Source organism: Sphingomonas sp., assembly GCF_036269755.1.
Lineage (GTDB): Bacteria > Pseudomonadota > Alphaproteobacteria > Sphingomonadales > Sphingomonadaceae > Sphingomonas.
Genome location: NZ_DATBDV010000004.1, coordinates 560,873 through 616,105 on the forward strand (window position 1 = coordinate 560,873; position 55,233 = coordinate 616,105).

The window sequence follows — 55,233 nt, forward strand, 5'->3', positions numbered from 1 at the left end:
GCTTACTTTCGAGCGTCTCGCGGTCGAACGGCTTCATGACATACTCGTCGGCCCCGGCTTCGATCGCCGCGCGGATATAGGCCATGCCGTTTTCGGTCGTGCAGAACACCACCTTGGGCCGGCTGGCGAGCGCGGTGTCGCGGAGCGCGCGCAGGAAATCCATTCCGCTCATCACCGGCATGTTCCAGTCGAGCAGGATCACGTCGGGCACCGAGCTCTTGCAGCTGTCGAGCGCCTCGCGCCCGTCGGCGGCTTCGCTGACCTCGAAGTCGAGCGTTTCCAGGATGTGGCGGGCGACCTTCCGGATCACCTTGGAATCATCGACAACCAGACACGTCTTCATCACCGAACCACCCTGTTACCGTCCGCGTTCCAGCGGCTTAGTGCGAAACCATGAGCGGCAAGTTAATTCACTGCCACGCCATCGACCAACGGCCCCTGGACCAAAGCGGTGAGGTCGATCGCCAGGATCGGCTCGCCGTCGCGCTCGACTTGGCCGCAGCCGACCTGGCGCCAGCCGCCGTCGAGCGCGATTCCCGACGGCAGCGGCGCGGCGCTGAACGCCGCCACGTCCTGGAGCGAATCGACCAGCACAGCATAATGGTGGCCGTCGATCACCGTGATCACCGCGCGCGAGCCGGCAATGCCCATCGGCGGCAGCCCGAGCGCGGCGTGCGCGTCGACCACCGTCACGACTCGGCTGCGCAAAGCGGCGAGTCCGCGGATGTGTCTGGCGACTCGCGGCGTCGGCGTGACGTGGCCGATGTCGACCACCGATTCGACTTGCGCCGAATCGATCGCGACGCCGCGGCCCGCGACTTGCGCGATCAGGAAAAGCTGTTCGGTCATGCCGCCTCCACGCGCCGCGCGACCGCCGCGAGCAGGCCCGCGCGGTCGTAGCGATAGACTTGCCCCTCGCCGCCAATGTCGCGGCGATCGTTGCTCAGCCGCACCACGCGCGCGTCCTCGGCCGCCGCCGGATCGGTGGTCAGGATCACCGCGGGCCGATCGTCGTCGTGTGCGTAAGTCGCGACTCGATAGCCCGCCGCTTCGAGCACCGGCTTGAGGAACGTGGCGATCCACCCGTCCGCCTCGCCTTCGATGAGGCACAATGGCGCTCCCGGCCGAACGGCGGCGCCGACTTCGGGCCCGAGCAGCCATTGCGGGTCGATCAGCTCGATCTGCTCGTCGTCGATTGTCACCACGCCCAGGATCGGCCCAGGCTGCGCCGAGGGAACGATCTCGGCGGGGATCGCGACGATGTCGACCGCCTCGGCGATCGCATAGGCGACCTCCGCATCGCCATCCTTGATCCGCAGCACCGCGATTTCGGCGCGCCCGGCAATCTCCCCCAGCGCCGCGAGCGGCACGATCCGTCCTTCGATCAGCAAGCGCATCCGCCCGCCGCTGAAGCGCGCGGTGTCGGCCGGCACGGTCTCGACTCGATCGACGATCGCCAGCGGCACTGCGCGGCGCCGGCCGTCGAGATCCTCGAACAACAGGGCGTCGACAGCCGTTACCTCCGCCTCCAGCGATTCATCCTCGGCTACGGCGTCGCGCGAGAACGCGATCCCAGCCTCTGCCGCGATCCCGGCGCAATCGAGCAGCAACATCGGCGAACCACTGTCGGGCAAGGTCTGTCCGGCATAGATTCCCGTCGCCATTACGGCGGGCGCGGCCGGCTTGATCACCAATTCCTCATGGTCGAGCACCGAATCGACCGCCACCGCGAAGCTGCCGCCGCTCGCGCTGATGATCGCGAGCATGTCCGCCGCTGTGGGGTTGGGCTGCGCAATGCCGAGCAACGCGCCGAGGTCGACCAGCGGCATCCGGCGGTCGCGCACCGTCGCCGCGGCGGTGTCGCCGAGCCGGTCGATCCGCACCGAATCGCCCGCCACGCGGACGATCTCCTCGATCGCCTGGCGAGTTACCGCGAAGCGCTGGCCAGCGATGCCGATCACGATCGCCGGAATGATCGACAGCGTCAGCGGCACGTGGATCAGGATGCGCAAGCCCCGCCCCCGCGCGTTGACCAACTCGATTCGACCGCCGATCTGCTCGATATTGGCGCGAACGACGTCCATTCCGACGCCGCGGCCGGAGATCGCCGTAACCTCGTCCTTGGTCGACAGGCCCGGCTCGAAAATCAGGTCGAGCTTGGCGCGCTCGCTCAGCGCCGACAAATCGCGGCCGCGCGACTGGCCCGTAGCGGTGAGTTTCTTCACCAGCCGGTCGGTGTCGATGCCGCGCCCGTCGTCGGCGATTTCGATGATGATCTGGTTGCCCGATTGGCGCGCCGACACGACCAGCCGCCCGGTCTCGCGCTTGCCTGCCGCGCGACGCTGCGCGGCGCTTTCGATGCCGTGGTCGATCGAGTTGCGAATGATGTGGACCAAGGGGTCGCGCATCATCTCGATCATTTCACGATCGAGCTCGACGTCGGCGCCCTCGATGACAAGTTGTACCGACTTGCCGACCTCGGCCGCGGTGTCGCGGACCATGCGCGGCAGTGCGGAGAACAGCGCGTCGACCTTCTGCATCCGCGTCCGCGTCACCGTGTCGCGCATTTCGGCGACGGTCAGCGACAGCCGGTCGAGCGCCGCTTCGATCGCAGGATCGGCATTCTGGTCGCGCATCCGCCGCGCGAGCTCGTTGCGCGCGAGCACCATGTCGGACATGCCGCTCATCATGCGGTCGAGCAGTTCGGTCGAGAGGCGAACGCTGCGCTGGCCGACACGCTGGCTGGTCGGCGTCTGTTGCGCCGCGGGTGCCGCGGCTTCGGCGCCGGCGTCGAGCGCGGCGATCAGCAGATCCTCGCCGCTATCGTCGAGCGCCACGCCCGAATCGATCGCCTCGACGATCTCGCCGATGCGGTCGACGATCGCCAGCACCGCGGTGACGAGCGCCGGGTCGGGGGTGCGCTCGCCGCTCCTGACCGCCGCCAGCACATCTTCGGCTGCATGGCTGAGCCGCGCGAGGCGCGGCAGATCGAGGAAGCCGCAGCTCCCTTTCACGGTGTGGACGAAGCGAAAAATGGCGTCGAGCCGCGACCGGTCCTTCGGCTCGATTTCCCACGCGACGATCTCGCCCGAGAGCGCATCGAGCGTCTCGCGCGTTTCGGCAATGAATTCCTGGAGCAGGTCGTCCATGGGTCCCCGGGCATGTGGCGCGGACGGACCTTGGCCGAATAACGGTAAAGGAGACGTTTACCCGGCGCGAATCGTCACGCCGAACAGCAGGATAGGCGAATCGGGCGGCGAGACCTGGACGGCGCCGTCGCCGTCCTTGACCAGCGAATGGACGAGATAGGCCGCGGCCCCCCGCGGCGTTACTTGCGCGTCGCCCAGTTCGCCCGTCAGCGTCGTGCGCAATTCCTGGTCGAGCACGAGCCGCGGCCCCTCTGCGCGGACAACGATCTCGACCTTGCCGTCATTGGTTTCCGCGCCGACATCGAGCTGCCCCCCGCGCACCAAGGCGTCGCCCGCGATCAGCGCGAGGTTGAGCAATACCTTAATCGCCGGCTTGGGCAGCGCGCCCTCCTCGACCATCCACCCTAACGTGACCTTATTGTTCTCGCCGAACAGCCCCTCGATCGCCGCGCGCGCTTCACGCGTATCGACCGTCTCGCCAAAGCCGCCCGCGGCGCCGAACGCGAGGCGAAAGAATTTGAGCTTGTTCGCCGACGCGCGCGCACTCTCGTTGAGCAGATCGAGGCAGCGCTGCCGCATCTCCGGATCGTGCTCGTCCGCGAGCAGTTCGAGTCCGTTGTTGAGCGCGCCCACCGGCGAGAGAAGGTCGTGGCACAGCCGCGAGCAAAGCAGGCTGGCGAAATCGACCGGGGTGATGGTCATTGCTGAGTGGTTCTTTCGTGTTGTTGCGCGCTTGTGGCTTAGCAGAGCGCAGCCCGCAACCGGCTAACCTCGCACTTCATCCAACGCCGCGAGGATCTCTCGCGCCTCCTCATCCACGCTTACGTCCCAATCGCCTTGGCATGGAATGCCGGCCAGCGTGACGAGATCGTCGCGCAGCTTCATCTGCACCTCGAACGGAAGCTCGCGCACCATCTCGCGAAGGCACAAGAATTTGTGTCCGTCGTCATCGTCTCGGAGCACGCGCCGGATCGGTTCGACCATCGGTTCGCCTAGTGTGACAAGATAGTCGATCAACGGCCTCGCGATCGGCCAATTGGGGTCGGCGGTCCACGGCATCAGGGCATCCAGGATCGGGGCAATCGCCGGATAGCCCGCTTCGGCGATCATCGGCACCAAGTCTTCATCGCATTTGTCACGCGGGATCAAATGGCGGATTTCGCCCGTCAGCATCGGTATGTGACGAAAATCCTTTATTGTGGCGCCGCTGGAGAAATAATTCGCGACGCGGAGCGGCTCGCTGTCGTGCAGGATGATGCCCGGGCGCCATAGATCGAGAATTTCGCTGTGCCGAACCTGCCACGCCGCTACGTCGTCACCCGCGATGATCACCCACAACTTGCCATCATCCTGCGCGTTGTCGAGGTCGCGTCGCGACGGCTCGACATCGCCGCTCGGGTGGGAATGCCAATAACCGATCAGGCGCGCCCCCCCGTCCCGCTCCGTCCGCAGCGAAGCCAGTAACGCTGCGGGATCGATCTCGAACCCCTTGTTGGTATCGTCGGCGACGTTCGCAGTCGTTTCGAAACCGTCGATCAGTCCTTCGCCACCGAAAAGCAGGCCGCATGCCTCCAGCGGGTGTGCGGCCCCGGCGGCACGGCGGATCCCCGCAAGCGCTTCCCTTGAAATTTCCAACCTCATGCCCATTTCACTAGCCGAATGGTCTCGGGGGTTTCCATCCTGCAAGCGGTGATTTCGGCGGGAGCTGATGGCTGGCGGTTCGACCGTGCCCTAGCCGACGCCCTCCCCACACTATCGCGCGAGCGCTTAAAGGCGCTGATCTCCTCTGGTCAGGTCAGCGGCAGCGATGGCGCGCTAGTGCGCGATCCGGCGAAAAAGGCGGCCGCCGGCGACATGTTCAACGTGACCGTCCCCGACCCGACCCCGGCGCACAACGAAGCACAGGAAATCCCGCTGGTCGTCGCGTTCGAGGACGAGCATCTGATCGTGATCGACAAGCCCGCCGGGCTGGTGGTGCATCCGGCCGCGGGGAACCTCGACGGCACATTGGTCAACGCGCTTCTCCACCATTGCGGCGGATCGCTGTCGGGGATCGGCGGGGTCGCGCGGCCGGGGATCGTCCATCGCATCGACAAGGACACGTCGGGGCTGATGGTCGCCGCCAAGACCGATCGCGCGCATGTCGGGCTCGCCAGGCAGTTCGCGGACCATTCGATCGACCGCCGCTATAAAGCTATCGTCTATGGGCGAGTTTCGGGAAGTTCGGGAACGATCGACGCCCCGCTCGCGCGCAGCCCGCAGAACCGCAAGAAGGTCGCGATCGTCGCGTCGGGCAAGCGCGCGGTCACGCATTGGCGGCAGCTACGTCCGCTTCGCGACGCCGCTTTGGTCGAATGCCGGCTCGAAACCGGGCGCACCCACCAGGTCCGAGTCCACATGGCGTCGATCGGTCACCCCTTGATCGGCGACCCGGTTTATGGTAGAACAAAACAGGTTCATCGAAAGGTTCTGGAAACCCTGAATTTCCATCGCCAGGCCTTGCATGCCATGCGGCTCGGGTTCATCCACCCGATCACAAGCAACGCTTTATCGTTCGAAAGCGAAATGCCTGCCGACATGCAGGAACTCTTCGATACACTCGACAATTAGGTTTTGGCCAACCCGGCACGTCGCCTCATTTGGGACATGCTGGCTGAGTAAGGGAGAATGATCATGGCAAACCGCAGCAACGTCCCAGCGACGATTCCTGCTCTCGGCGGCGAGGCGAGCCTCAACCGCTACCTGGCCGAGATCAAGAAATTCCCCGTTCTGACTCCCGAGCAGGAATATATGCTCGCCAAGCGCTTCGAGGAGCATGGCGATACCGAGGCCGCGCACCAGCTGGTCACCAGCCATCTTCGCCTCGTCGCCAAGATCGCGATGGGCTATCGCGGCTATGGCCTGCCCGTGTCCGAGCTCATTTCGGAGGGCAATATCGGCCTGATGCAGGGCGTGAAGAAGTTCGAGGCCGATCGCGGCTTCCGCCTGTCGACCTATGCGATGTGGTGGATCCGCGCCTCGATCCAGGAATTCATCCTGCGCTCGTGGAGCCTGGTGAAGATGGGCACCACCGCCGCGCAGAAGAAATTGTTCTTCAATCTGCGCCGGATGAAGTCGAAGCTCGACGCGTTCGAGGACGGCGACCTGTCGGCGGAGAACCTCACCAAGATTGCCACCGATCTCGGCGTGACCGAGAACGAAGTGACCAGCATGAACCGCCGCATGGCGATGGGCGGCGACACCTCGCTCAACGTCTCGATGCGCGAGGATGGCGAGGGCCAGTGGCAGGATTGGCTGCAGGACGACGCGCCGTTGCAGGATCAGGTCGTCGCCGAAAGCCAGGAGGCGGACGTCCGCCACGAAATGCTGACCTCGGCAATGGACGAGCTGAACGAGCGCGAGAAGCACATCCTGACCGAGCGCCGCCTGACCGACGATCCCAAGACGCTCGAGGAGCTGTCGCAGGTCTATAACGTCAGCCGCGAACGCGTCCGCCAGATCGAGGTGCGTGCGTTCGAGAAGCTGCAAAAGGCTATGATGCGCATCGCCGGCGACAAGAGGTTGCTCGCGGCATAAGGAACGCGCTTCACGTGACCCCGTGAAGTTTGTGAACTTTGAGTGGCGCGCGGCTCGATAGGTCGCGTGCCGCTTGTTGCGAGGGAGATCGGGCATGTGGCGTTACGTCAAAGTGGCCATCGTGATCGCGCTGCTCGCGTTTCTGCTGCCCTGGATGTCGGCGTCTTTGTTGGGCCGCGAGGTTGTCGCGGCGGCCGGTTGGCAACTTGCCTTCGGGCAATTCCACGGCGGGATCGGATCGGTGTCGATCGACGCCCATGCATTCACCAATTACTATTTCATCGTCGCGCTGGCGCTCATCGCGGTCGGCCTGATCCTGTCGCTGTTGCGGCGGCGGTTCGCGGGCGTCGCGGTGGCGACGTCTTTGCTTGCGATGGCTTTCGTCTGGGCCGGCAGCAATCAATATACCGCGGATCGCGTCGAAGCAGCAGCGTCGAAGTCGGCCGGAATCCTCGGCTCGCTCGCCGCCTCGGCGGTCGAGATAGATTGGCGCTTCGGGTATTGGGTCTCGCTGCTCGCGTTGGGCATCGCGGCGGCGCTGGCATTGCTGGCGATCGGCGATACCGACGCCAAACCGCGATCCCCTCGATGATTGCATGAAGCACGATTTCGTCGTCGTCGGGGGCGGTGCGGCGGGGATCGCGGCCGCGCGGCGGCTGCACGAAGCACGCGCCGACGTGCTTTTGGTCGAAGCCAGCAGCCGGATCGGCGGGCGGGCGCACAGCGTGCGGGTGCGCGGCGAGATGCTCGATCTCGGCTGCGCCTGGCTGCACTCGGCCGATCGCAACCCCTGGACTCGGATCGCGCTCGCCGAGGGGTTCCAGATCGACCGCGCCGACCCGCATTGGCGCGAACAATGGCAAGGCCTCGGCTTCGCCCCCGGCGAGCGCGCGGCGTTCGAGAAAGCCTATGCCGACTGGTTCGAACGGGCGCAGGGTTACGCGCGCGGTCCCGACCGGCCGCTAAGCGACTTCGTCGCCGCCGAGTCGCCATGGCGCCCGATGATCGACGCGATCTCCGGCTATGCCAACGGCGCCAACCTGAAGGACGTGTCGCTCCACGATTGGGCGGCGTACGAAGACACCGCCGGCGACGACAATTGGCGGCTGCAGGAGGGCTATGGCACGCTCGTCGCCGCGTACGGCAAGCGCCTGCGCGTCAAGCTCGACAGTCCAGTGTCGAGGATCGACCATCACGGCCGGACGGTCCGGCTGACCACTACGGCGGGAACGGTCGAGGCCGATCGCGTGATCGTCGCGGTACCGACGCCGATCATCGCCTACGGCGACCTTGCCTTCGACCCGCCGCTAGAAACCAAACGAGAAGCCGCCGCCGCGCTGCCGCTCGGGCTCGCCGACAAGATTTTCCTGGGCATCAAGGGCGGCGACTATCCGCACAACGCGCACCTGATCGGAAACCCGCACAGCTCGAATACGGCCAGTTATCAGGTCGGCTGGCTCGGTCGCCCCGTAATCGAAGCGTTCTTCGGCGGCGACTGCGCCGAGGCGCTGGAACGGCAGGACGATCGCGCCGCCGCCGACTTCGCGATCGGCGAGCTCGCAGGCTTGCTCGGCAACGACTGGCGGTTGCGGCTCCAGCCGCTCGCGCGGACCCGCTGGCGCGCCGAACGGTTCATCCGCGGCAGCTATTCGCACGCCAAGGTCGGGCAAGCCGCGCAACGCGGCGTGCTCGCCGCACCGCACGACGACCGTTTGTTCTTCGCGGGCGAGGCATGCCACGCCAACGACTATTCGACCGCACACGGCGCCTATCAAACCGGGATCGCCGCGGCCGAAGAGGCGCTTGCCGCCGAGCGCCGTCCGCGCCTAGTGGCGACGATGCCGCTCGCCGCGGCCCCAGCCCCCGTTACCGAGCCCCTGACCGCACCGACGCCCGCACCGATGCCCGCCAAATCCGCCAAACCCCGCCGCTCCTGGCCGCGCCGCCTGTTCGGCTGGATCTGGAAGGGTGCGCTCGGCTTTGTCGTGCTGAGCATAGTCTGGGTCGGGCTGTACCGCTTCGTCGATCCGCCCTTCACGTTGACCATGCTGGGCGACGCGGTTTCGGGCAACGGCGTCGCCAAGAAGTGGATGCCGCTCACCGAAATGGACCCGCGGATGGCGCGCGCCGCGATCGCCGGCGAAGATTCGCGCTTCTGCCTCCATGGCGGGTTCGACTTCGCCGCGATCGAGCAAGCCTATAATCGTAACCAGAAAGGCGGCCGAATCCGCGGCGGATCGACAATCAGCCAGCAGACCGCGAAGAACGTCTTCCTGATCCAGAACGGCGGCTACGTCCGCAAGGCGTTCGAGGCGTGGTTCACGTTCCTGATCGAGAATTTGTGGGGCAAGCGGCGGATCATGGAAGTGTACCTCAACGTGGCAGAGACCGGAATCGGCACCTATGGCGCCAACGCCGGATCGATCCGCTATTTCGGGCACGACGCGTCGCGAATGAGCGCGGTCGAGGCGGGCCGAATCGCCGCCGTCCTGCCGCTGCCCAAGAAGCGCGACGCGATCGACCCGCGCGGCTTCGTACGCCGGCATGGCAATGTCATCGCGCGCTACGTGGATATCGTTCGTGCCGACGGGCTGGATAAGTGTTTGAAATAGCGGACCCGTCATCGACAAAGTCGATGACGGCGGACGGGCGCATCTGCGCCCGCCGGCCGATGGCGCGAGTCAGCCGGGCGTGGCCGGCTACCGCGGTGCGACTAGAACGGCAGCTTGAACCCCGGCGGCAGCGGTAGGCCCTGAGTCATCTTGGCCATCTCCGCATTCGATGCGGCATCGGCCTTGGCTCGCGCATCGTTGAACGCGGCGACGATCAGATCCTCGAGCATCTGCTTCTCGGACGCCTGCATCAGCGAATCGTCGATCGAAATCCCGATGATCCGCCCCTTCGCCGAGGCCTTGACCTTGACTAGCCCGCCGCCCGACGCGCCCTCGACCTCGACCTGGTCGAGCCCTTCCTGTGCCTTGGCCAGTTCGGCCTGGACGTTCTGCGCCATCGCCATGATGTCTTCGAGGTTCTTCATACGCTCCCTTCCTTGCTCCAACTTTCCAGCACCGCCTCCGGGAACGCCTCGAACGCGGCTTTGACGATTGGGGTTTCCAGGATCGCCGCGCGTTCCGCTTCTTCCGCCGACTTGCGGCGCTCGGCCAACGTCGCTTCGCCCTCGGCGTCCTGGGTCGTGATCTTCCACTTGGTACCGGTCAGCTCGTGCAGCCGCGCCGCGAGCATCGCCGGCAGGTCGGCCGGCAACGGCCGTTGCGTGCTTAGCACCAGTTCAGGCGGCGCGTAACGGACCGGTCGCGCATTGGCGTTGAGGTGCGACAGCAAAGACCCGCCCCCGTTGCGCTGGATCAGCGCCACCATGTCGTCAAACGTCGCGGGCAATGCCTGGGTCGGCGCGAGTGCCGGCGCCGGAGCGGTCGATGCGGTAATCATGCTCGCGGGCGGCGTATCCGCGGCGATCTGGCGCGCCAATTCGCCGGGGTCCGGAAGGCTCGATGCGTGGACGACACGAAGCAGCGCCATCTCGCCCGCCTCGATCGGCAGCGCGGCACGCGCGACTTCGTCATGTCCCTTGAGCAGCAATTGCCACAGCCGGTGCAGCGCGGCGAACGACAGCGTCCGTGCCCAGTCGCGATACGCGTCGCGCTCCTCCGCAGACTGAGCGGGATCGGCTTCGCCGCCGAGCTTGGCGAGCGTTGTCGCGTGAACCGTCTCGAGCAGTCCGCGCAGCACCGATTGTGGATCGACGCCAAGATCGTATTGCGTGCGCAACGCCGCGAGCGCGCCCGGCGCATTGCTGTCGAGCAACAGCCCGAACAGGTCCCGGATCGCGGCGCGGTCGGACAGGCCGAGCATCGCGCGCACCGCCGCGGCCGACACGCCGCCGCCCTCCATCCCGGCATGCGCGATCGCCTGGTCGAGGATCGACAAGCCATCGCGCGCCGATCCGTCTGCCGCGCGCGCGATCAGCGCCAGCGCTTCGGGGTCGGCGTCGGCGCCTTCGAGTTCGGCGACATGCGCGAAATGGCCCGCGAGCTTGTCCGCCGGAATTCGCCGCAAGTCGAAGCGCTGGCACCGCGACAGTACCGTCACCGGCACCTTCTGCACCTCGGTCGTGGCGAGCAGAAACTTCACATGTTCAGGTGGTTCTTCCAATGTCTTGAGAAGCGCGTTGAACGCATTCTTCGACAGCATGTGAACTTCGTCGATGATGTAGATCTTGAACCGCGCACCGAACGCAGCGAGCCGAGCGGCGTCGATCACCGCGCGCATGTCGTCGACGCCGGTATGGCTCGCGGCGTCCATCTCGATCACGTCGATGTTGCGGCCTTCCGCGATCGAGACGCACGGCTCGCACACGCCGCACGGATCGATCGTTGGGCCGCCCTGCCCGTCGGGGCCGATGCAATTGAGCGCCTTGGCGACGAGCCGTGCGGTCGAGGTCTTCCCCACCCCTCGGACCCCGGTCAGCAAAAAGGCATGCGCCAGCCGCCCGCGCCGGATCGCGTTGGCCAGCGTCTGGACCATCGCGTCCTGGCCGATCAACTGATCGAAATTTTGCGGCCGGTATTTGCGCGCGAGCACGCGATAAGCGGTGTCGCGCGGCTGCGGCGGCTCGCCAAGGTCGAAGGAGTCGGACATCGACTCCTATCTAGGCACGGCGGGGCGCGATGTCGAAGGCTGTTAGCGCCGCCAACCGCGATGGCGGCCGCGGTTTCAGCCATACGCGCGGTACCGATAGCTGTTGTAGCGGTAGCTCGGCCGAGAATAGCGGGTTCGCCAAGCGCGACGGTAGGCCGAACGGTAATACGGGCTGCGCCACGCGCGGCGATAGCCCGAGCGATAGCCGCGACGATAGCGATTGCGATATTGCTCCGCGGCGGGAACTGCGGCGGTCGGCTGCGCGATGAGCGGCGTCGCGACGGTCGCCGGCTTGGTCAGCGTGGTTTCGGCGGCGGCCGGGGTTGCGGCGGCGACACTGGCAAGTGCCAATATCCCGAAGAAGGCGGAGGTGAAACGCATCACGTTACTCCTGCTCGTGGGACCGCAGGTGTGCGCGTGAATTGAAGGGTGATCAAGCCTTGGAGCGACGCGGGAAAGCCGCGTCGTCGGACGGCGCTGTACGCCGCCGGCCCGCGCTCGTTTGCGTGGCGCGATATGATCGAGCTCTCGCAAAACTCGCGGTGGGAGCCGGAACGACCCGTGGCGAAATCGTTGTGGCTGCTGCCTTCCGGCCCTGACCAGGTTGGCGACGACCACGTCCGCCCGACTCCCGCGGCGCATATGGCGGGGTCGGGCGGCGCTTTCAAGCGATTAGCGGCGCGGGTTTAGTAGCGCACGCGCACCTTGCGGCAAGTGCGGATGTGGCGGTGGTTACGCCAGGTCGTGCTGCACACGGTTTTCCAATGCGTGCGCTGTCCGCGCCAGCCGCGGTCGCTGCGGCCGTCGGTTGAGCGAGTCACCGTCGTGCGAGTCACGATCTTCTGCCCGGAGGCGTCGGCGACGGCCGGCATGGCGGCGCCGGCGACCAAAGCGGCCGCGATCAAAGCGTACATTTTCATGACTTTTCCTTCTTTATGATCCCCATCTCCGCGCCCAACGCGTCAGCCCGAATCCCGTTCCGCATCCGCAATGGCTTCGCGCGGGAAATTAGCGCCCCTGCATGTTCTTGGCATCGGCAGGGATACGGACGGTGATGCCGTCGAGGGTTGGATCGAGCCAGACTTGGCACGCCAACCGGCTATATCGCGTCGCGCCGGCGGCGAGGTCGAGCATGTCCTCTTCCTCCTCCACCGCGGGCGGCAATTTGGCGAAATCGGCAGCGTCGACGATGACGTGGCAGGTCGAACACGCCATCTGCCCCTCGCACGTGCCTTCGAGCGGCTCGCCGGCATTTTGCGCGACGTCGAGCAAGCGGTCGCCGGGGGACGACTCGACGTCGCGCCGCGTGCCGTCGCGTTCGATGAAAGTGACGCGGATCACGCCGCCACCCGTTGCGCACGCGCCGCCGCATCGATGCGCGTCAGCGCGTCGATCAATTCAGGCTCGGTCGTGTAGCGCCCGAACCCGATCCGGATGCTCGACCGCGCCTCGGCATCGCTCAGCCCGATCGCGCGGAGCACATGGCTCGGTCGGCCCGATCCGCTCGCGCAGGCCGATCCCGCAGAAAAGGCGATGTCGCGCAGGTCCGACATCAACCGCGCGACCTCGAGACCACCGCAGCGGACGTTGAGGTTACCGCGGTAGCGGTGCTCGGTGGATCCGTTGACGATCCAGCCATCGTCCAGGACCGCAAGTGCGATGTTCCAAAGGCGCTCGACCTTCTCAGCGTCCTCAGCCCCGCGCGATTGCATCAGCGCCGCCGCCGCACCAAATCCCACGCACAACGCGGGCGATAGCGTACCCGAGCGCCCCGCAGCCTCCTGACCCCCGCCGTGGAGCAACGGCAGAAGATCGACGCCATCCCGGATCCAAAGGGCGCCGATCCCCTTCGGCCCGTAAACCTTGTGCGCCGACAGCGCGATCAGGTCGCAACCGTCAGGTATCGTCACGCGGCCATAGCCCTGCACCGCGTCGCACAGGAACAGCGCCCCGGCCTCGCGCGCCAGCTTGGCGAGTTCGGCGACCGGCTGAATCACGCCGATCTCGTTATTGACCAGCATCGCCGCGACCAGCTTGATGCCCGGGCCGATCGCTCCCCGCGCCGCGTCCATATCGACCAGCCCGTCGCAACCGACCGGCAAAATCGTCGCGCTCCCCACAGCCGCCGTGGTGTCGAGCACCGCCGCATGCTCGGTCGCGATCGTTACGATCGGTTCGCCCACGCTTTTGATCGCCCAGTTGAGCGCTTCGGTCGCGCCGCTGGTGAAGGCGACCGTGCCCCCCGCAGGAAGCAGCGCGGCGACCTGATCGCGCGAGACCTCGACCGCCGCCCTGGCCGCGCGCCCCGGCCCGTGCGCCGAATGCGGATTGGCGTGGCTGTCACGCAGCCACGGCAGCATCGCGTCGAACGCTTCGGGCGCAAGCGGGGTCGTCGCCTGGTAATCGAGATAGATCACGCCGCCCGCGCTCGCTCGCCGGCAATCTCGCGCCATACGGCAACGAACGCGTCCACGTCGGCTGCCGTCGTCGAGCGGCCGAAGCTCACCCGAACCACCTCCTGCGATACGGTCTGGTCCCACCCCATCGCAGTCAGCACGTGGCTCGGCTTCATGCTCCCGCTCGCGCACGCGCTGCCCGCCGATATCGCGATGCCGGCCATGTCGAAGCGGATCAACTGAGTCGTCGCGGTCACGCCGGGCATGCGGTACGATCCGATCGCCGGGTGGCGCGAGGCCGCCGAAAGCACCGCCTCCCCGCCCGATGACGTCAAGGCGTCGTCGACCCGCCGGCGCAGCTCGGCATAGCGCGCGACGTCCTCCGGCTCCGAGAGCGCGGCGGCGTAGCCCAGAATGCCCGGTGAATTCTCCGTCCCCGGCCGATATCCACGCTCCTGCCCGCCGGTCGGATCGAGCGTGGCGAGGTCGCGCACCAGCAACGCCCCCACTCCGATCGGCCCGCCGCGCTTGTGCGCCGACAATGCGATGAAATCGGCATGCCGCGCGGCATCGCGGTCAGCCCCCGCCGGCATCTGCGCGGCATCGACCAGCAACAGATGCCCCGCGGTGTGGACCCGTTCCGCCAGAGCCGCGATCGGCTGGCGCACTCCGGTTTCGCTGTTGCACCATTGGATCGCGACCACCGCGCGTCCTTTACCCGCCATCGCCACATCGAGCGCATCGACATCGACAACGCCATCCGCCCCAACCTCGACCAACGCGATATCGTATGCCGAGCGCAGCACCGCATCATGCTCGACCGCGCTCGCCAGTCGGCGCTCGACGGCGCTCCGCGTCAGAGCGATGTTGAGCGATTCGCTCGCGCCGCTGGTGAACAACACCTCACCCGCCCAGCCATACGCCGCCGCCACCGCCGCCCGCGCCTTCTCCAGCGCCGCCTTCGCCGCGCGCCCCTCGGCATGCGGCGACGACGGATTGGACCAGCGCGCGAACCCCTCCGCCATCGCCTCACGCGCTGCGGGCAGCAGCGGCGTTGTCGCGGCATGATCGAGATAGATGCGGGTCACGTCGGCGGCCGATTCGTTATAATTGCGTGTTGGGGCGTCCTGCCTATATAGCGCGCAACCTTTCGCGCCACAGCGGCGCGCCCAAAACGTTCGTCAGGATACTATGCCCGAAGTCATCTTCCCCGGTCCCGAAGGCCGCCTCGAAGGCCGTTTCTCCCCCGCGCCCAAGCCGCGCGCGCCGGTCGCGATGATCCTCCATCCGCACCCCCAAGCGATGGGGACGATGAACAACCGCATCGTGATGGAGCTCTACAAGACCTTCCAGCGGCGCGGCTTCGCGACCTTGCGCTTCAATTTCCGCGGCGTCGGCAAGAGCCAGGGCGTGTTCGACAACGGCATCGGCGAGCTGAGTGACGCGGCCTCGGCACTCGATTGGGTACAGAGCTTCCACCCCGAAGCATCGACCACCTGGATCGCCGGGGTCAGCTTCGGCGCGTGGATCGGCATGCAGCTGCTGATGCGCCGCCCGGAGATCCGCGGCTTCATTTCGGTCGCGCCGCCCGCCAACCTCTACGACTTCACCTTCCTCGCACCTTGCCCCGCGAGTGGCATCATCATCGCCGGCGAGAATGACGAAGTGGCGACGCCAGTCGCGATCCAGAAGCTCGTCGACAAGCTCCGCACCCAGCGCCACATCACGATCCACCACGACACGATTCCCAAGGCGAACCATTTCTTCGAGCATGAGATGCCGGAGCTGATGGGCAGCGTGGACAAGTATCTGGATATGCGGCTCGACCCCAACTCACCGATCCGGTGAGCAGGGCGCGCGGCGCAATGGCATTTATTGCCGGGCTCGCCGCCCTCACTCCTGCATACTCTGCGTCAAAGTCGCTGCCGATCACGGTGCAAATTCGTAACGCAGCGACTTGCTATGTCTTGGTAGATGGGAGCGAGTTCAGGCTACCCGACGATGCTCGACCATTCGCCCAACGCCTCAAGCAACTGCGAAAGAAATGGCACTCAGCCTCGATCGTTGGTGACTGACGTGCCATATCGTTGTGTCGGTGACGTCATCTATATCGCGCAGTCCGCCAAGTTCAGGAAAGTCGGCTTTCTAGCGCAACCCCTGCGGTGATCCGACGCTCAAAGCGTCCCAATCAGCACATTTCCCACCAGCACCGCCGCCATCACCACCATCAGCGCGCCCTTGGTGCGCGTATCGGGGCGCAGCGCCAGCTTAATCCCAAACCACACCAGCACGAAGGCCGCGACCATGGCGATCGCGGGGGCGGCTTGTCCGAGGGCGTTCATGCGAGCGCCGGGAAGGCTGAAGCTTCGGCCGGCTCGGGCGCGATCGCCTTGGCGTAGGCGTCGATATCGACGTTCCCGCCCGACAGGATGACGAGCATTCCCGGCTCGGGCGCGACCTTGCCGGCGAGCAAAGCCGCGAGCCCGACCGATCCGCCCGGCTCCACCACCAGATGCAGTACCGACGCCGCCCAGCGTTGCGCCGCGCGGACTTCGGCCTCGCTCACCGCGACGCCGGTTGCATCGCGCCGCGCCAGCACTTCGAACGTCAGCGGCGACACTTCGGGGGTCTGGAGCGCGTCGCAAGCGGTGGGCGGCGGGTTGGGGCCGACCGGCTCGACCCAACTTGCCTCGAGGCTATGGCGCATGTCGTCCCAGCCTTCGGGCTCGACCACGGTGATTCGCGCCTCGGCCAGCCCGAGCGCGATGCCCGACGCGAGCCCGCCGCCGCCGCACGGTACGACGACGTGGGCCGGCTCGCCCAGCCCCATCGCTTCCATCTGGCGCCGCGCCTCGATCCCGACGCTGCCTTGTCCCTCAATGATCCACGGATCGTCGAAGCTCGGCACCAGGGTCGCGCCGCGCGCCTCGGCGAGTTGGGCGGCGATCCGGACTCGGTCCTCGGTCGCGCGGTCGTACGGCACCACCTCCGCCCCCAGCGCGAGCGTGCCGTCGCGCTTCGCCTTGGGGGCATCGGCTGGCATCACGATCGTCGCGGGGATGCCCAGCCGCCTCGCCGCCCACGCGACACCCTGCGCGTGGTTGCCCGACGAGAACGCCACCACGCCTTTCGCACGCTGCGCATCGTCCAACGCCGTCAGTCGGTGCCACGCCCCGCGCAGCTTGAACGCGCCGATCGGCTGGAGCGATTCGGCCTTGAATGCAACCGTCACGCCGTTGATTTCATGCGTGAAAAGCGGCGTTGGCGGCAGGATCGCGGCGATCTTTGCAGCGGCATCCCGCACCCCTGCCCGTGTTGGCTGTCTCACGATCGTCACGTTCCACCTCCGCTCGCGCCCTACGGGTCCAAAAAATACTTTACGTAGGGGTTCATCGACCCTAAGTGCCCGCTTCCCGCTGCCCCATGGGACTTCCAACCGCAAGGCAGCATTTCACCGTACGGCGAAAGCCACTTGGAGGTCCCTTGAGTTGCACAAGCATCATAGCGCGCTGGGGCTAGCGACTGCCCCCGGTAATTCCGCTCGCGGGATTGCTCTTGATCAGCGCCCGGTTGCCCCGGTCACGCTCATTCGCCCGCATGCCGCCGCGCGTGCCGCCCGATTCTTCGTCGAGAAGTTTCCGGGTCGCTCGATGTATGCGGTAAAGGCCAATCCAAGCCCCGAACTCCTGCAGATCCTGTGGGACAATGGCGTGACGCATTACGACGTCGCCTCGCTCAACGAGGTGCGGCTGGTCGCGCGCACGCTGCCGCGGGCGACCTTGTGCTTCATGCATCCGGTCAAGGCCGAGGAAGCCATCGCCCAGGCCTATTTCGAGCATGGCTGCCGCACGTTCAGCCTCGATTCGATGGACGAGCTCGACAAGATCGTTCGCGCGACTCGCGGTGCGAGTGACTTGACCTTGTGCGTGCGGCTGCGGGTGTCGTCGGAGCATGCCAAGCTTAGCCTGGCATCGAAGTTCGGCGCCGGGCCTGAAGAGGCCGGCGACCTGCTGTTCGCGACCCGCCAGGCGGCCGATGCGCTCGGCATTTGCTTCCATGTCGGCAGCCAGGCGATGACTCCGGACGCCTATGCCCAAGCGATGGAGCGCGTGCGCGCTGCGATCGTCAGCGCGGCGGTAACGGTCGACGTGGTCGATGTCGGCGGCGGGTTTCCGTCGAGCTATCCCGGGATGGAGCCGCCCCCGCTCGAAGCCTATTTCGAGACGATCCACCGCGCGTTCGAAAGCCTGCCGATTTCGTATTCGGCGGAGCTGTGGGCCGAGCCCGGCCGCGCACTATGCGCCGAATACAGCTCGATCATCGTCCGAGTCGAAAAGCGCCGTGGCGACGAGCTGTTCATCAACGACGGCGCGTATGGTGCGTTGTTCGACGCCGCGCATATCGGCTGGCGCTTTCCGGTCACGTTGCTGCGCGAGTCCGAATCGACCACGCGCGACATGCCGTTCAGTTTCTACGGCCCGACCTGCGACGATCTTGACCATATGGCGGGACCGTTCCTGCTGCCGGCCGATACGCGCGCGGGCGACTATCTCGAGATCGGGATGCTCGGCGCATACGGATCGGCGATGCGCACCGCGTTCAACGGCTTCGGATCGGACGAGACGGTGATCGTCGACGACGAACCGATGGCGTCGCTGTACCTGAGCGAGGATCGCGAAGTCGCGTCGAACGTCGTAACGCTGTAACTATTGCCGTCATGCCAGCGAAAGCTGGCATCTCAGGCCGCAAGCCTTAGCTATGCGGCGCGAGACCCCAGCTTTCGCTGGGGTGACGGCTGTTTTCGGGTTTCCGCGTCCCCAATTGAATGACGGCGGCAAGTGAAGACGGAAAATACATCGATGACCGATACCCTGACCAAGACCGCGTCGGCGAACGCGCCGATCAACGATACGCGCAAGGCGGAGCTGCTGGCGAAGACCGTCAAGCACATCGACATCAAGAGCTTCGACGCTCGCCCGATCGTCGACGCGATGAGCGACATGAGCTTCACCAGCCGCGACCTCGGCCGCGCGACTAAGATCTATAACCAGATGCTCGCCGACAAGGACTGCACGGTCTGCCTGGTGATCGCGGGCTCTACCTCGGCCGGCGGGTGCATGGATCTCTATGCCGAGCTGGTGCGCAGCAACATGGTCGACGTCATCGTCGCCACCGGCGCGACCATCGTCGACATGGATTTCTTCGAAGGGCTTGGCCACAAGCACTATCAAGCGCTTGAAATTCCTGACGATGACACGCTGCGCTCGCTCTACATCGATCGCATCTACGACACCTATATCGACGAAGAGCAGCTCCAGGATTGCGACCATACGATCCTCGAGATCGCCAACAGCCTGGAGGCGAAGCCCCATTCGAGCCGCGCGTTCATCCGCGAGATGGGCAGGTACCTCGTCGAGCACGGCAAGAAGGACAACAGCCTGGTCAAGCTCGCCTACGAGCATGACGTGCCGATCTTCTGCCCCGCGTTCGTGGACAGCTCGGCCGGCTTCGGCCTAGTCAAGCACCAGGTCGACCGCGCCAAGGAAGGCAAGCCTTACATGGTACTCGACGCCATCGCCGACTTCCGCGAACTGACCGAAATCAAGATTCAGGCCGGCACCACCGGGCTGCTGATGATCGGCGGCGGCGTGCCCAAGAACTTCATCCAGGACACCGTTGTGTGCGCCGAGATCCTCGGTCACGAGAATGTCGAGGTGCACAAATATGCGGTGCAGATCACCGTCGCCGACGTGCGCGACGGCGCCTGTTCGTCCTCGACGCTGCAGGAGGCGGCGAGCTGGGGCAAGGTCAATACGGGAATCGAGCAGATGGTGTTCGCCGAAGCGGGTAGCGTGATGCCGCTGCTGGCAAGCGACGCATACCATCGCGGCCATTGGAAGGATCGCGCCAAGCGCGGCTGGGCGAAGCTTTTCGCCTGAACGAAGCTCCTTCTCCCCTTGTGGGAGAAGGAAGGGGCCCGCTCGCTTAGCGAGTGGGAAGGATGAGGGGGTCGTGAGTCCGAGTCCCCCTCACCCCTTCCGCCAACTACGTCGGCTCCCTCCCTCTCCCACAAGGGGAGAGGGATTTTCTCAGTGCTGCCCTTCACGCGCGGCGCGCGCTCGTTCGTTGAGCTGAACCAGCGTCGTACCAAACCGCCCTTCCCGCTCGGCATCGCGCAGGAATTTGACGCGCTCGACCAGAATTTCGGGCGGCGTCGGCTGTTGGCCGAGCAGCGCCATCACCTCGTCGGCGAACTCGTCGAGCGGCTGGTAACCCGGGCGTGTCTCCTGCCCCGGCGTCAGGCCGGTTTGCACCGCCGGCGGCGCCAGTTCGATCACCTCGACCCGGTGCTTCAGCGCTTCACGCAGCGCCAAGGTGTACGAATGGATCGCCGCCTTGGTCGCGCAATAGGTCGGCGTATCGACCAGCGGCACGAAGGCCAGCCCCGATGTGACGTTGACGATCGCGGCATCGGGCTGCGCGATCAGGTGTTCGACCAGCGCGTCGATCAGCCGGACCGGGCCCAGCAGATTGGTCGCGATCGTTGCTTCGGCATCGCCCAGGTCGCGCGGCCGGTCGAGCGCTTCGAACCGCATGATCCCGGCGTTGTTGATCAGGACGTTGAGCGCCGGGTGCGCGGCGAGCACGCGCTTGCCGAAGTCGGTCACGCCTTCGGCGCTTTCGACGTCAAGCGTCATGACGTGCATGTCGGGACATCCCGCCGCCGCCGCGTCCAGCGCCTCCTGTCGGCGCCCCGCGATGATTACGGTGTTGCCGGCATCGCGAAGCCGATGTGCCAGCGCTTCGCCGATACCCGATCCGCCGCCGGTGACGAGGATGGTGTTGCCGGTGGTTTTCATCGGAATGCTCCTGGAGTGATCGGCCCGATGTAGGCGCTGAGCGGCGAAACGAAAGGAGCCGAGCAAGCGATTGGTTGCATCTGCGTATCGATTGATGCAGCCTGATCGGTACAAACTCGGGGGAGGCTTTTTTCATGCACAGCGAAATTCTGAAGCCGGTGGTCGTCCTGATCGCCTGGTCCTTGGTCATGCTCGTCTGGATGGTCGCGACTCGCATGCCCGCGCTCCGCAAGCTCGGCATCGATGTCAGCAAGGTGCGCGGTAGCAAGCCCGGCGGGCTCGACGGCGTGGTGCCCGACAAGACGCAGTGGCCGGCGCACAATTACATCCACCTGATGGAGCAGCCGACCTTGTTCTACGCGGTGGCATTGGTCATCGCGCTCTCCGGCACCGGTCAGGGTTGGAATGCCTGGCTCGCCTGGGGCTATGTCGCGCTACGCATCGTCCACAGCATCTGGCAGGCGACCGTCAACCAGATCAGCATCCGCTTTCTGCTGTTTTCGCTATCGACGCTCTGCTTGATCGCGTTGACGCTCCACGCGGCGATGGCGGTGTTCGGCTGGCACCATGGCTGAGAAGTTCGAGCGTCATCGGCAACCTTGGCGGCAGGACGAGATCCAGAAACTTCACACATTGGCCAAGAAGGGCATGGCGCTAAAGGCGATCGCCAAGGCGCTGACCCGGAGCGAGGAGTCGGTCAAGATTCGCGCGAAGGAAGACGGGCTGTCGATCACCAGGCTGCACTGAAGAAAGCGGTAGAGGGTGGATGAGGGCATCCTTGTTTTACCGGGCAGCCGCGATTTTGCTGGTGCTGTTCGCGGTGGCTCATACGCTCGGGTTCAGCCAGCCCGATCCGCAGTGGCATGTCGATGCGCTCGTCGCATCGATGCGATCGGTACATGTGGATGCGATGGGGTCCAGTCGGTCCTATTGGGATTTCTTCATGGCGGGAGGACTCTGCGTCGGCCTGTTCTATCTGCTGTCGGGGGTGCTGGCGTGCCAGCTCGCCGGCCTGCCGGGCGAAACGCTAGCGAAGATGCGGACCACGATCTGGGCGCTCGCGCTGTGCTTCGCAGCGGTCATCGTCGTGAGTTGGCTCTACTTGTTCGTGATCCCGGTTGCGTTCTCGGCAGTGATCACGCTCCGCCTGACCGCAGGCGCATGGCTGTCACCGAGGTCTTAACCGAACAGGCGCGAGAGACTCCGGTCCAGCGTCACCAATTGCCACAGCGTCCGGCCATGCTCCGCTCGGCCGGTCCTGTGGTCGGCGGCGAGCTTGTCGATTCCGGCGCCGTCGAACCATTGCAGGAGGCGCGGTGAGCGCGACAGCGCCGCCGCTTCGTCGGCCAGGCTCCCACGGAACCACGCGCTGACCGGAGTGACGAAGCCCATCTTGGGACGGTAGAGAATGTCTTGCGGCAAATACCGCTCCATCGCCTTCTTCATCAGCCATTTGCCCTGCCCGCCGCGCAGCCGCACCGACACCGGCAAGGTCGCGGCGAATTCCATCAGCTGGTAGTCGAGCAAAGGCTCGCGCGCTTCGAGGCTCACCGCCATGCTGGTGCGGTCGACCTTGGTGAGGATGTCGCCGGTCAGATAGTGGCGGATGTCGGCATATTGCGCGCGGTCGAGCGCATCACGCGCAGGGGCGTCGCGCATCGTCCCGATATAGCGCTCCTCCGCGCGATGCCTACCGAGCTGTGCCCAGGCGGCTGCGGTGAACAGCCTTTCCCGCAAAGCCGGCGTGGTGACGCCGACCGACCGCGCATAGGCCGTCGCTCCATCGTCCGCGAGCGCGAGCAACGTCGTCTTGGCGCGTAGCGGGCGCGGCGCCCAATCGGCCTTGGGGTAGAGACGACCGAGCGTACCGAACACGCTCGCCGACAGGTCGCGCGGGAGCAGCGCCCTCATCCGCTCCTCCGCGGCCTGAAACTTGTAGCGGCGATATCCGGCGAATGCTTCGTCCGCCCCGTCGCCGGAGAGCGCGACCGTCACTTGCTCGCGCGCCAGCTCACTGACGCGGAACGTCGCCAGTGCCGAGGCATCGGCGAACGGCTCGTCGAACGCGGCGGTCAGCCGGTTGAGCAACGCGTAATCGTCCGACGCAACCACGCGTTCGCGATGATCGGTATGATAACGTCGGGCGATCGCATCGGCATAGGCACGCTCGTCATGCCCGGCTTCCTGAAACCCGATCGTGCACGTCTTGACCGCGCCCTTCGACGCTTCGGCCATCAGCGCGACCACCGCCGAGCTGTCGACCCCGCCCGACAGGAACGCGCCGAGCGGCACGTCCGACACCATCCGCAGCTTGACCGCGTGGCGCATGCGATCGACCAATTCGGCTTCGAGATCCTTGAGCGAACCGCTCGCGCGGCGGGTGAAATCGAGATCCCACCAGCGCTGCGGCTGCGGCACGGGGCGGCCGCGCTCGATCAGCAGGTAGTGCGCGGCGGGGAGCTTCCTGACGCCCGCGACGATGCAGGCGTCGTCGGGGACGTAGCCCAGCCCCATGAAATCCTCGATCGCCGACAGATCGGGTGCTCGCCGCAACAGCGGATGCGCCAGCAAGCCCTTCAATTCCGACGCGAAGGCCACCGAACCGTCGCTCAGTTCGACATAATGAAGCGGCTTCACTCCCAACCGGTCGCGCGCGAGGAACAGGCATTGCCGGCCCGCATCGTGCAGCGCGAACGCGAACATGCCGTTGAGCCGGTCGAGCATCGCCGGACCCCATTGCCGCCAGCCATGCAGCAGCACTTCGGTGTCGCCATTGGTGTGGAACACCGCACCCATCGTCTGGAGTTCGGCGCGAACCTCGGCGAAATTGTAGATCTCGCCGTTATAGGTGACGGTCAGGTCGCCGTCCTGCATCGGCTGCGGGCTGCCCGCGACATCGATGATCGCGAGCCGGCGATGCCCCAATCCAACGCCCGGCGCGGTCCATACGCCCGATCCATCGGGGCCGCGGTGCGCCTGCGCATCGGCCATCGCCAGCACGCGCGCGCGCTCGACGGGCTTGGGGGTTCCGGGGTGAAACACCCCGGCGATGCCGCACATCGACGCGCTCCCTAGCGCGTCGCCCCGGCGCAGGCCGGGGTCACTGGCGAGAGCGCGGTTCGGCCAGCGATCCCGGCCTGCGCCGGAATGACGGACTGAGTCATTTGGCCATCCCCGCGCTGCGGTCGGCGAGCATGTCGAGCGGCCCGAGCGACTTCAGAAACTTCGCCATCGCCGCGCGCGGATCGTGCCCCGGCAGAACCTCGGCCGACACGTGGATCGCGACCGCGCGCTGCGGCCCGCCGAACAGCTTGGCCTTCAGCGTTTCGAGCTTCACGATCTTGGGGCTTGCGGTGAGGACATCGCCGACGCGGTACCACGTCGCGACTTGCCGCTCCACCGGCCCCGGCGCGGTGATCCGCATCACGCTGCCGCCCGCGAGATCGTCGAGTCCCTCGATCGTCACCCAGCGATCGTCCTGCTCGATCACACCGACGCCGAACCCTACGACCTCCTTGCCTTCGTGCTGGCTGCCGTACACCGCGACCGCCAGGTCGACCGCGTTGCCCTCGGCATCGACGTAGCGCCCGAACAATTGATGGTCCGCGCCGGGATAATGCGGCGTCCACGGTGCGCGGACGCTGACGGGCGCGCGGCTCCATCCCGGCACCGCAGGCAGATCGATATGCGCGGGAAGCATCTGCGCGCACGCATCGATCGCCGTCGCCCAGGCTGGGAATACCGCCGCAGTCGCGAGTACCAAGGCTCCCGCAACCGCAACGTCGAGCGGCCAGCGGACCCCGCCTTGCAGCGTGGCAGGATCGAACGCCGGCGCGTCGGGCGCGCGGTCGAACCATTTCCAGCCGATCGCAAGCACCGCCGCCATCACCAGCCCGAAAAACACCCAGCCGAACACGATATGGTCGTACCCGGTCGCTTGCTCGACGCTGGTTAGCACCGCCGCATAGATCGTCCCGAACGCGCGAATTCCGTTGGCGATCACCGGCACCACTACCGCCATCCCCATGAACGCGGTCCGCCGCGGCCAGCTGCGGTAGCAAAGGTTGGCGACGAGCACGCCATAGGCGACCATCGCGATCACGAACTTGGACCCCGAGCACGCCTCCGCCACCTCGAAATATTTGCCCCCCGCGGTGATCAGCACGCCGTCCACCGTCGCCGGCACGCCGATGAGGTGGAGCAAATGCATCGTGATCCACACCGTCACCGTCTGCAGCGGCGGCTCGAGGAAATCGCCGAACGGCACGAGGAACAGCGCATAGCCGAGCGGAAACAACAGCCCGCGCGCGACGTTGGGCCCCAGCGTCGTCAGCACAGCGCCCTGCAGCATCATGACGAGCCCCAGGTGCCGCGCGAACGACACGCCACCGGCATCGCCGAGCAACCAGCTCGATCCGCCCGCCGCGACCAGGGCGAGGCCCGGCGCCCATGCTTGCGGCTTCAGTTGCGCGAGTTCGCTACGACGAACCCAGACCAGCCAGCCGATCACCGGCGCGATGAACAGGCAATGCCCGAAGGTCGTATTGGTCCAGTAGAGCGTGACGAGATCGCCGACATCGTGGCGGAACATCGCGAGCAGGATCGCCCAGAGCACGCCCAAGGCGACGAGCGGCCGGCGCCAGCTCGGCGCGAGCTCAAGCGTGTTCGACACGGGGTGCGCGACGGCGGTCATGCCGCATCCCGCGCCGGTGCCGGCGGCCAGCCGAGCAACGCGTCGAGCGGCGCCAGCCGCGCATCCCAGCCGTACCGCTCACGCACGCGCGCCCGCGCTTTGGCGCCGAGCGCGTCGCCTTTTTCGGCGTGATCGAGCAGATCGATCACCGCACCGGCGAACGCCGCCGCATCGTGCGCGCAACGGATCGTGCCGGCATGGTCGATCCCTTCCGCCGCCGCGTCGCTCGCGACCACCGGCCGCGCCATCGCCATGGCTTCGAGGACCTTGTTCTGCACCCCGCGCGCAATCTTGAGCGGCGCCACCACGCACGCCGCCGCCGCCAGCCACCCGCGTACGTCGGCGACTTCGCCGGTGACGATCACCGCCTCGCCCGCGAGCGCGCGCACCGCCTCGCCGGGGTTGCGCCCGACGATGGCGAAACGCGCCTGCGGGTGCGCTGCGCGGACCGCGGGAAGCACGTCGCGCGCAAACCACGCTACCGCCTCGGTGTTCGGACGGTAATCCATCTGCCCGGTGAAGACGATCAGCGGGCCTCGTTCGTCCACCGCATCGAAGCTTGCCGCTGGACCGAAGAAATCGGTGTCGATCCCGTTCTCGACCACCCGGACCTTCGCGGCACGAGTCCTCGCGCGGAATAGTTCCTCCTCGGCAGCACTGACGAACAGGCTGGCCTCTACTCGCCCAGCGACCTGTCGCTCGAACGCAAACAGCCTGTCCGCCTCGCGCTGCATCAGCCAGCGCATCGGGCCCGTAGCGGTTTTCGCGTAGTCGGCGAACTTGAGCGAATCCATGTCGCAGAAATCCATGATCACCCGCGCCCTGGTACCCTCAGGCAGGTATTGCGCCATCTGCCCCGAAAAGACGTAGATCGTGTCGATATCTCCACGCCCGAGCACGTCGGCGACCGCCGCTCGCATTTCGGCACTGTCGAAGGCGGTCAGCGATGCAGGCTTGCCGCTCGCCAGCGCCTCCAGCATCGCCACAACCCGCGACTTACCTCGCCAAACGATCTTGCAGCTTGCGGTCAACGACGCGAGGCCCGCGCTGTCGAGATCGCGCTTGTCGTCGGCGAAAGCGAGCAGATGCACCGGCGTCCGCGCGGCCAAATATTTCAGGATATTATACGCGCGGATCTTGTCGCCCCGGTCGGGCGGGAACGGCGATCGATGCGCAAGGAACAGCACGGCCATCAGCCGAGTCCTTTGGCGATCACCGGCCCCACCGCATTGGCCAGCCACAAAGGCAGCTTCTTCCACAAAGCGACCTGCAGCCGGTATTTGGGGCTCATCGGGTTCGTTTCACGCGGCGCCGCGCCGTCGGCTACGCGCTTGGCGTAGCGCAAGGGCACGCCCTCGAACCCCCAATTCTTCTTGAACGCGGCAACCCCCGTCCCCGCCTTCGACCGCCCGAAATCATAGCGCGTGCAGGCGCGCCGCCGGGCGTGGCACATCAGCTCGTAATAGAGCCGATCGTTCGCCTTGAGCGCGCGCGCCTCGCGCGTGCCGCCGCCCCAGAACGGATAGACAATGCCGTTGAGGTACAGACTGAACACGCTGGCATGCGGCGTGCCGCGGTGAGTGACGGTGACGATGTCGGCATGGTCGCCGAGTTCCTTCGCCACCTCGCGGAACAGCTTGGCCGGGAACACCGGCGTGCCGAGGTTGCGGACGCTTTGCGAGAACACCTCGTAATGCATCGCGAGGTCGTTCGGCCAGTTACCGATCGCAATCTGGAGATCGGCGTCGAGCGACTTGCGCACCTCGGCGCGCTGCTTGCGCGGGATGGCGAGCAGTTCGGCATCGTCGTCGCCCGCGAGATCGCGCGCAAAACCGAGATAGGTGGTGTCATCGACGATCCACCCTTCGCCCGGCGCCGGGCCGCCGCGCAGTTCGAGGCTGGGGCAGCCGATCTTCTCGGCCAGCGACCAGGCCGCCGCTGCTAATTCCTCGGCGATCGATTCGCGCCGAGTCAGGATTCCGCCATCAACCGCGAACCCGGTCGACACCAACGCCTTGCCGAACAAAGGCGAGCGGATTTCGGTCAGCGGCAGAACGCCCGCGATCTCGCCGTCGGCGGCTTGCGCGATCAGGCAATGCGCGGTCTGACCGCACGCGCGCGCCACCGCGACGTTCCAGCCGGTCAGGTGAAACGGCGTCGCCCGCGGGTGCGCGCGGACGTAATCGTCGATCCGCGCGCGAACGCCCGCATCGGCCAGGTCCGCTTGCTCGGCCGCGACCAAAGTGGAGATCGGCGCGTTCACGACAATCGCGCCGCTTCGCTCGCGGCGACCGCATCCACCCGCCCCCAATCGTGCCGCGATACCAGCCCGCGCAGCTTGCCCGTCATCGATCCCAACCGGCTGTAATGCCGCAATCGCGACTTGAGCGGCGCGCGCGCGACGCGCGGCTGGCCGGGATCGACCTCCCAAGGATGGAAATAGAAGATTGCCGGGCGCCCGTCCTCGGCGTTGCTCCGCGCCACCGCTTTGTCGGTGATCGCCGCTGGAAACAGCCGGAAGAACCCCCCGCCGGTCGCGATCTGGCGCCCTGCTACGGCGGCGAGCGTGATCGGCAGTTCGATCAGTTCGGACCCCGCGACCGGGCGCCAGGCGTGCCTGGGCGACTCCGCCCAGCCGTAATGATCGTGGCGTAGCGGCGCGATGCTCGACGAATAGGTATAGCCTTCCTCGGCCAACACTTGGTGCGCCCAAGGCGTGCGCTGGTCGATCGAGAAGCTTGGTGCGCGATAGCCGGTGACCTTCTGCCCCGATGCATCCTCGAGCGCGGCGCGGGCGCGCTTGAGGTCGGCACGGAACGCTGCGGCGTCCATCGTAAACACGCGATCATGGTCCCAGCCGTGGCTCGCCACTTCATGCCCTTCGTCGGCGATTCGGCGGATCAGCGCGGGATGGCGTTCCGCCACCCAGCCCAGCGTGAAGAAGGTCGCCTTGACCCCGCTCTCGCCGAACAGGTCGAGCACCTTGCCGGTGTTGTAGGCGACGCGGCTGTCGAGCCCGTCCCAGTCGCTTTTGGCGATCACGCGTTCGAACGCGCCGACCTGGAACCACTCCTCGACGTCGACCGACAGGCCGTTCAGCATGGTGGTTCCCCGCGTCGCGGCGTCAGGCCGCGCGGCCGCCGCGCGCCGCGGCCGCCTCGTTACCCTCTACCCAGTCGACCAGCAACGACAGCACCCGGCGAAGCGCCGAATCCTGTTCCTCGAGCCGAGCCTCGATGGCCGCGAAGCGGTCCGCTGAGATCGTGATCGCGTCGTTGGCCGGCGCCGACATCGGCAACGGCACCCCGCGCGGCTGGACCGCGGGCGACGGCAACGGCGCGGATGCGACGACGGGCATGTCCCCGGCGATATCCGCCGCGACCAGGTCGACTAGCTTGCCGTCGATCACGTCGATCTTTTCGATTGCGCCCTGGAGCAATACGCGCGCGGCGAGTTGGTTCAATCGGCGCGGCACGCCGTCGGATCCGCGATACAGCGCATCGAGCGAATCCTCGGTAAAGTCCGGCCGCCCCTTCCACCCGGCGAGCGTCAGGCGGTGCGCCATGTAGGGCTCGACCTCGTCGCGTTCCATCGGATCGAGGTGATGCACCGCGATCACGCGCTGGCGCAGCTGTTCGAGCCGGTCCGATCCGTTGAGCGCGGCGCGGAATTCGGGCTGACCGAGCAGCACGATCTGCAGCAGCGCATGCCCCCCCGCCTGGAAGTTGGAGAGCATCCGCAGCTCTTCGAGTGCGGTGACGGGAAGCGCCTGCGCTTCGTCGACGATCAGCAAGGTGCGCCGTCCGGTGCGCGCGACCGCGTGCAATCCGCGTTCGATCGCGACCAGCAACTGTGCCTTGGCGAGCCCGGCGGTCTCCACCCCCAGTCCGTCGGCGACCATCCTCAGCAGATCGTCGGCCTCGATCTGAGTCGATACCAGCTTGATCGCGTGCAGCCGCTCGCGATCGATCGTCGCCAGCAGATGACCGACGAGCGTCGTCTTCCCCGCCCCGACCTCGCCGGTGATGACGATGAACCCCTCGCTCTGGCTCAGGCCATAGCCGAGATAGGCCATCGCCTTCCTGTGCGTGGCGGTATCGAACCAGAATTTCGGATCGGGCGTCAGCGCGAATGGGCGTTCGCTCAATCCGTAATGGTCGTCGTACATCGTCACCATCCTTGCGGGCGGCAACGCCGCCGGAAAAGTCGTCAGAACTGATAGCGGGCACCCAGGGTCGCCTGCGCCTGCGTCTGGTCGTCCTGCCCGTCCTGGCTGAACGTATAGACGCCGACCGAGGCAGTGGTCCCGATCCGGCCGAAGCTACGCGACAGCGAACTCGTCGCGCCTAGGCTGAAGATACCAGGCGCCAACCCGCTGTCGTAATAATTGGCGAACAGATCGGCGCTGAGCGACGTGCGCGCGCCGATCGAGGTCGAGGAAAAGATCTGCGCGTAGTAGCTGTCGTCGCTGATGCCGTTGATCACCACGCCCGGACTTTGCGGCGCATAGAATTTGCGCGTCGCATAGCCAGCGCCGAACCCGAGTTGCGTATCGCCACGGGTCATGCTGATCACGCCGTCGATACCGCGCGCGCGATAGGTCGCGCTCGACACCGACTGGAACACCGAATTGAGGCAAGCCCCGCTCGCGCCGCCGCCGGTGGTTCCGAACGTGCAGCTGCTGAACTGCTGTGCCAGCAGGTCGCGAGTCGCGGTGAACTGCTTGGGCAGCCCGCGGATCGCGCGCTGGAGCTGGTTGCCGAACGTCTCAACCGTGTCGTAGACGCCGACCTGCAGGCCCACACCCGAGCGGGGCGCATAGCTGATCGACCCGGTATAGCTCCACGAATCGTAGCGCCGCCCCACTCGCGCCTCGACCGAGGTACGCGGGCTCGGGCGCCACAGCACGCCGGCGTCCCAGTAAATGCCGTCGGTGCGATACGCGATCCGGCGCGGCGAAGCGGCGTCGGTCACGAAGCGGCCAGCATTATCGATCACCGGATTGCCGCCAGCATCGATCTGCGGATCACGCGAACTCGACGTGATCTTCTCGTAACCGACGCCACCCTCGACCGCGAAGGTCGGGGTGAGCGGCAGCACGACGTCGCCCCGCGCGTAGAGTCCGTCGAACCGCGCGTCGAGCTGGCCTTGGTCCTCGCGGTCCCAGCCGCCGCTCAGCGTCGCGCCGAACGGGGCAACCGTGCCCGATTTGAAGCCGACCGAGGCGCTTGCCATCTGAGTCGTCGACGTGTCGAAATAGTCGATCGGCGGACTGCCCGGTGCGACCCCGAACGATCCGGGCTCGGTCACCTTGGTGTAGCCGAACAGGTATTGCGCGTTGATCCCGATCGGGCCGCTGCCGGTCGACAAGGTCGGGCCGACATAGGCCGAATAGACGTTGCTGACGTTGCGGCGGTCGTTGGTGAAGAAGGACGGGGCCGCCCCGCGAATGTCGGTGCGCGCGCGAGTCGCGATCGCGCCGCCGTCGATCGTCAGCCCGCGAGTCACGCGCACCTGAGCGTTGGCGAGGCCGGTGACGTTATCGGCATCACCCGACTGCGAATCATAGGCGAACTGGTGCTCGTAACGAGCACTCAGATTGACCGACACGCGCTGCGTCTCCACCGACGCATCCACCCCGGCGGCAGCCGAGGTATAGGTCAGCACGTCGCCCGACTGAATGTCGGCGGTCAGCACCTGGCTCAGCTCGATATAGGGCGCGACGCTGACTCGCTTGCCCCCCTTGCTGCCGTTGCCCCCGCCGTCGCGGTCCTGTGCGGCCGCCGGCATCGCTGCCAGCAATGCCGCGAGCGCAGCTGCGCTTGCGATACGAACGATCATTGGCCCTCGTCCTCCTGGCCGTAATAGCTGCCGAAGCGGTCCCCCCCTGGGGCGAACGCGACTTTGTTCAACAAAAGCTGGATATGCTCGCAGCCCTCGAGCCGCTGCACCGTGTCGCGGATCTCGCCTTCCGACGTCCTGTCGGCGCGGACCACTAGCATCACTTGCCCGACGTGCAGCGCCAGCACCGAAGCGGGCGACGCGGCGAGCGCGGGCGGCGAATCGAAGATCACCACACGATCGGGATCGGCGGCGAGCAAATGCTCGATCAACGCGCGGGTGCGATCGCTCGCGATCAGCTCAGTGTCCGCCGTTGATCCGGCGCCTGCGGGCAGCAGGCTCAGGTTCGGGACATCGGTGCCGACCACGCAGCGCTCGATATCGATCGAGGGGTCGGACAGCGCATCGAGCAGGCCGGGGCCATCGGCGACACCGAGCCGGTTCATGACGTCGGGCTTGGCGAAGTCGGCATCGACCAGCAGCACACGCAAGTCGCGCTCGGCGGCGAGCGAAATGGCCAGATTGACCGCGCAATAGGTCTTGCCATCGCCCGGCTTCGGCGAACAGACCAGCATCGTCCGCGCCTTGGCCGGATCGGCGGTCAACCGCCGCGCAGTCAGCAGCAACTGGCGCTTGGCGAGACGGAATTCCTCGGCGAGCACACCGACCGCCGCGCCGGGCACCAACAGACCGTTGCCGGCAAGGAGCGCGCGATCGATCGCTACTTCACGATCCGGAATAGGTGGCGCGGCCCGCACGGTCGGAGCAGGCGCGAACATCGGCGCGACCGCTGGCCTTGGCGGCTCGGCCGCAACTGGCCTAGGCGCCGCCACCGGCGGCAAATCGCTCTCGGGAATCGCGGGCGTGCGGAAGTGCGCCGAAAAGTCGTAGACCTCGGCCGCCCGCTCGAGCAGCGAACCGTTCTTGTTGGTGACCGGCTTGTTCATGCCGCGAGCCCCCGCATCAGCATCTCAACGGCAAGCAATCCGACGAATGCGGCCACCAGCCCGCCTGAAGCCCCGGCAAATAGCCTGAGCTTGCGACGACGCAGCGCCGCGTCGGCGCGCGACACGCGCTCGCTGATCGATCCGATTACCGGCAGCCCAGTGGCTTTCTCGAGCCGCCCAGCGGTCGCGAAGGTGGTCTTCATCTGCGACAGCGCGAACGTCGCGCCGATGCCGCCCCCGATTGCGATGATCAGCACGCCGAACAGCAGCAACGGACGGTTGGGTGCTGCCGGTGCCCGCGGCGCGACCGGCGGATCGATGATCCGGAACTTGACCGAATCGGTCTGAGTCTGCGCTTGCTCGCGCACGCGAACTTCCTCGCGATCGCCGAGCAGTTTGTCGTATTGGTCCTTGAGGACCTGATAATCGCGCTCGATCTGGCCCTGCTCACTGGCGACCGCGGGATCGCCGTTGAGCTTCGCCATGATCGCGTTCATGTCGCCCTGAAGCTGGGCCTTGCGCGCGGTGAGCGCAGCCACCGCGGCCTGTTTGTCGACCTGCATCGACTTGAGCGAAAGATAGACCGGATTGGGCTGCGCGCCCGCGCCGACCGCGCCGGCCGGCTCGTTCGCCGCCGCAGCGCGTGCCGCCGCGAGCTGACTCTTGAGCGCGATCACGTCGGGATGGCTGTCGGTATACCCCTTGACGCGCGCATCGGCGAGTTGGCCCTCGATCGCGGCCAAGCGAGCGCGCGCCGGCCCAGCGGCGACGCCGCTGGCGCCCGCCACATTGGCCTGCGTCCCCGCCATCTGACCATTGATCGCAGCCAGGCTGGTCTGTGCGGCGGCGAGATCGCCGTCGATCTGCGCCATTTGCGTCCGCGCCGCCGACATGCGATCCTGCAGCGTACCCGTGCCCGGCAGCGAGCCGAGATATTGCGTCTGGAATTGCGTCCGCTTGGCGTCGGCGTCGGCCAGGCGGTTCTGCATCTGCTCGACCTGGCTGTCGAGGAAGCGGAGCGTCGTCTGCGTATCGTTGCGGTCGTCGGACAGGTTCTGGTCGACGAAGATCGAGATCAGCTTGGCGACGATCTGCTGCGCGAGCTTGGGGCTCGACGCCGACGCGGTAATCTGGAACAGATTGTTCTGCTGCGCGACGATCTGGATGTTGACCTGGAGCGCGGCAACTCGGTCCGCCACGTCCTGCGGGGTCGAGACGGTGTTGGCGAGATCGGTTCCGCGTACGACCTTTTCCAGATTGACCGCGCTGGTCAGCGTCTGGCGGATCGTATCGACATCGTTCTGCTGCTCGGCGGTGCTGATGCCGATCTTGGCGGGCAGCACTTGTCCCATCTGGACGAACACGCGCGCCTTCGCCTCATAGCGGTTGGGCATCTGGCTGACGACCAGCCAGCCGAGGATCGCGATTCCCCAAGCCACCGCCAGCGCTAGCCAGCGGCGGGTCCAGATCGCATGAAGCGCGACGCGCAGTTCATCGTACAGGCTGTTCACCGTCGGCGTCCCCTCAGAACATCGATTCGGGGATGATGATGACGTCGCCCGGCTCGAGCCGGACGTTGGCCGACGGGTCGCCGTTCTTGAGCAGCTTGCCGATCTTGACGTTGAACTGCTGCTGCTTGCCGGTATCGCGGTTGTAGCGGATCAGCCGTGCGCGATTGCCCGCGGCGTATTGATTGAGCCCGCCGACCGCGATCATCGCGTCGAGCAACGTCATGTTGGCGCGGTACGGGATGGACGCCGGCTTTTCGGTCGCGCCGACGATGCGGATCTGCTGACTGAACGTGCCCTGCGACGTCTCGACGATCACCGAGACGATCGGATCCTTGATATAGGTCGACAGCGCGATCTTCATGTCGTCGGCGAGCATCGCCGGGGTCTTGCCCACCGCGGGCATGTCGCTGACCAGCGGCGTCGTGATGCGGCCGTCGGGGCGCACCTGGACCTTCGCCGACAATTCCGGATTGCGCCACACGAAGATGCTGAGCTGATCGAGCGGCCCGATCATATATTCCTCGCCAGGTTGCTCCCTGGAGGCGACGAATGCCGCGGGCGGCAAGGACTGGCGGCCACCGCCGCCGGCGCACCCTGTCAACGCACTCGCGCTGGTGCCGACCAGGACCAAGGTCTTGGAAAGCTTCGTGAAACGCATAACCGGCCTCCTGTCTCGCACTTGCGATGCCGGTGACGTCATTCCGGCGTGCGTAGACTTTCAGCGGCGGCTATGGCCCGATGGGGGTAAAGATAGCGTTAGGATTACGCAGCCGTGGAAGGGGCCGCGCCGACGAGCAGCTCGACAGGGCGCGAATGGCCGAGAAATTCCCAGGGGCTGGCGGTCAATCCGTACGCGCCGGCCATGAATATCGCGATGACGTCACCGGGCCAGGCGACGGGCAGCTCGACCTGATCGGCGAGCCGATCGAGGGGGGTGCAAAGCGGCCCGACGACGGTGACCGTCTCGGTCGGCGCGTCGGGGGCGGCGGTGGCGACCGCGATCGGATAATTGCGCCGGACGACGGTGCCGAAATTGCCGGTCGCCGCGAGCTGATGGTTGAGCCCGCCGTCGCACACCAGGAAGGTCTCGCCACGGCTCCCTTTCCGGTCGATCACGCGAGTAAGGTACACGCCCGCCTCGCCCACGAGCCAGCGACCCAGCTCAATGGCGAAGCGCGTCTGCGGCAACGCCTCCAGTCGCGGGGCGAGCGCCGCCCCGATCACTTCGATGTCGAGCGGCACCTCACCGGGGAAATAGGGAAGGCCGAACCCGCCTCCGAGGTTGACCGACGGCGGCATGGCGCCGATTTCATCCGCCAGTCGAATGGCGAGTTCGAGCGTGTGCGCCTGACTATCAATAATGGCTTGCGTATCGAGCGACTGCGACCCGGCGAAAATGTGAAATCCGCGCCAGTCGGCGCCGGAATCGACGATGCGCCGCACCAGCGCCGCGGCGCGATCGGCATCGACGCCGAACGGCGAAGCGCGCCCGCCCATCCGCATCCCCGACCCGCGCAGTTCGAAATCGGGGTTTACCCGCACCGCGAGCAGCGGGGCCTTGCCCACCCGGTTCGCTATCGCTAGCGCGCGATCGGCCTCGGCTTCGCTTTCGAAATTGACCGTGACGCCCGCGCTGATCGCAGCCTTCAGTTCCATATCGCGCTTGCCCGGTCCGGCGAAGCTGACGGCCTTGCCTAGCGCCTGCACCCGCTCGAGCTCTCCCACCGAGGCGACGTCGAACCCGTCGACCAACGGCGCCATCGACTTGAGCAGCGGCGCGAACGGGTTGGCCTTGACCGCGTAATGCAGGTCGATGCCCCGGAATGCCGCGCGAAACCGCGCGACGCGAGCCGCGACGATGGTCATGTCGTAGATGAACGCAGGGGTCTGCGTCGCCAGTTCGGCGACCGGCCGCCCGCCGATCGCCAGCTGCATACCGCGCAATTCAGCCGGGATCGCCCCCATTGGCTTCATGACGTCACTTCCCCCTTCAGCCGCGCGCGGTCGAGCTTGCCATTGACGTTTCGCGGCAACTCGGCTCGCCATTCGTAGCGCATGGGTTGCATGAAGTTGGGCAGCTCCCGGCGCAAGCGCTCGCGCAACGCCGCTTCGGTCGAGCCGTCGCCTTTGGCGATCACCACGATCGCCTGGCCGAGCTTTTCGTCGGGCACGCCCATCGCCACCGCCTCGCTGGTCTCGCCGCTGGCGGTCACCGCTTCCTCGATCTCGTTCGGGCTGATCCGGTTGCCCGCCGACTTGATCATCTCATCGTCGCGCCCGACGAACCGCAGAAGGCCAGTTTGGTCCGCTGCCACCGTATCGCCCGACCATACCGCCACGCCGCGCGACTCGGCCCAAGCGGGTGCCGGGCGGAACCGGGCCGCGGTCCGCTCCGGGTCGCGCCAATAGCCTTGCGCGACCAACCGCCCGGCATGGACCAGCTCGCCTGCTTCGTCCGGTTCGGCGCGACTGCCATCGGGGCGCACCACCAGCACCTCGGCAAACGGAATCGCGCGGCCGATCGAGTCCGGATGGGCGGCGACCAGCGCCGGGTCGAGATAGGTCGAACGGAACGCCTCGGTCAGACCATACATCGGGTAGAGATCGGCGTCCGGGAATCGGGCGCGCAGGCCTTCGATAGTTCGCCGCGTCAAGGCGCCGCCGGAATTGGTTATCCTCTTCAAGCTAGTTACCCTTAGTCCCTGACTCTCGATCTCAAGCATCTGAGCCCAGAGCGGCGGCACGCCGGCAAGCGTCGTGATCCCCTCACGTTCGATCGCACGATAGACGTCGCGCGGCAGGAGATAATCGAAGGGGCCGACGCACCCGCCCGCGGCCCAGGTCGAGAACAACTGGTTCTGACCGTAGTCGAAACTCAACGGCAGCACGCCGAGCACACGGTCGCTGGACGTTAGCCGCAGGTAATGCGCGACACTGATCGCGCCGAGCCACAGATTGGCGTGGCTGAGCATCACCCCCTTGGGCCACCCGGTCGATCCCGAGGTGTAGAGCAAAGCCGCCAACGTATCAGGATCTGCACTAGACGGCGGCAGCGGCGCGCCGTCCATCGGCGGGTCGCGGGTCACGACGCGGCAGGCCATCCGCCCGATCGTCTCCGCCCGCGCTTCCTGCGTCAGCAGCAATGCCGCACCGCTGTCATCCAAAATATGCTCGACTTGCAGGTGCTTGAGCAGCGGATTGACCGGCACGTGCACCAACCCCGCCCGCGCCGCCGCCAGCGGCATCAGGCATGCAGTCCGTGTCTTGGGCAGCCACGTCGCGACGCGATCGCCCGGCGCCAGCCCCTGCCCCGCCAGCCACCCCGCCAGCGCGCCGACCGCCGCCTCCAGCCCGGCATAATCGAGTACGCCCTCGCGCGACTTAAGCGCGGGGTCGCCGGGCGCGCCGCGCAGCGTCAAATGGTCGATCAGGCGCGGTACGGGGTCGAGCGGGATCATTGCGCCCCTGATAGCTGTCCCACGCGCATCTCCCAACATACTTCCCAATATCGGCGCTCGCGGCTAACCGCGAGGAACGATGATCACGCGCCACGCCACCCAAGTCGATTCCACCGTCCGTGCCGTTCTGAAGGATGTGCTGGGGTTGAGCGAAACCCGCGTCGCGCGGTTCGACGACGGCACGCCGTTGTTCGGCGCGCTGCCCGAACTCGATTCGATGGCGGTCGCCGGCGTGCTCACCGAGATCGAGGATCGGCTCGGCATCGTGATCGAGGACGACGAGGTCGATGGCGACATGCTCGCGACGTTCGGCGCGCTGGCGCGATTCGCGCGCGGCAAGGTCCAGGATTGACCGAGCAGTACGACTGGGCCGGCGGGCGCGAGGCAATCGCGCGGTTCGGCCCGCGCGACGCGCCGCAGGTCGTGCTCGCGCTGCCGTTGTTCGAGGAAGCCAATCGTACCCGCACGTTCGCGACTGGACTTCTCCGCCGCCTCGCCGAGCGCGGGATCGGCGGGGCGCTGCCCGATCTGCCGGGCACCAACGAGAGCATTGTCGCGACCGAACATGCAATGCTGCCGGGCTGGCGGGCGGCGTTGGCTGCGGCGGCCGAGACGATCGGCGGCGGGCAGCCGGTGCACAGCATGACGATTCGTGGCGGAGCGCTGCTCGACCATGACGTCATGGCGGCGAGCCGCTGGCAACTTGCTCCGGCCAAGGGCGAGACGCTGGTCCGTGAGCTTTTCCGCACCGCGCAGGCAGCGGGCGAACCGGTTGAGATCGACCTCAACGCCTATAGCGACGAGGGCGGGCCGGTGAGCATCGCCGGCAACCGCATCGCGCGCCCGCTGCTCCGCGACCTCGCCGCCGCCGATTGCGTCCGCGAAGGTGCGGTGCGGGTGGTGCGGCTCGAAACCGACCCCGCCGTCGCCGACCGCAAGGTCGCGGGCGCGCCCTTGTGGCGGCGAAGCGAGCCCGGCGACGACCCCGCGCTGGCGGCGCTGCTCGCCGACGACATTGCCGAGTGGATCGCCCGATGCGCGAGTTGATCGCCTTCCCGTGCGAAGGCGAGACGCTCGCCGGGACGCTTGATGGTGCCGATGGCGCGACCGGGCTGCTGATCGTGTCGGGCGGGAACGAGATCCGCTGCGGCGCGCATCGCGGCATGGCGCTGCTCGCGGCCGACCTCGCGGCTGGCGGTGTCCCGGTGTTGCGCTTCGACCGCCGCGGAATCGGGGATTCGGAAGGCTCGAACCGCGGCTGGGAGCATAGCAGCCCCGATATCGCCGCCGCCGCCCAGGCATTCCGAACGCTCGCGCCCAACGTTCGCCGCATCACTGGCTTCGGCAATTGCGACGCCGCGACCGCGCTCGCGATGTTCCATCGAACCGCCGGGATCGACTCGCTGGTGCTCGCCAATCCTTGGGTCGGCGATGAAGGCGACAACCTGCCCCCGGCTGATGCCATTAGATCGCTCTATGCCGGTCGCGCAAAGGACCCCAGGCAATGGCTGCGGCTCGCAACCGGCGGGATTAATATCAGCAAAGCAATCAAGGGATTGCGAAAGGCTTCCGCCGCACCACGCGAGGTTGGCAACCAGATCGCCGAGCGCATGGCGGCGGCGCTGGCGGACACGCCGCACCGTTTCCTGCTGGCGAACCGCGACAATACCGCGATCCGGTTTGCGGGTGCGTGGCCGCATGGCGGCGACAAGCGCGAATGCGCGACCGACAGCCACAGCTTCGCGCGCGCCGGGGATGCGGAATGGCTTGCCTCGCAACTGAGAGAAGCGCTGGCTTAGCACTCTCCCCTCCCTGGAAGGGAGGGGCCGGGGGTGGGTCGACGTATCGCGATATGGATGGCGTATGGGCGCGGCTTGCGTACCGCCTAGCCTCCACCCACCCCTAACCCCTCCCTTCCAGGGAGGGGACACTTCATTCCGCCGCTTTGGCCATCTTCTCGAAATCGGCCTCGGCCAGGAACTTCTCGGCATCGAGCGCGGCCATGCACCCCGTCCCTGCCGCGGTGACCGCCTGGCGATAGATTTTGTCCATCACGTCGCCGCACGCGAACACGCCGGGCACACTGGTGCGCGTCGATCCGGTCTCGACCTCGATATAATGATCCGCATCGAGCTCCAGGTGGCCGCGAAATAGCTCGGTCGCGGGGTGGTGCCCGATCGCCACAAACCCGCCCTCGACGTCGAGCCGCGACAGCTCGCCCGTCACCGTGTCGCGCAGCTCGAGCGCGACCAGTCCGGCGGTACCGCCGCCGTCGACGAAGCTCTCGACCTCCTTGTTCCACAACACCTTGATCTTGTCGTTGGCGTGGAGCCGCTCCTGCAGGATCTTCTCCGCGCGCAAGCTGTCGCGGCGGTGGATCAAGGTTACATCCGGCGAATGATTGGTCAGGTACAGCGCCTCCTCGACAGCGGTGTTGCCGCCGCCAATCACTGCCACCTTCTTGCCGCGATAGAAGAAGCCGTCGCAGGTCGCGCACGCGCTGACGCCCTTCCCCTTCAACGCTTCCTCGCTATCGAGCCCCAGCCATTTGGCCTGCGCGCCGGTCGCGATCACCAGCACCTCGCCTTCGTAGATATCGCCGCCGTCGCCGACGAGGCGGAACGGGCGCCGAGTCAGATCGACTTCGACGATCGTGTCCCACATCATCCGCGTGCCGACATGCTCGGCCTGCGCCTGCATCTCCTGCATCAGCCACGGGCCTTGGATGACGTCGCGAAAGCCCGGGTAATTTTCGACGTCGGTGGTGGTGGTCAGCTGGCCGCCGGGCTGGATGCCCTGGACGACGATCGGCGCCATTCCGGCGCGCGCGCCATAGATCGCGGCGGACAGCCCGGCCGGACCGGAGCCGAGAATGAGCATTCGAGTGGTGTGCGTCGTCATGACCGCGTCCTAAGGGCGAAGCGCCCGGCACTGCAAATCTGGGCGCGCGCTTATCCACAACAAGGTGCGACGGCGCGCAGAAAAGCTTGCCTGGCGACAAGCGCCGCCGGATGCTGAGGCGAGCTATCGGGAGAATCGTGTGCGCCGTCTCAGTTTGCCGATCCTTGGCGCGCTCGCGCTGACCAGCTTGGCCTGCAGCGCATCGACGGCGCCGACGGCAGACCAGGACAAGCCCGTCACCACCGCGGGCGTCTGGCAACCCGCCCCGGGAATGACTCAGCTCCCGATCTGGCCCGCCGATCCGCCCGACGGCACGCTGATGCCGCAACCACCGGAAAATGTACGGACCTACAAGGAGCCGCCCGAATATGGTGGCAAATCCGAAGCGGTGCTCGACATCGCCGTCCCGACGATGACCATCATGCGCCCCAAGGACCGCAACACCGGCACGGCGGTCGTCGTCTTCCCCGGCGGCGGGTTCCAAATGGTGTTCATCACACTCGAAGGTACCGAAATCTGCGACTGGCTGACCGCCAAGGGCATCACCTGCATCGTTTCGAAATATCGCGCGCCTGGGGGCAACGAATATTGGGACGACAATCTCAAGCACCATATCACGCCGAAGATCCCCCGCGCGCTGCAGGACGCGCAACGCACGATCCGGCTGGTCCGGTCGAAGGCGAAAGAGCTCGGCATCGACCCGAACAAGATCGGCGTGATGGGCTTTTCGGCGGGCGGCTATCTCGTCGCGCAGACGAGCAACGTCCTGGCAGCGACATACAAGCCCGTCGACGCGATCGACACGATCAGCAGCCGTCCGGACTTCGCCGTCGCGCTTTATCCCGGTCATATCTGCCGCGACAACGGCACCAAGTTCGATCCCGCGCTGCCGATCATCAAGACGGCTCCGCCGACCTTCATCGCGCAGGCATGGGACGATCCCACCGACCCGATCTGCAACAGCCTGATGTACGCCAGCGCGCTCGATAAGGCAGGCGTGTCGACCGAGGTGCATTTGTTCGCGAAGGGCGGCCACGCCTTCGGATTGCGCAAGAAGGACCAGCCTGTCGGGCTGTGGCCGCAGCTTGTCGAGCGGTGGATGAAGCAGATCGGGGTGCTCTAGCGCTCGGGAATCTCAAAGAGCCCCGCCGCGCCCATGCCGCCGGCGGTGCACATCGACACCACGACATACCTCACGCCTCGCTTGCGTCCCTCGATCAGCGCGTGGCCCGTCAGCCGCGATCCGGTCATCCCGAATGGGTGCCCGACCGCGATCGCGCCGCCGTTGACGTTGAGCTTGTCCGGGGCGATCCCCAGCGTGTCGCGGCAATAGAGGCATTGCGACGCGAACGCTTCGTTGATCTCCCACAGCCCGATGTCCGCCACCGTCAGACCGGCGCGCTTGAGCAGCTTGGGCACCGCGAACACTGGCCCGATTCCCATTTCGTCAGGCTCACATCCGGCGACCTGGAAACCGCGATAGATGCCGAGAATGTCCTTGCCCTCGGCCTCCGCGGCCTTGCGCTCCATCAGGATTTGCGCCGCCGCGCCGTCCGACAGTTGCGAAGCGTTGCCTGCGGTGATGTTCTGGCCCTCTTTCACCACCAGGCCGTCCTTGAAGACAGTGCGCAGCCCGGACAGGATCTCCGCCGTCGTCCCCCCACGAATGCCCTCGTCCTGCGTCACGGTAACAGATTCGTGTCCAATCTCATTGCCTTCCTTGTCTAAATTCGCCTTCTCGACCGTGATCGGCACGATCTCCTCAGCGAACGCGCCGTTCTGCAACCCGTCATAGGCACGCTGCTGGCTCATCGCGGCGAACCCGTCCTGGGCAGAGCGCGAAATGCCATAGCGTTCGGCGACCACCTCGGCGGTCTCGATCATCGGCATATAGGCATAGGGCTTCTTCGCGATCACCGACTGGTTCTGATACGGCTTGCCCGCCTGCTTCATGGTGAGCGTGATCGATTCCATCCCGCCCGCCAGCGCCACATCGAGCTCGTCGCACATGATCCCGCGCGCCGCGAGCGCGATCGCGGTCAGGCCCGAGCCGCACTTGCGATCGAGCGTGAATGCCGGGACGCTGGTCGGCAGCCCGGCCGCGAACACCGTATTGCGCGCGACGTTGTACCCTTGCGTCCCCCATTCATTGCCCGCGCCATAAAACACGTCGTCGATCCGCGCCGGATCGATGCCTGCGCGCTCCACCGCGGCGTTCATCACGTGCGCGCCCAGCACGGGCGCTTCGGTCGCGTTGAAATAGCCACGCCCGGCCTTGCCGATGCCGGTGCGGGCGGTGGAGACGATGACGGCTTCGCGCATGATACTCTCCTGATAGTCACGCCCCACTAGCGCGGGCGCGGCCGCTTCGCCACAATGCGCCGCATGACCGCACCGCTCGCCCAACCCTTGGCCGCCCGCTCGCTCCTGTTCGCCCCCGGCGATTCGCCGCGCAAGCTCGAGAAGGCCGGACTCAGCGCCGCCGATCTCGTGATCGTCGATTTGGAAGACGCGGTCGCCGAAAGCGCCAAGCCCGACGCTCGCCAGGCCGTCGCCGATCACCTCAAGAACACGCGCCGCCGCCAGCCGCACTGGATCCGCATCAACCCGCTAGACACGCCGCACGCCCTGGCCGATCTCGCCGCGATCGTACCCGCGAAGCCCGACGGCATCGTTCTCCCCAAGGCGACTCGGCCCGACGCCGAGCGGCTCGACCATTACCTCGAAGCAATCGAAGCCGCGGCAGGGCTAGCGATAGGCGCGATCCCGATATTCGTGCTCGCGACCGAGACCGCGGCAGGCGTGTTCGACGTCGGCAATTACGCCGGCTGCCCGCGCTTGGCGGCCTTGAGCTGGGGCGCCGAGGACAGCGCCACCGCACTCGGCGCGACGAGCAACCGGGGCGACGACGGCGAGTACGACTTCCCCTACCAGCTATTCCGCGCCTTGTGCTTGACCGGCGCCGCTGCGGCGGGGGTCAGCGCAATCGAGACGATCCAAGGCGACTTCCGCGACGCTGAAGGCCTCGAAAAGATAGCCCGCAAGGCCCGCCGCGCAGGCTTTCGAGGCATGCTCGCGATCCACCCCGACCAGGTCCCGATCATCAACAGCGCCTTCTCGCCCTCACCCGAGGAAATCGCCCACGCCGAAGCCATAGTCGCCGCGTTCGACGCCAATCCCGGCGCGGGCACCGTCGGCCTGAACGGAGCGATGCTCGATCTGCCGCACCTGAAGCGCGCGCAGGCGTTGCTGGCGATGAAGCGGTAAGACGAGGGAACGGGCTACGCCATGGTAGCGGAGGAGGGACTTGAACCCCCGACCCCAGGATTATGATTCCCGTGCTCTAACCAGCTGAGCTACTCCGCCCCGAAAGGCCCGCGTTGCCGCGAGCGGCGGGCTATAGGTAGGGCTCCGGGGACGGTCAAGCGCACAGATGGCGCGACAACGACTCCCACGGGCCGCCGCGATACCACGATGCGGCATAGCCGGTAATCGCGAGCGCGCGGGGGCGGAAATCAGCGGATAATTCGGTCAGCAGCGCCCTCGCCGTCTCAGGTTCGACCTTGTTCTGGATCGTTACGTGCGGGCGCCACGGTGCTGCGTCCTGCGGCGTCAGCACCGGTGCCCAGCGGTCGGCAAGTTGCGCGCGAAGGTCTTCGAGCGCCCAGCTATCGATGCGATAGGCGACGCCGCGGCCGAGCGATATCACCCCAGCGATGCGAGCTTCGGGCGTACCCTCCCGCGCCGCCGCCGTCAGCTGCTCGCGCACCTCCTCGGCCAGCGAGGGCGGCAAATGGTGGAACATCGTCAGATGCGCCGCGAGGAAGTTGCGCTCACGCGGGAAGTGCGCCGCACGCTGCCGGTCCAGCCAGGCCTGATCGTCGCGCCCCAAAAGGGCGGTCACAATGATCGGCGCGGGCGTGCTCACTAGATCTCGACCTGGCTCCCCAGCTCGACCACCCGGTTGGTCGGCAGGCGGAAGAATTCCATCGCGCTTTCGGCGTTGCGCAGCATCCACGCGAACAGCTTCTCGCGCCACAACGCCATTCCCGGCTTGCTCGACGCGAGCAGCGTCTGGCGCGCAAGGAAGAAGCTGGTGTCCATCATCTTGAACTTGTCGCCGCACCCGGTGACCAGGGCGAGCGCGGCCGGCACGTCGGGCTCTTCCATGAAGCCGTAGCGCAGCACGACGCGGTGGAAGCCGTGGCCGAGATGATCGAGCGCCAGTCGCTCCGGCAGCGCGACGAAAGGAACGTCGGCGATCTTCACCGTCAGCAGGATGATCCGCTCGTGCAGCACCTTGTTGTGCTTGAGGTTGTGGAGCAGCGCATGCGGCACGCCATCGGGCGACGAGGTCATGAACACAGCGGTGCCGGGGACGCGGCTGGCATGGTTCGACGCCGATTGGATGAATATCTTGATCGGCATCGCGCCCTCGCGCAGCCGCGCCATCATCAACTGGCGCCCCTTCGCCCAGGTCGTCAGGATGGTGAACACGATCAGCCCGACCAACAGCGGGAACCAGCCGCCATCGGGGATCTTGGTCAGGTTCGCGGTCAGATAGGCGCCATCGACCAGGAAGAACAGCGCAAGCAGCGGGATCGCGGTCCATTTCGGCCAATGCCACAGCCGGAACAGCACCACCGCGAGCAGGCAGGTGTCGATCGTCATCGCCCCCGTCACCGCGATTCCGTACGCGCTGGTCAGGTTTGAGGAGGTCTGGAAGAACAGGACGAGGATGATGACCATCGTCAGCAGCATCCAGTTGATCAGCGGGATGTAGATCTGCCCAACGGTCGCGGCGCTGGTATGCTCGATGCGCAGCCGCGGCACGAAACCGAGCTGGATCGCCTGTTGCGTGACCGAGAAGGCGCCGGAAATGACCGCCTGCGATGCGATCACCGCGGCGGCGGTCGCCAGCAGCACGAGCGGGAGCTGGAGATAATCGGGCGCGAGCAGATAGAACGGGCTTTCGAGCGCCTTCGACCCCATCCGCGTGAGCAAAGCCGCCTGCCCCATATAATTTAGGATCAGCGCCGGGAGCACGAAGACCAGCCACGACATCCCGATCGGCTTGCGCCCGAAATGCCCCATATCGGCGTACAGTGCCTCGGCACCGGTCACCGCAAGCACAACCGATCCCAGCGCGAGGAACGCGCGGTGCGGGTCGAGCAGGAAGAATTCGACCGCATAGGTCGGCGAGAATGCCTTGAGCACCTCGGGCGAACCGACGATGCTGATCGTGCCCAACGTCGCGATCGTCGCGAAGTAGAACAGCATCACGGGTCCGAAGAACAACCCGACCTTTGCCGTTCCGCTCTGCTGGATGGCGAACAGGAAGATCAGGATCGCGATCGCGATCGGCAGCACGAAATGCGCCATTCCGGGCTGCGCGACCGCCAAACCTTCGACTGCGGACAGCACCGACACTGCGGGCGTGATCATCGAATCGCCGTAGAAGAGCGAAGTCGCGAACACGCCGAGCAGGATGATCCCCGCGGTCCATTTCCGGGTGCCGGCCTTGCTCGAGATGAGCGCGAGCAGCGCGAGGCTACCCCCCTCACCCTTGTTATCCGCGCGCATGATGATCGCGACGTACTTGATCGTCACCACCACCATCATCGACCAAAACATCAGGCTGGTGACGCCCATGATGTGCGCTAGGTCGAGGCTGAGCTTGTGGTGCCCGGCGAAGGTTTCGCGGAACGCGTAGAGCGGGCTGGTGCCGATGTCGCCGAACACGATCCCAATCGCGCCGACCGCGAGCTTGATCAGGCCGTCATTGCCGTGGCCATGCCCGGCGTGAGGATCCTCTCGCCCGGCCGGCAGCGCATTTTCTGGCGGAGTCGCCGCGCTCACGTACGCGCGATCAGACGAATGGTCATGACGACCGTTTGAAGCCCCTGTTCACGGTGGCGGCCTAGCATTGCGGAGAAACGCCCGCAACGCTGGATAGATGCATCGTTACGGGCGCCGAATCACTTCGCGGATGACGAAATGCGAGGCCAGCCGCGTCACCCCCGGCAGCCGCGATAGCGTCTCTCGATGGATTCGTTCGAAGCTGTCGTCGCGTGTGACTTCGACGTGGAGCATGTAATCGGCCTCGCCGCTCATCAGGAAGCAGTCGCGGATCTCGGGGACGTCGAGGATCTCGCGCTCGAACGCCGCCATCGTCTCCTGGCGCTGGTCCTTCAGCGTGACGTTGACCATCACCACCGTCGGGTTGCCCCGCGCCTCGCGCGACAGCACCGCGCGGAACCCAGCGATCAGCCCGCGGTCGCGCAATTGCCCAACGCGGCGGTGTGCGGCGCTCGCCGACAGCCCGACCTTCCCGCCCAACTCCGCGCTGGTCAGGTCGGAGTTTGCAACCAACTGAGCAATGATCTTGCGATCGAGCGGATCGAGCATTCTTCCCTCTGTTTGGCCCCGTTGCGCGATATCATCCCGACAGCAGCGCACGAAGCGAAAAATTTCGCGAACCTCTCCCGCGCGTTCGGGGGTATTCCCGCATCTTCGGATTTAGGAGAGTCCCCATGCGAGTCGGTGTCCCCAAGGAAATCAAGAACCACGAATATCGCGTCGGGCTGACCCCCGCCTCAGTCGCCGAACTCACCCATGCCGGGCACGAGGTGATCGTCGAGACCAAGGCGGGCATGGGCATCGATTTCCCCGACAGCGCCTATACCGACGCCGGCGCTCGCATTGTCGGCACCGCGCAGGAGGTGTTCGACCAGGCCGACATGATCGTGAAGGTCAAGGAGCCGCAGCAGAGCGAGATCGCGATGCTCAAGCCCAGCCACCTCCTCTTCACGTACCTTCACCTCGCCGCCGACAAGCCGCAGGCCGAGGGGCTGATGAAGTCGGGCGCGACGTGCATCGCGTACGAGACCGTGACCGACCGCAAGGGGGGCCTCCCGCTGCTCAAGCCGATGTCCGAAGTCGCGGGGCGCATGTCGGTCCAGGTCGGCGCGCACTACCTCGAAAAGGAGCAAGGCGGCCGCGGCGTCCTGCTCGGCGGCGTCCCTGGCGTCGCGCCTGCGAAGGTCGCGATCCTCGGCGGCGGCATCTCCGGCGTCAACGCCGCGCAGATGGCGGTCGGCATGCGCGCGGACGTGACGATCTACGACATTTCGAACGATCGCCTCGCCGAGCTCGACATGTTCTTCTCGTCGCAGATCAAGACTGAATACGCGTCGAAGGCGGCGATCGCGGCGGCGGTCAAGGAAGCCAGCCTGGTGATCGGCGCAGTACTCGTCCCCGGCGCCGCCGCGCCCAAGCTCGTCACGCGTGAGATGATCAAGACGATGCGCCGCGGCTCGGTGCTGGTCGATATCGCGATCGACCAGGGCGGCTGTTTCGAGACGAGCCACGCGACGACGCATGAGGACCCGGTGTTCCTGGTCGACGACGTGATCCATTATTGCGTCGCCAACATGCCCGGTGCGGTCGCGCGCACCTCGGCGTTTGCACTCAACAATGCGACCCTGCCCTTCGTGCTCAAGCTCGCCAACCAGGGCCCCGAGGCCGCGATGAGAGCCGATTCGCACCTCGCCGCCGGCCTCAACGTCTACAAGGGCAAGATCACCTTCAAGGCGGTCGCGGACGATCTCGACTTGCCGTTCGAGGCATGGAACGGCTGATCGACCAAGCTAGAAGGCCGACGATCAGCGCGGTGGCGGCGCGCCGGCGGCAAGGAAGCCGTTGAGCGCTGCCAGCCGATCGGCGATCGCGGAGCGATAGCTCGCGTCCTTGGGCGTCAGCGCAAGCGCGCGCACCCAATATGGCTGCGCCTCGGCCAGTTGCCCCGAGCGAATATACGCCCAGCCGAGAAAGAAGGGTGGTCCTGGGTGCGTCGGCGCGAGCCGCATCGCCTGCTGGAACGCGAACAACGAGGCCGGCGAAACGGTGTTGTGATCGTGGAGCGCGAGCACGTTGCCGAGTTCGCTCCACAACGCCGCGTTTTGCGGCGCGTAGCGGACGCCGCCGGTCATCACAGCGGCGGCCGCTTTGGTGTCGCCGTCGCCGAGCATGCGATCTGAAATGCCGAAATAGAGCGACTCGCCGTTGAAGCGCCCGAACAACGTGTCGCGCATTTCCTTGTAGACCGGCTCGACTGGCAGCTTGACGGCTTCCGCCGACACGGGGTGCCCCGGCAAGCCGGGTGCGCCCTGCCACGCATAGCCCGCCGCGCCGAGCATCAGCGTCGCGCCGACCAACGGCCACAGCAATCGCGGCACGCGCAGCACGACGAACAGCGCGGCCGTCGTCACCCCGAGTAAGGCGAGGATCACCCAGCCCATCAGTGCCGCCTCCGGAACGCGCCGCGCGCGAGCAGCACGCCGACGACTAGCAACACGATCGGTGCCGCCCAAAGCGGCCAGGTCAATGCGCCAAGCGGAGGATCGTAGGTAATGTAATCGCCGTAGCGGTCGATCAGCCACGCGCGGACCTGCCCCGGCGTCTCGCCGTTCCGGATTCGCTCGCGGATCAGCGCGCGTACGCTGCCGGCGATCGGCGCATTGCTGTCGGCGACCGACTGGCCTTGGCATTCGACGCAGCGGATCGTCGCCATCAGCGCGCGCGCCTGCGCTTCCTTCGCCGGGTCGCGCAACTGCGTGTCGGCGAACGACACCGGCTGCGCGAAAACGGGTGCGGCAACCAGCGCGAACAGGAGGATCCATCGCTTCATCGCGCCGCCTTCCACGCCGCGATTATCTCCGCCATCTGATCGGGCTGTAAGTTCGAGATATACTGCCGAACGATCCGGCCCTTGCCGTCGATCAGGAATGTCTCGGGCACGCCCGACGAGCCCAACGCTACCTGCACGCGCATCGCCTTGTCGTCGCCGATCCGCTGGTAGGGGTCGCCATAGGTCGCGAGGAAGTCGCGCACCGCTTCCGGCGTGTCGTTGACTGCAATCGCGTCGATCGGCACGCCCGCCACCTTGAGCTTCATGAGCTCGGGCGCTTCGGCGCGGCACGGGACGCACCAGCTGGCAAAGACGTTGATCAGTCGCGGCTGTCCGCCGCCATAGCCGGTGCGCGCCACGCCGGGCCGGTCCGGCAGGAGCGCGGGCAGCGCGAAATCGGGGAGCGGCTTATCGGTCAGCGCCGAATGCACCGCGCGATCGGCGGGCTTGAGCAGGCCGAACCCGACCAGCGCGAACAGCCCCGCGAACAGCGTCAGCGGCAGCCAGAGCAGCGCCCGGCTCATGAATAATAGTCCTCATCGGCGACCTTGCGCCGCCGTCCACGCCACACGCGTCCAATCAGCGACAGCGCGCCGCCGAACGCGACCATCGCCCCGCCAAACCATATCAGCGTCACGAACGGCTTCCACCACAGCCGCAACTGGTATCCGCCCTCCCCGTCGGGCTGGCCGAGCACGGTGTAGAGCTGGCCGTCAAGCTTGGTCGCGATCGCGGACTCGCTTGTGCCGGTCGGCGGATCGGAAAAATACCGCGCTTGCGGCGACAGGATGAAGGGCGTGCCGCCCTCCCCCCGCGTGATCTCGAGATCGGCAGCCATCGCCGACCAGTTGGGACCGACCACCGGCCGCAGCCCCTTGAGCGTGACGAGATAGGGCCCGACCGAATGCAGCTCGCCGACCCGCGCGACCACCAACGTCTCCTTGGTGAACGCGCTATCGCTTGCCATCCCCGCCAGGCTGACCGCGATGCCGAGGTGTGCGATCACCATGCCCCAGGTGAACAACGGCGTTCGCTTGAGGTTGCGCTTCCATAAAGGCGCGACGCTCGCCACTGCCAGCCCAGCCGCCAGCACCAACCCAGCCATCGGCCGCACCCCGATCCCCCAGGCGAACGGCACCAGCACGACCAGCGCGGCACACGCCCCGGTGATTGGCCAAGTCAGCCGTTTGAGCAGTGCGCTGGCATCGTCGCGCCGCCAGCGCAGCAACGGCCCTGCCGCCATGAACACCACCAGCAACAAAGCGACCGGCCCCACCGTCTTGTCGAAGAACGGCTTGCCGACCGACAATTGCACGCCAAGGCTGGCCGCGAGGATCGGATAGAGCGTCCCGATCAGCACGATCCCCAGGATCACCGACAGCAGCAGATTGTTGACCACCAACGCGCCCTCGCGGCTGACGATCGCGAACACGTTGCCCTGCCGCACCGTTCCGATCCGCACCGCAAACAGCGCGAGCGCGCCCCCGATATAGATCGCCAGCAGCGCCAGGATGAACTCCCCCCGCTCGGGATCGATCGCGAAGGCATGGACGCTGGTGAGGATGCCCGATCGCACGAGGAAGGTGCCGATCATGCTCATCGAAAACGCCACCACGGCGAGCATGATCGTCCAGGCGCGCAGACCGTCGCGAGTCGCCAGCACGCTCACCGAATGGAGCAGAGCGGTTGCGGCGAGCCACGGCATTAGACTGGCGTTCTCGACCGGGTCCCAGAACCACCAGCCGCCCCAGCCCAGTTCGTAATAGGCCCAGTAGGACCCCGCGGTGATGCCGAGCGTCAGGAAGATCCAGGCGCCGAGCACCCAGGGCCGCATCGCGCGCGCGAACGCCGGCCCGACGTCGCGCATGATGAGCGCGCCGACCGCGAAGCTGAACGCGATGGAGATGCCGACATAGCCGATGTAAAGCGTCGGCGGATGGAGCGCCAAGCCAGGGTCCTGGAGCAATGGGTTGAGCCCGTTGCCATCGGCCGGCGCCGGAAACACGCGCGCGAACGGATTGGAGGCGAACAGCAGGAACGCGTAGAACCCCATCGAAATCAGCGCCTGCGCGCCGATCGTCGCGACCAGCGTCCGCGCTTCCAATCGCCGCTCGAACACCGCCACCGCCGCGCCGCCCACCGCCAGGATCGTCACCCACAGCAACATCGAGCCTTCGTGGTTCCCCCACGCGCCGGCGATCTTGTAGATCATCGGCTTGGCCGAATGGCTGTTCTCGGCGACCAGCAGCACCGACATGTCCGACGCCACGAACACCAGGATCAGGCACAGCATCGCAATTGCGACGAGCAACCCTTGCGCGATCGCGACCGGACGCACCGCGGTCGCGAATGCCGCGCCGCGATCGTGCCCCGTGCCGCGCACCGCGCCGACCGCGAGCACTAGCTGCAACGCCGCCATCGCAGCCGCCAGCCACAGCGCGGCAAGCCCCGCCTCGGCGATCATCGCGCGGGCGGCTTGGGCTGGGGCAGCGTGCCCGCCATTTCAGGCGGCTGGTACTTCTCGTCGTGCTTGGCGAGCAGGTTCGACGCGACGAAGCTGCCGTCGGGCTGGAACCGGCCTTCGGCGACGACCCCCGAATTCTCCCGAAACAGGTCGGGTGCGATGCCTTTGAAGGTCACCGGCACGGTTGCCGAGCGATCGACCACCGTGAAAGTGAGCGTGATGCCGTCCGCCGCCTTGTGCAGCGATCCGCGCTCGACCAGCCCGCCGAGCCGCACCGCCTTGCCGAGCGGCAGGCCCTTCGCCTTGAGGTCGGACGGCGCGTAATAGAACGCCGCCTGATCCTTCAATGCCGACAAGGCGAGCCCGCTCGCCCCCGCTACCGCGAGCAGGGCCAGCCCCGCGAGCCACAACCGTTGGTGCCTGGGCTTCACTTGATATCGCGCTCCGCCGCGCGCATCGCCAGCCAGTTCCACGCCGTCAAGGCGGCGGTCGCGCCCAGCGTCAGGCCATAGGCCGCATCGACGAACCACCACTGGTTCATGCCGGTATGTCCGTGGACAGGCGCCGCAACCGCGCCTCGCGCCGCTCGCGCGCCAGCGTCATGCGCATCCGCATCAGCACGACGCCCGCGAAGATCAGCGTGAAGCCCCCCAAGGTGAACCAAAGCGGCCACAGCATCGACGGCGCGATCGTCGAACTGGTCAGCCCGATCGACTCGCCCTGGTGCAGCGTGTTCCACCACACCACCGAATAGCGGATGATCGGCAGCAGCACGGTGCCGGCAATGCCGTAGATCGCCGGGACACGCCCGTCGCCGCCCTGATCGGCATCGGCGCGGGCGAGCGCGATATAGGCGAGATAGACGAAGAACAGCAGCAGCATCGACGTCAGCCGCCCGTCCCACTGCCACCAGGTCCCCCAGGTCGGCCGCCCCCAGATCGACCCGGTCGCGAGGCACAGGAACGCGAACAGCGCGCCGGGCAGCGCGATGCTACGCGCCGCGATCCGCGCCAGCGGATGCCGCCACACGAGATAGACGATGCTCGACACCGCGATCCCGCTCCACCCGGCCATCCCGAGCCACGCGGTCGGCACGTGGATGTAGAGAATCCGCACCGTCTCACCTTGCAGGTAATCGGGCGGCGTCTGCGTGAGCCCGGCCCAGCACCCGAATAACGCGAGCACGATCCCGGGCACCAGCAATCCCGGCGTCAACGGACGCGCGAGCCGCAGGAAACGAGCGGGATTGGCGAGGGCGTGAAGGCTGGGCACGATCATGGCGCGATAGGACAAGATTGGCGCGAGGTCACGCAGAGTTGCCTGAATGGAGCGATTGGAGGTCAGCCGCGTCGCGCAGCGACCGGTCCCGCCGACGGAAGCTAGGATCTGACCTCGACCGCTTCGCCGAAAGACACGGTGTCCACCGGCGCACGCGCTTCGTTCACGATCACGATCCGGTGCGTGAGGCCCAGATGCCCCTGCGAGACCGTATCCGCCGCCAGCGCCCGCGCCGCGACCACCGCATAGGCGTGCGCCGCTCGATCGTCGGCGAGCTCCGCCCCTTCGAAATCCTCGGTGACGTCGTCGTTCTCGACGTTGAAATAGTAGCGCGGCATAGGATTGGATACCCCGCCCGGCGCGCGCACGCATTGATGCGGATCAAAATACGATTCGTTTTCAAAAGCCGTCGTTCGGCCTCAACCGCGCCCGATCAGCCGCCGCGCGATCGAGTCCGCTACGTCCGACGCAGGCTCGCCGGTCCGCTCGCTCTCGTCCCACACCTGGATCAACCGATCGGGAATCCGCGCAATCCGCGCCTCGACCTCGGCACGATCGCCTTGCCCGAGATATTCGAGCCCGACATTGATGATGCCGCCGGCGTTGATCACGTAGTCGGGCGCGTAGACGATGCCGCGCGCGTGGAGCCGCGCACCGTCCTCCCTGGTCTCGAGCTGATTGTTGGCGCCGCCCGCAATGACCTTGGTCTGGAGCGCCGCGATCGACGCTTCGGTCAGGATCGCCCCGAGCGCATTCGGGCTGACCACGTCGGCCGGGAGCGCGAGGATTTCCTCCGTGGGCACCGTCTTCGCGCCGAGCTCCGCTGCGAGCGCCTTCGCCTTGTCCGTGTTGACGTCAGCCAGCGTCAACTTTGCGCCGTCCTTCGCCAGCAATCTAGCGAGCCCGCCGCCGACCGAGCCCACGCCCTGGATCGCCACGTGCACGCCCGCCATCGTATCGGCGCCGATCCCGCGCTTCGCCGCGGCCTTGACGCCCAAATACACGCCATGCGCAGTGAACGGACCGGGGTCGCCGCCAGCGCTGCCCGCCGCGACCGGCAGGCCGGAGACATGCTTGGTCATCGTCGCGATGACCTTCATGCTCGCTTCCGACATGCCGACATCCTCGGCCGTCACGTAGCGCCCGCCAAGCGAATCGACCGCTCGGCCGAACGCCTCGAGCTGCGCTTGCGTGATGGCATCGCCGGGCTTGTCGGCGAGCACGACCGCCTTGCCGCCGCCCATCGGCAGCTCGGCCATCGCATTCTTGTAGCTCATCCCGCGCGACAGGCGCAGCGCGTCGGTGATCGCCCGGTTGCTGTCGGCGTAATGCCAGAAGCGCACGCCGCCCGCCGCCGGACCGCGCGCGGTCGAGTGCACCGCGATCACCGCGGTCAGGCCGCTGGCTGGGTCGCGAAACAGGTGGACGCCCTCATGGTCGTCGAAATCGGGCATTTCCCAAACCGAGGTCATCGCAGGCTCCGAGGCTAAAGAATTAAATTGTCGATCGGCGCAATATTGTTTCCAGGGAGCGAAGGCTATCCCGAATGGCATCCGGCGGAGAAAATGGGGCGACCGACGGGACTTGAACCCGCAACATCCGGCATCACAAGCCGACGCTCTAACCAATTGAACTACGATCGCCGCGAAGCGCTCGCCCCTAGCGGGAGCGGCCCCGGATGGTCAAGCCGTCAGAAATTGCCGACGACGGTCAGCCGATAGCCGTCGCCCACCGCGCGGAACCCGGCGGCGGTCAGGGTCGCCGCGGCGTCGAGATCGGACGGTCTGGCGGTGAGCGTCGCGCGATAGCGGCCGTCGGCCTGGATCGTGACGGCGATCGATTCGGTCTGCGCCTGGGTGGCGAGCGGAATCAGCAATGCGCCGCCATCGCAGCGGACGATGCCGGAGAGCTGGGGCGGCAAGTTGAGCTGCGGCATGGTCGCCGCAATCGTCGCAGTCACCTTGCCCTCGGCGCGCTCGCAGGCGCCGTCGCGAAACCGGACGCTGACGTCGTCGAGCGCGATCGATGTCACCGGCACCGGCGCGAAGGCGTCGCCGGCGGGGATCGTCGCGGTGACGTCGTCGACCCCGCTCGTGCTGCGGCTAAAGCTCAGTGCGCCGCTCAGCGTCGCGTTGGGGCTGCCCTCGCGCCCGGCAACGTCGAACCGCGCCCGACCAATGAATAACTGGATCGGCGAGAGTCCCGCGTTCAGGTCACCCAGGGGGACATCACCGTAATGCGCCTCGCTCAGCCCGCCCCACCACGCAGGCCCCATCACTTCGCGCGCGCTCAGCCCCTCGTCGCCGAGCCCCGATAGTCCGAGCCCGAGCCGCAACGGAAACAACGCGACAAGCGCGATCACCAGCATCGCGCCGAACAGCACCGGCCTCCTCGTCCGCAATCCGATCATGGCGCCATCATCCTGAATGTGATATCGGCGGCGACATTGTGGTTGCCGGCATCGGTGACCGAGGCTTGTTCGACCAGCACGCCCCGCGCTTCCAAATCGCCCAGCCACGCCAGTAGCGCCCCGCCGCGCGCGGAATTGATGTGAACGCGCAGCTTAGCGCCATCGGCCGCGACCGAATCGAGCGAGAAGCCCGCACTCGACGCCGACTGCCGAACGATCGCGTCGATCGGCTCCGCCACCACCTCGGGTAGCGCGCGACGGATCGCGCGCACCGCTGCGACTTGTTCGCGAGTCTGCGCCAGCCGAACCGCGGCATCGGCGTTGCGCCGCCGCGCCGACGACAGCGCTTCGTCCAGCGGCCGGATCACGCCCCACACGATGGTCAGGCCGAGCAATGCGAG

Annotated in this window: 58 protein-coding genes, 2 tRNA genes, 1 other RNA gene and 1 pseudogene (2 of these 62 only partly in view); 17 read left to right on the forward strand and 45 right to left on the reverse strand. The window is 66.6% G+C overall.

Annotation, left to right across the window (positions count from 1 at the left end; genetic code table 11):
* From VH326_RS05130 to VH326_RS05150, 5 genes are all read right to left on the reverse strand, one after another.
* On the reverse strand, positions 1 to 343 hold the 5' portion of the coding sequence (locus VH326_RS05130; protein ID WP_329630706.1) for a response regulator. It extends 23 nt beyond the left edge of the window; 343 of the gene's 366 nt are visible here — the first part of the coding sequence; the start codon lies at positions 341 to 343; the stop codon falls past the left edge of the window.
* A 62-nt stretch (positions 344 to 405) separates the two neighbouring features.
* Positions 406 to 849 (reverse strand): chemotaxis protein CheW, encoded by a 444-nt coding sequence (locus VH326_RS05135; protein ID WP_329630707.1) that lies wholly within the window; start codon positions 847 to 849, stop codon positions 406 to 408.
* The gene (locus VH326_RS05140) at positions 846 to 3,149 is read right to left on the reverse strand and encodes a chemotaxis protein CheA (protein WP_329630708.1); all 2,304 of its coding nucleotides are present in this window, start codon (positions 3,147 to 3,149) and stop codon (positions 846 to 848) included. Before VH326_RS05140 ends, VH326_RS05135 begins: the two co-directional genes overlap by 4 nt.
* Before the next feature lie 57 nt (positions 3,150 to 3,206).
* The gene (locus VH326_RS05145; protein ID WP_329630709.1) at positions 3,207 to 3,851 is read right to left on the reverse strand and encodes a histidine phosphotransferase family protein; all 645 of its coding nucleotides are present in this window, start codon (positions 3,849 to 3,851) and stop codon (positions 3,207 to 3,209) included.
* 63 nt (positions 3,852 to 3,914) lie between these two features.
* Complete coding sequence (locus VH326_RS05150) at positions 3,915 to 4,790, reverse strand: DUF5071 domain-containing protein (protein ID WP_329630710.1); 876 nt, start codon at positions 4,788 to 4,790, stop codon at positions 3,915 to 3,917.
* An 18-nt stretch (positions 4,791 to 4,808) separates the two neighbouring features.
* Between VH326_RS05150 and VH326_RS05155 the strand changes: the two genes are divergently transcribed.
* The 5 genes and pseudogenes from VH326_RS05155 (at position 4,809) to mtgA (ending at position 9,337) form a co-directional block, all read left to right on the forward strand.
* Positions 4,809 to 5,759: an RluA family pseudouridine synthase gene (locus tag VH326_RS05155; RefSeq protein WP_329630711.1), complete on the forward strand. Its 951-nt coding sequence runs from the start codon at positions 4,809 to 4,811 to the stop codon at positions 5,757 to 5,759.
* A 63-nt stretch (positions 5,760 to 5,822) separates the two neighbouring features.
* Positions 5,823 to 6,725: an RNA polymerase sigma factor RpoH gene (gene rpoH / locus VH326_RS05160; RefSeq protein WP_329630712.1), complete on the forward strand. Its 903-nt coding sequence runs from the start codon at positions 5,823 to 5,825 to the stop codon at positions 6,723 to 6,725.
* A 94-nt stretch (positions 6,726 to 6,819) separates the two neighbouring features.
* Complete coding sequence (locus VH326_RS05165) at positions 6,820 to 7,317, forward strand: hypothetical protein (RefSeq protein ID WP_329630713.1); 498 nt, start codon at positions 6,820 to 6,822, stop codon at positions 7,315 to 7,317.
* Positions 7,318 to 7,321: 4 nt separating this feature from the next.
* A pseudogene (locus tag VH326_RS05170) lies at positions 7,322 to 8,515 on the forward strand (flavin monoamine oxidase family protein); the annotation flags it as partial.
* A gap of 111 nt (positions 8,516 to 8,626) precedes the next feature.
* Complete coding sequence (mtgA, locus tag VH326_RS05175) at positions 8,627 to 9,337, forward strand: monofunctional biosynthetic peptidoglycan transglycosylase (protein WP_329630801.1); 711 nt, start codon at positions 8,627 to 8,629, stop codon at positions 9,335 to 9,337.
* A 101-nt stretch (positions 9,338 to 9,438) separates the two neighbouring features.
* On the opposite strand, the gene VH326_RS05180 is transcribed toward mtgA, so the two are convergent.
* From VH326_RS05180 to VH326_RS05215, 8 genes are all read right to left on the reverse strand, one after another.
* Complete coding sequence (locus VH326_RS05180) at positions 9,439 to 9,762, reverse strand: YbaB/EbfC family nucleoid-associated protein (RefSeq protein WP_329630714.1); 324 nt, start codon at positions 9,760 to 9,762, stop codon at positions 9,439 to 9,441.
* Complete coding sequence (locus VH326_RS05185) at positions 9,759 to 11,384, reverse strand: DNA polymerase III subunit gamma/tau (protein ID WP_329630715.1); 1,626 nt, start codon at positions 11,382 to 11,384, stop codon at positions 9,759 to 9,761. Before VH326_RS05185 ends, VH326_RS05180 begins: the two co-directional genes overlap by 4 nt.
* A gap of 75 nt (positions 11,385 to 11,459) precedes the next feature.
* Positions 11,460 to 11,765: a hypothetical protein gene (locus VH326_RS05190; RefSeq protein ID WP_329630716.1), complete on the reverse strand. Its 306-nt coding sequence runs from the start codon at positions 11,763 to 11,765 to the stop codon at positions 11,460 to 11,462.
* 157 nt (positions 11,766 to 11,922) lie between these two features.
* Positions 11,923 to 12,020, reverse strand: an RNA gene (gene ffs / locus VH326_RS05195) — signal recognition particle sRNA small type.
* A gap of 50 nt (positions 12,021 to 12,070) precedes the next feature.
* Positions 12,071 to 12,304, reverse strand: coding sequence for a hypothetical protein (locus VH326_RS05200; protein WP_329630717.1), 234 nt, complete (start codon positions 12,302 to 12,304; stop codon positions 12,071 to 12,073).
* Between the two features lie 88 nt (positions 12,305 to 12,392).
* Positions 12,393 to 12,725 carry a 2Fe-2S iron-sulfur cluster-binding protein gene (locus VH326_RS05205; protein WP_329630718.1) on the reverse strand — a complete coding sequence of 111 codons (333 nt, stop codon included), beginning with the start codon at positions 12,723 to 12,725 and terminating at the stop codon, positions 12,393 to 12,395.
* Entirely contained in the window at positions 12,722 to 13,801 is a 1,080-nt protein-coding gene (locus VH326_RS05210; RefSeq protein WP_329630719.1) for a cysteine desulfurase family protein, read from the reverse strand. The genes VH326_RS05205 and VH326_RS05210 overlap by 4 nt, the downstream gene beginning before the upstream one ends.
* Complete coding sequence (locus VH326_RS05215; protein WP_329630720.1) at positions 13,798 to 14,868, reverse strand: cysteine desulfurase family protein; 1,071 nt, start codon at positions 14,866 to 14,868, stop codon at positions 13,798 to 13,800. Before VH326_RS05215 ends, VH326_RS05210 begins: the two co-directional genes overlap by 4 nt.
* A 103-nt stretch (positions 14,869 to 14,971) precedes the next feature.
* On the opposite strand from VH326_RS05215, the gene VH326_RS05220 reads away from it, so the two are divergent.
* Positions 14,972 to 15,628, forward strand: a complete 657-nt coding sequence (locus VH326_RS05220; RefSeq protein WP_329630721.1) for an alpha/beta hydrolase — start codon at positions 14,972 to 14,974, stop codon at positions 15,626 to 15,628.
* A gap of 326 nt (positions 15,629 to 15,954) precedes the next feature.
* Here VH326_RS05220 and VH326_RS05225 read toward each other — a convergent pair whose 3' ends face one another.
* Both VH326_RS05225 and VH326_RS05230 read right to left on the reverse strand, forming a co-directional pair.
* On the reverse strand, positions 15,955 to 16,122 hold the full coding sequence (locus tag VH326_RS05225) for a hypothetical protein (RefSeq protein WP_329630722.1): 168 nt from the start codon (positions 16,120 to 16,122) through the stop codon (positions 15,955 to 15,957).
* Positions 16,119 to 17,117 (reverse strand): threonine/serine dehydratase, encoded by a 999-nt coding sequence (locus VH326_RS05230; RefSeq protein ID WP_329630723.1) that lies wholly within the window; start codon positions 17,115 to 17,117, stop codon positions 16,119 to 16,121. The genes VH326_RS05225 and VH326_RS05230 overlap by 4 nt, the downstream gene beginning before the upstream one ends.
* Positions 17,118 to 17,268: 151 nt before the next feature.
* Between VH326_RS05230 and VH326_RS05235 the strand changes: the two genes are divergently transcribed.
* Positions 17,269 to 18,486 carry a type III PLP-dependent enzyme gene (locus VH326_RS05235; RefSeq protein ID WP_329630724.1) on the forward strand — a complete coding sequence of 406 codons (1,218 nt, stop codon included), beginning with the start codon at positions 17,269 to 17,271 and terminating at the stop codon, positions 18,484 to 18,486.
* 153 nt (positions 18,487 to 18,639) lie between these two features.
* Positions 18,640 to 19,719 (forward strand): 1,9-bis(guanidino)-5-aza-nonane synthase, encoded by a 1,080-nt coding sequence (locus VH326_RS05240; protein ID WP_329630725.1) that lies wholly within the window; start codon positions 18,640 to 18,642, stop codon positions 19,717 to 19,719.
* A 150-nt stretch (positions 19,720 to 19,869) separates the two neighbouring features.
* Here VH326_RS05240 and VH326_RS05245 read toward each other — a convergent pair whose 3' ends face one another.
* Positions 19,870 to 20,640: an SDR family oxidoreductase gene (locus VH326_RS05245; RefSeq protein ID WP_329630726.1), complete on the reverse strand. Its 771-nt coding sequence runs from the start codon at positions 20,638 to 20,640 to the stop codon at positions 19,870 to 19,872.
* Positions 20,641 to 20,774: 134 nt separating this feature from the next.
* Between VH326_RS05245 and VH326_RS05250 the strand changes: the two genes are divergently transcribed.
* The 3 genes from VH326_RS05250 to VH326_RS05260 are packed head-to-tail and all read left to right on the forward strand — an operon-like array spanning position 20,775 to position 21,823.
* Positions 20,775 to 21,215 carry an MAPEG family protein gene (locus VH326_RS05250; protein ID WP_329630727.1) on the forward strand — a complete coding sequence of 147 codons (441 nt, stop codon included), beginning with the start codon at positions 20,775 to 20,777 and terminating at the stop codon, positions 21,213 to 21,215.
* Positions 21,208 to 21,387, forward strand: a complete 180-nt coding sequence (locus VH326_RS05255) for a hypothetical protein (protein WP_329630728.1) — start codon at positions 21,208 to 21,210, stop codon at positions 21,385 to 21,387. The genes VH326_RS05250 and VH326_RS05255 overlap by 8 nt, the downstream gene beginning before the upstream one ends.
* A gap of 19 nt (positions 21,388 to 21,406) precedes the next feature.
* Positions 21,407 to 21,823: an LIC_13387 family protein gene (locus VH326_RS05260; protein WP_329630729.1), complete on the forward strand. Its 417-nt coding sequence runs from the start codon at positions 21,407 to 21,409 to the stop codon at positions 21,821 to 21,823.
* Here VH326_RS05260 and VH326_RS05265 read toward each other — a convergent pair.
* The 12 genes from VH326_RS05265 to VH326_RS05320 form a co-directional block, all read right to left on the reverse strand.
* Positions 21,820 to 23,700 carry an XrtA/PEP-CTERM system amidotransferase gene (locus tag VH326_RS05265; RefSeq protein WP_329630730.1) on the reverse strand — a complete coding sequence of 627 codons (1,881 nt, stop codon included), beginning with the start codon at positions 23,698 to 23,700 and terminating at the stop codon, positions 21,820 to 21,822. The genes VH326_RS05260 and VH326_RS05265 overlap by 4 nt on opposite strands.
* A 100-nt stretch (positions 23,701 to 23,800) precedes the next feature.
* Positions 23,801 to 25,333: an exosortase A gene (xrtA, locus tag VH326_RS05270; RefSeq protein WP_329630731.1), complete on the reverse strand. Its 1,533-nt coding sequence runs from the start codon at positions 25,331 to 25,333 to the stop codon at positions 23,801 to 23,803.
* Positions 25,330 to 26,526 (reverse strand): TIGR03087 family PEP-CTERM/XrtA system glycosyltransferase, encoded by a 1,197-nt coding sequence (locus tag VH326_RS05275; RefSeq protein WP_329630732.1) that lies wholly within the window; start codon positions 26,524 to 26,526, stop codon positions 25,330 to 25,332. Before VH326_RS05275 ends, xrtA begins: the two co-directional genes overlap by 4 nt.
* Positions 26,526 to 27,596, reverse strand: a complete 1,071-nt coding sequence (locus VH326_RS05280; RefSeq protein ID WP_329630733.1) for a FemAB family XrtA/PEP-CTERM system-associated protein — start codon at positions 27,594 to 27,596, stop codon at positions 26,526 to 26,528. Before VH326_RS05280 ends, VH326_RS05275 begins: the two co-directional genes overlap by 1 nt.
* Entirely contained in the window at positions 27,593 to 28,435 is an 843-nt protein-coding gene (locus tag VH326_RS05285) for an XrtA system polysaccharide deacetylase (protein WP_329630734.1), read from the reverse strand. The genes VH326_RS05280 and VH326_RS05285 overlap by 4 nt, the downstream gene beginning before the upstream one ends.
* A 22-nt stretch (positions 28,436 to 28,457) precedes the next feature.
* Positions 28,458 to 29,501 carry an XrtA/PEP-CTERM system-associated ATPase gene (locus VH326_RS05290; protein ID WP_329630735.1) on the reverse strand — a complete coding sequence of 348 codons (1,044 nt, stop codon included), beginning with the start codon at positions 29,499 to 29,501 and terminating at the stop codon, positions 28,458 to 28,460.
* Between the two features lie 41 nt (positions 29,502 to 29,542).
* Positions 29,543 to 31,174 (reverse strand): hypothetical protein, encoded by a 1,632-nt coding sequence (locus VH326_RS05295; protein ID WP_329630736.1) that lies wholly within the window; start codon positions 31,172 to 31,174, stop codon positions 29,543 to 29,545.
* Positions 31,171 to 32,121 (reverse strand): AAA family ATPase, encoded by a 951-nt coding sequence (locus VH326_RS05300; protein WP_329630737.1) that lies wholly within the window; start codon positions 32,119 to 32,121, stop codon positions 31,171 to 31,173. Before VH326_RS05300 ends, VH326_RS05295 begins: the two co-directional genes overlap by 4 nt.
* Entirely contained in the window at positions 32,118 to 33,632 is a 1,515-nt protein-coding gene (locus VH326_RS05305; protein ID WP_329630738.1) for an XrtA system polysaccharide chain length determinant, read from the reverse strand. The genes VH326_RS05300 and VH326_RS05305 overlap by 4 nt, the downstream gene beginning before the upstream one ends.
* Positions 33,633 to 33,645: 13 nt before the next feature.
* On the reverse strand, positions 33,646 to 34,290 hold the full coding sequence (locus VH326_RS05310; RefSeq protein ID WP_329630739.1) for an XrtA/PEP-CTERM system exopolysaccharide export protein: 645 nt from the start codon (positions 34,288 to 34,290) through the stop codon (positions 33,646 to 33,648).
* Positions 34,291 to 34,394: 104 nt separating this feature from the next.
* On the reverse strand, positions 34,395 to 35,606 hold the full coding sequence (locus tag VH326_RS05315) for a pyridoxal-dependent decarboxylase, exosortase A system-associated (protein WP_329630740.1): 1,212 nt from the start codon (positions 35,604 to 35,606) through the stop codon (positions 34,395 to 34,397).
* Complete coding sequence (locus VH326_RS05320) at positions 35,603 to 37,090, reverse strand: AMP-binding protein (protein ID WP_329630741.1); 1,488 nt, start codon at positions 37,088 to 37,090, stop codon at positions 35,603 to 35,605. The genes VH326_RS05315 and VH326_RS05320 overlap by 4 nt, the downstream gene beginning before the upstream one ends.
* 79 nt (positions 37,091 to 37,169) lie before the next feature.
* Between VH326_RS05320 and VH326_RS05325 the strand changes: the two genes are divergently transcribed.
* Genes VH326_RS05325 through VH326_RS05335 form a run of 3 tightly spaced genes read left to right on the forward strand, consistent with a single transcriptional unit; the run spans position 37,170 to position 38,889 of the window.
* Positions 37,170 to 37,442, forward strand: a complete 273-nt coding sequence (locus tag VH326_RS05325) for an acyl carrier protein (RefSeq protein WP_329630742.1) — start codon at positions 37,170 to 37,172, stop codon at positions 37,440 to 37,442.
* Positions 37,439 to 38,137, forward strand: a complete 699-nt coding sequence (locus VH326_RS05330; RefSeq protein WP_329630743.1) for a hypothetical protein — start codon at positions 37,439 to 37,441, stop codon at positions 38,135 to 38,137. Before VH326_RS05325 ends, VH326_RS05330 begins: the two co-directional genes overlap by 4 nt.
* Positions 38,125 to 38,889 carry a hydrolase 1, exosortase A system-associated gene (locus tag VH326_RS05335; RefSeq protein ID WP_329630744.1) on the forward strand — a complete coding sequence of 255 codons (765 nt, stop codon included), beginning with the start codon at positions 38,125 to 38,127 and terminating at the stop codon, positions 38,887 to 38,889. The genes VH326_RS05330 and VH326_RS05335 overlap by 13 nt, the downstream gene beginning before the upstream one ends.
* A 133-nt stretch (positions 38,890 to 39,022) precedes the next feature.
* On the opposite strand, the gene trxB is transcribed toward VH326_RS05335, so the two are convergent.
* Entirely contained in the window at positions 39,023 to 39,991 is a 969-nt protein-coding gene (trxB, locus tag VH326_RS05340) for a thioredoxin-disulfide reductase (protein WP_329630745.1), read from the reverse strand.
* Between the two features lie 139 nt (positions 39,992 to 40,130).
* Here trxB and VH326_RS05345 point away from each other — a divergent pair, with 139 nt between their 5' ends.
* Entirely contained in the window at positions 40,131 to 41,114 is a 984-nt protein-coding gene (locus tag VH326_RS05345) for an alpha/beta hydrolase (protein ID WP_329630746.1), read from the forward strand.
* Here VH326_RS05345 and VH326_RS05350 read toward each other — a convergent pair.
* Complete coding sequence (locus VH326_RS05350; RefSeq protein ID WP_329630747.1) at positions 41,111 to 42,313, reverse strand: acetyl-CoA C-acyltransferase; 1,203 nt, start codon at positions 42,311 to 42,313, stop codon at positions 41,111 to 41,113. The two genes, VH326_RS05345 and VH326_RS05350, sit on opposite strands and share 4 nt — an antisense overlap.
* Positions 42,314 to 42,376: 63 nt before the next feature.
* On the opposite strand from VH326_RS05350, the gene VH326_RS05355 reads away from it, so the two are divergent.
* On the forward strand, positions 42,377 to 43,258 hold the full coding sequence (locus tag VH326_RS05355; RefSeq protein ID WP_329630748.1) for a CoA ester lyase: 882 nt from the start codon (positions 42,377 to 42,379) through the stop codon (positions 43,256 to 43,258).
* Positions 43,259 to 43,280: 22 nt separating this feature from the next.
* Here the strand turns inward: VH326_RS05355 and VH326_RS05360 are convergent.
* The 4 genes from VH326_RS05360 to VH326_RS05375 all read right to left on the reverse strand — a co-directional run bounded on the left by VH326_RS05360 (position 43,281) and on the right by VH326_RS05375 (position 46,399).
* Positions 43,281 to 43,357, reverse strand: a tRNA-Met gene (locus VH326_RS05360).
* Positions 43,358 to 43,412: 55 nt separating this feature from the next.
* Positions 43,413 to 43,919 carry a 2'-5' RNA ligase family protein gene (locus tag VH326_RS05365; RefSeq protein ID WP_414714248.1) on the reverse strand — a complete coding sequence of 169 codons (507 nt, stop codon included), beginning with the start codon at positions 43,917 to 43,919 and terminating at the stop codon, positions 43,413 to 43,415.
* The gene (locus tag VH326_RS05370) at positions 43,919 to 45,820 is read right to left on the reverse strand and encodes a potassium transporter Kup (protein WP_329630803.1); all 1,902 of its coding nucleotides are present in this window, start codon (positions 45,818 to 45,820) and stop codon (positions 43,919 to 43,921) included. Before VH326_RS05370 ends, VH326_RS05365 begins: the two co-directional genes overlap by 1 nt.
* Before the next feature lie 135 nt (positions 45,821 to 45,955).
* Positions 45,956 to 46,399 carry an Lrp/AsnC family transcriptional regulator gene (locus VH326_RS05375; RefSeq protein ID WP_329630749.1) on the reverse strand — a complete coding sequence of 148 codons (444 nt, stop codon included), beginning with the start codon at positions 46,397 to 46,399 and terminating at the stop codon, positions 45,956 to 45,958.
* Positions 46,400 to 46,524: 125 nt separating this feature from the next.
* Here VH326_RS05375 and ald point away from each other — a divergent pair, with 125 nt between their 5' ends.
* Positions 46,525 to 47,631, forward strand: coding sequence for an alanine dehydrogenase (gene ald, locus VH326_RS05380; protein WP_329630750.1), 1,107 nt, complete (start codon positions 46,525 to 46,527; stop codon positions 47,629 to 47,631).
* A gap of 24 nt (positions 47,632 to 47,655) precedes the next feature.
* On the opposite strand, the gene VH326_RS05385 is transcribed toward ald, so the two are convergent.
* The 11 genes from VH326_RS05385 to gspM all read right to left on the reverse strand — a co-directional run.
* Complete coding sequence (locus VH326_RS05385) at positions 47,656 to 48,291, reverse strand: tetratricopeptide repeat protein (RefSeq protein ID WP_329630751.1); 636 nt, start codon at positions 48,289 to 48,291, stop codon at positions 47,656 to 47,658.
* Positions 48,291 to 48,680, reverse strand: a complete 390-nt coding sequence (locus VH326_RS05390) for a cytochrome c-type biogenesis protein (RefSeq protein WP_329630752.1) — start codon at positions 48,678 to 48,680, stop codon at positions 48,291 to 48,293. The genes VH326_RS05385 and VH326_RS05390 overlap by 1 nt, the downstream gene beginning before the upstream one ends.
* A complete protein-coding gene (locus tag VH326_RS05395) occupies positions 48,677 to 49,204 on the reverse strand; it encodes a redoxin family protein (RefSeq protein WP_329630753.1) in 528 nt (175 codons plus the stop codon). Before VH326_RS05395 ends, VH326_RS05390 begins: the two co-directional genes overlap by 4 nt.
* Positions 49,201 to 51,144, reverse strand: coding sequence for a heme lyase CcmF/NrfE family subunit (locus VH326_RS05400; RefSeq protein WP_329630754.1), 1,944 nt, complete (start codon positions 51,142 to 51,144; stop codon positions 49,201 to 49,203). The genes VH326_RS05395 and VH326_RS05400 overlap by 4 nt, the downstream gene beginning before the upstream one ends.
* Positions 51,141 to 51,575, reverse strand: a complete 435-nt coding sequence (ccmE, locus tag VH326_RS05405; RefSeq protein WP_329630755.1) for a cytochrome c maturation protein CcmE — start codon at positions 51,573 to 51,575, stop codon at positions 51,141 to 51,143. The genes VH326_RS05400 and ccmE overlap by 4 nt, the downstream gene beginning before the upstream one ends.
* Before the next feature lie 106 nt (positions 51,576 to 51,681).
* Entirely contained in the window at positions 51,682 to 52,416 is a 735-nt protein-coding gene (gene ccmC / locus VH326_RS05410; RefSeq protein ID WP_329630804.1) for a heme ABC transporter permease CcmC, read from the reverse strand.
* 107 nt (positions 52,417 to 52,523) lie between these two features.
* Entirely contained in the window at positions 52,524 to 52,790 is a 267-nt protein-coding gene (locus VH326_RS05415; RefSeq protein ID WP_329630756.1) for a DUF6894 family protein, read from the reverse strand.
* 51 nt (positions 52,791 to 52,841) lie between these two features.
* Positions 52,842 to 53,894, reverse strand: coding sequence for a Glu/Leu/Phe/Val family dehydrogenase (locus VH326_RS05420; RefSeq protein ID WP_329630757.1), 1,053 nt, complete (start codon positions 53,892 to 53,894; stop codon positions 52,842 to 52,844).
* Between the two features lie 94 nt (positions 53,895 to 53,988).
* A tRNA-His gene (locus VH326_RS05425) sits at positions 53,989 to 54,065 on the reverse strand.
* Between the two features lie 47 nt (positions 54,066 to 54,112).
* Entirely contained in the window at positions 54,113 to 54,832 is a 720-nt protein-coding gene (gspN, locus tag VH326_RS05430; protein ID WP_329630758.1) for a type II secretion system protein N, read from the reverse strand.
* On the reverse strand, positions 54,829 to 55,233 hold the 3' portion of the coding sequence (gene gspM / locus VH326_RS05435; protein WP_329630759.1) for a type II secretion system protein GspM. It continues 69 nt past the right edge of the window; the window shows 405 of its 474 coding nt (coding positions 70–474); its start codon lies off the right edge, out of view; its stop codon occupies positions 54,829 to 54,831. Before gspM ends, gspN begins: the two co-directional genes overlap by 4 nt.

What these genes read in the sequence shown, in the direction of transcription:
- VH326_RS05135 (WP_329630707.1), bottom strand. Translation starts at nt 849, where the DNA reads ATGACCGAACAGCTTTTCCTGATCGCGCAAGTCGCGGGCCGCGGCGTC.
- VH326_RS05140 (WP_329630708.1), bottom strand. Translation starts at nt 3,149, where the DNA reads ATGGACGACCTGCTCCAGGAATTCATTGCCGAAACGCGCGAGACGCTC.
- VH326_RS05145 (WP_329630709.1), bottom strand. Translation starts at nt 3,851, where the DNA reads ATGACCATCACCCCGGTCGATTTCGCCAGCCTGCTTTGCTCGCGGCTG.
- VH326_RS05150 (WP_329630710.1), bottom strand. Translation starts at nt 4,790, where the DNA reads ATGAGGTTGGAAATTTCAAGGGAAGCGCTTGCGGGGATCCGCCGTGCC.
- VH326_RS05155 (WP_329630711.1), top strand. Translation starts at nt 4,809, where the DNA reads ATGGTCTCGGGGGTTTCCATCCTGCAAGCGGTGATTTCGGCGGGAGCT.
- rpoH (WP_329630712.1), top strand. Translation starts at nt 5,823, where the DNA reads ATGGCAAACCGCAGCAACGTCCCAGCGACGATTCCTGCTCTCGGCGGC.
- VH326_RS05165 (WP_329630713.1), top strand. Translation starts at nt 6,820, where the DNA reads ATGTGGCGTTACGTCAAAGTGGCCATCGTGATCGCGCTGCTCGCGTTT.
- mtgA (WP_329630801.1), top strand. Translation starts at nt 8,627, where the DNA reads ATGCCCGCCAAATCCGCCAAACCCCGCCGCTCCTGGCCGCGCCGCCTG.
- VH326_RS05180 (WP_329630714.1), bottom strand. Translation starts at nt 9,762, where the DNA reads ATGAAGAACCTCGAAGACATCATGGCGATGGCGCAGAACGTCCAGGCC.
- VH326_RS05185 (WP_329630715.1), bottom strand. Translation starts at nt 11,384, where the DNA reads ATGTCCGACTCCTTCGACCTTGGCGAGCCGCCGCAGCCGCGCGACACC.
- VH326_RS05190 (WP_329630716.1), bottom strand. Translation starts at nt 11,765, where the DNA reads ATGCGTTTCACCTCCGCCTTCTTCGGGATATTGGCACTTGCCAGTGTC.
- VH326_RS05200 (WP_329630717.1), bottom strand. Translation starts at nt 12,304, where the DNA reads ATGAAAATGTACGCTTTGATCGCGGCCGCTTTGGTCGCCGGCGCCGCC.
- VH326_RS05220 (WP_329630721.1), top strand. Translation starts at nt 14,972, where the DNA reads ATGCCCGAAGTCATCTTCCCCGGTCCCGAAGGCCGCCTCGAAGGCCGT.
- VH326_RS05225 (WP_329630722.1), bottom strand. Translation starts at nt 16,122, where the DNA reads ATGAACGCCCTCGGACAAGCCGCCCCCGCGATCGCCATGGTCGCGGCC.
- VH326_RS05240 (WP_329630725.1), top strand. Translation starts at nt 18,640, where the DNA reads ATGACCGATACCCTGACCAAGACCGCGTCGGCGAACGCGCCGATCAAC.
- VH326_RS05245 (WP_329630726.1), bottom strand. Translation starts at nt 20,640, where the DNA reads ATGAAAACCACCGGCAACACCATCCTCGTCACCGGCGGCGGATCGGGT.
- VH326_RS05250 (WP_329630727.1), top strand. Translation starts at nt 20,775, where the DNA reads ATGCACAGCGAAATTCTGAAGCCGGTGGTCGTCCTGATCGCCTGGTCC.
- VH326_RS05255 (WP_329630728.1), top strand. Translation starts at nt 21,208, where the DNA reads ATGGCTGAGAAGTTCGAGCGTCATCGGCAACCTTGGCGGCAGGACGAG.
- VH326_RS05260 (WP_329630729.1), top strand. Translation starts at nt 21,407, where the DNA reads ATGAGGGCATCCTTGTTTTACCGGGCAGCCGCGATTTTGCTGGTGCTG.
- VH326_RS05265 (WP_329630730.1), bottom strand. Translation starts at nt 23,700, where the DNA reads ATGTGCGGCATCGCCGGGGTGTTTCACCCCGGAACCCCCAAGCCCGTC.
- xrtA (WP_329630731.1), bottom strand. Translation starts at nt 25,333, where the DNA reads ATGACCGCCGTCGCGCACCCCGTGTCGAACACGCTTGAGCTCGCGCCG.
- VH326_RS05275 (WP_329630732.1), bottom strand. Translation starts at nt 26,526, where the DNA reads ATGGCCGTGCTGTTCCTTGCGCATCGATCGCCGTTCCCGCCCGACCGG.
- VH326_RS05285 (WP_329630734.1), bottom strand. Translation starts at nt 28,435, where the DNA reads ATGCTGAACGGCCTGTCGGTCGACGTCGAGGAGTGGTTCCAGGTCGGC.
- VH326_RS05290 (WP_329630735.1), bottom strand. Translation starts at nt 29,501, where the DNA reads ATGTACGACGACCATTACGGATTGAGCGAACGCCCATTCGCGCTGACG.
- VH326_RS05295 (WP_329630736.1), bottom strand. Translation starts at nt 31,174, where the DNA reads ATGATCGTTCGTATCGCAAGCGCAGCTGCGCTCGCGGCATTGCTGGCA.
- VH326_RS05300 (WP_329630737.1), bottom strand. Translation starts at nt 32,121, where the DNA reads ATGAACAAGCCGGTCACCAACAAGAACGGTTCGCTGCTCGAGCGGGCG.
- VH326_RS05310 (WP_329630739.1), bottom strand. Translation starts at nt 34,290, where the DNA reads ATGCGTTTCACGAAGCTTTCCAAGACCTTGGTCCTGGTCGGCACCAGC.
- VH326_RS05315 (WP_329630740.1), bottom strand. Translation starts at nt 35,606, where the DNA reads ATGAAGCCAATGGGGGCGATCCCGGCTGAATTGCGCGGTATGCAGCTG.
- VH326_RS05320 (WP_329630741.1), bottom strand. Translation starts at nt 37,090, where the DNA reads ATGATCCCGCTCGACCCCGTACCGCGCCTGATCGACCATTTGACGCTG.
- VH326_RS05325 (WP_329630742.1), top strand. Translation starts at nt 37,170, where the DNA reads ATGATCACGCGCCACGCCACCCAAGTCGATTCCACCGTCCGTGCCGTT.
- VH326_RS05335 (WP_329630744.1), top strand. Translation starts at nt 38,125, where the DNA reads ATGCGCGAGTTGATCGCCTTCCCGTGCGAAGGCGAGACGCTCGCCGGG.
- trxB (WP_329630745.1), bottom strand. Translation starts at nt 39,991, where the DNA reads ATGACGACGCACACCACTCGAATGCTCATTCTCGGCTCCGGTCCGGCC.
- VH326_RS05350 (WP_329630747.1), bottom strand. Translation starts at nt 42,313, where the DNA reads ATGCGCGAAGCCGTCATCGTCTCCACCGCCCGCACCGGCATCGGCAAG.
- VH326_RS05355 (WP_329630748.1), top strand. Translation starts at nt 42,377, where the DNA reads ATGACCGCACCGCTCGCCCAACCCTTGGCCGCCCGCTCGCTCCTGTTC.
- VH326_RS05375 (WP_329630749.1), bottom strand. Translation starts at nt 46,399, where the DNA reads ATGCTCGATCCGCTCGATCGCAAGATCATTGCTCAGTTGGTTGCAAAC.
- ald (WP_329630750.1), top strand. Translation starts at nt 46,525, where the DNA reads ATGCGAGTCGGTGTCCCCAAGGAAATCAAGAACCACGAATATCGCGTC.
- VH326_RS05385 (WP_329630751.1), bottom strand. Translation starts at nt 48,291, where the DNA reads ATGGGCTGGGTGATCCTCGCCTTACTCGGGGTGACGACGGCCGCGCTG.
- VH326_RS05390 (WP_329630752.1), bottom strand. Translation starts at nt 48,680, where the DNA reads ATGAAGCGATGGATCCTCCTGTTCGCGCTGGTTGCCGCACCCGTTTTC.
- VH326_RS05395 (WP_329630753.1), bottom strand. Translation starts at nt 49,204, where the DNA reads ATGAGCCGGGCGCTGCTCTGGCTGCCGCTGACGCTGTTCGCGGGGCTG.
- VH326_RS05400 (WP_329630754.1), bottom strand. Translation starts at nt 51,144, where the DNA reads ATGATCGCCGAGGCGGGGCTTGCCGCGCTGTGGCTGGCGGCTGCGATG.
- VH326_RS05420 (WP_329630757.1), bottom strand. Translation starts at nt 53,894, where the DNA reads ATGACCTCGGTTTGGGAAATGCCCGATTTCGACGACCATGAGGGCGTC.
- gspN (WP_329630758.1), bottom strand. Translation starts at nt 54,832, where the DNA reads ATGATCGGATTGCGGACGAGGAGGCCGGTGCTGTTCGGCGCGATGCTG.